The organism is Candidatus Margulisiibacteriota bacterium (assembly GCA_003242895.1).
GTDB lineage: Bacteria > Margulisbacteria > Riflemargulisbacteria > GWF2-39-127 > GWF2-39-127 > GWF2-39-127.
In genome coordinates this window covers 57,672-110,941 of the sequence record QKMY01000031.1, presented here as the reverse complement: position 1 = coordinate 110,941, position 53,270 = coordinate 57,672, and the positions used below count along the sequence as shown (strand labels likewise).

The 53,270-nt window shown below is 33.8% G+C and carries 60 protein-coding genes and 1 pseudogene (1 of these 61 only partly in view); 5 read left to right on the top strand and 56 right to left on the bottom strand.

What is annotated here, in order from left to right; all coding sequences use genetic code 11:
• Positions 1–208 precede the first annotated feature (208 nt).
• The 8 genes from DKM50_04965 to DKM50_04930 all read right to left on the bottom strand — a co-directional run bounded on the left by DKM50_04965 (position 209) and on the right by DKM50_04930 (position 7,816).
• Positions 209–844 carry a hypothetical protein gene (locus DKM50_04965; protein PZM82097.1) on the bottom strand — a complete coding sequence of 212 codons (636 nt, stop codon included), beginning with the start codon at positions 842–844 and terminating at the stop codon, positions 209–211.
• Positions 845–882: 38 nt separating this feature from the next.
• Positions 883–1,947, bottom strand: a complete 1,065-nt coding sequence (locus DKM50_04960; GenBank protein ID PZM82096.1) for a 4Fe-4S ferredoxin — start codon at positions 1,945–1,947, stop codon at positions 883–885.
• A 121-nt stretch (positions 1,948–2,068) separates the two neighbouring features.
• Positions 2,069–3,163 carry a hypothetical protein gene (locus tag DKM50_04955; GenBank protein PZM82095.1) on the bottom strand — a complete coding sequence of 365 codons (1,095 nt, stop codon included), beginning with the start codon at positions 3,161–3,163 and terminating at the stop codon, positions 2,069–2,071.
• The gene (locus DKM50_04950; protein ID PZM82094.1) at positions 3,148–4,281 is read right to left on the bottom strand and encodes a hypothetical protein; all 1,134 of its coding nucleotides are present in this window, start codon (positions 4,279–4,281) and stop codon (positions 3,148–3,150) included. Before DKM50_04950 ends, DKM50_04955 begins: the two co-directional genes overlap by 16 nt.
• Positions 4,281–5,351, bottom strand: a complete 1,071-nt coding sequence (locus DKM50_04945; protein PZM82093.1) for a gfo/Idh/MocA family oxidoreductase — start codon at positions 5,349–5,351, stop codon at positions 4,281–4,283. The genes DKM50_04950 and DKM50_04945 overlap by 1 nt, the downstream gene beginning before the upstream one ends.
• Positions 5,352–5,371: 20 nt before the next feature.
• On the bottom strand, positions 5,372–6,094 hold the full coding sequence (locus DKM50_04940; protein PZM82092.1) for a hypothetical protein: 723 nt from the start codon (positions 6,092–6,094) through the stop codon (positions 5,372–5,374).
• A gap of 2 nt (positions 6,095–6,096) precedes the next feature.
• Complete coding sequence (locus DKM50_04935; protein ID PZM82091.1) at positions 6,097–6,711, bottom strand: sugar transferase; 615 nt, start codon at positions 6,709–6,711, stop codon at positions 6,097–6,099.
• The gene (locus tag DKM50_04930; GenBank protein PZM82090.1) at positions 6,701–7,816 is read right to left on the bottom strand and encodes a UDP-4-amino-4,6-dideoxy-N-acetyl-beta-L-altrosamine transaminase; all 1,116 of its coding nucleotides are present in this window, start codon (positions 7,814–7,816) and stop codon (positions 6,701–6,703) included. Before DKM50_04930 ends, DKM50_04935 begins: the two co-directional genes overlap by 11 nt.
• Before the next feature lie 196 nt (positions 7,817–8,012).
• Here DKM50_04930 and DKM50_04925 point away from each other — a divergent pair, with 196 nt between their 5' ends.
• Together DKM50_04925 and DKM50_04920 are read left to right on the top strand one after the other, a co-directional pair.
• A complete protein-coding gene (locus DKM50_04925) occupies positions 8,013–8,423 on the top strand; it encodes a hypothetical protein (GenBank protein PZM82089.1) in 411 nt (136 codons plus the stop codon).
• Positions 8,416–8,841 (top strand): transcriptional regulator, encoded by a 426-nt coding sequence (locus DKM50_04920; GenBank protein ID PZM82088.1) that lies wholly within the window; start codon positions 8,416–8,418, stop codon positions 8,839–8,841. Before DKM50_04925 ends, DKM50_04920 begins: the two co-directional genes overlap by 8 nt.
• Here DKM50_04920 and DKM50_04915 read toward each other — a convergent pair.
• The 13 genes from DKM50_04915 to DKM50_04855 form a co-directional block, all read right to left on the bottom strand.
• Positions 8,824–9,321 carry a hypothetical protein gene (locus DKM50_04915; GenBank protein ID PZM82087.1) on the bottom strand — a complete coding sequence of 166 codons (498 nt, stop codon included), beginning with the start codon at positions 9,319–9,321 and terminating at the stop codon, positions 8,824–8,826. The two genes, DKM50_04920 and DKM50_04915, sit on opposite strands and share 18 nt — an antisense overlap.
• A gap of 47 nt (positions 9,322–9,368) precedes the next feature.
• Complete coding sequence (locus DKM50_04910) at positions 9,369–9,746, bottom strand: mannose-6-phosphate isomerase (protein ID PZM82086.1); 378 nt, start codon at positions 9,744–9,746, stop codon at positions 9,369–9,371.
• A 224-nt stretch (positions 9,747–9,970) separates the two neighbouring features.
• Positions 9,971–10,555: a hypothetical protein gene (locus tag DKM50_04905; protein ID PZM82085.1), complete on the bottom strand. Its 585-nt coding sequence runs from the start codon at positions 10,553–10,555 to the stop codon at positions 9,971–9,973.
• Positions 10,556–10,697: 142 nt separating this feature from the next.
• Positions 10,698–12,554, bottom strand: coding sequence for a hypothetical protein (locus tag DKM50_04900; GenBank protein PZM82084.1), 1,857 nt, complete (start codon positions 12,552–12,554; stop codon positions 10,698–10,700).
• A 3-nt stretch (positions 12,555–12,557) separates the two neighbouring features.
• Positions 12,558–15,347 (bottom strand): ATP-dependent helicase, encoded by a 2,790-nt coding sequence (locus DKM50_04895; GenBank protein PZM82083.1) that lies wholly within the window; start codon positions 15,345–15,347, stop codon positions 12,558–12,560.
• A 188-nt stretch (positions 15,348–15,535) separates the two neighbouring features.
• Positions 15,536–15,985 carry a hypothetical protein gene (locus tag DKM50_04890; GenBank protein ID PZM82082.1) on the bottom strand — a complete coding sequence of 150 codons (450 nt, stop codon included), beginning with the start codon at positions 15,983–15,985 and terminating at the stop codon, positions 15,536–15,538.
• An 18-nt stretch (positions 15,986–16,003) separates the two neighbouring features.
• A complete protein-coding gene (locus DKM50_04885) occupies positions 16,004–16,288 on the bottom strand; it encodes a nucleotidyltransferase domain-containing protein (GenBank protein PZM82105.1) in 285 nt (94 codons plus the stop codon).
• Between the two features lie 87 nt (positions 16,289–16,375).
• The gene (locus DKM50_04880) at positions 16,376–17,395 is read right to left on the bottom strand and encodes a hypothetical protein (protein ID PZM82081.1); all 1,020 of its coding nucleotides are present in this window, start codon (positions 17,393–17,395) and stop codon (positions 16,376–16,378) included.
• 261 nt (positions 17,396–17,656) lie between these two features.
• The gene (locus tag DKM50_04875) at positions 17,657–18,919 is read right to left on the bottom strand and encodes an ATP-binding protein (GenBank protein PZM82080.1); all 1,263 of its coding nucleotides are present in this window, start codon (positions 18,917–18,919) and stop codon (positions 17,657–17,659) included.
• A 716-nt stretch (positions 18,920–19,635) separates the two neighbouring features.
• Positions 19,636–20,076 (bottom strand): hypothetical protein, encoded by a 441-nt coding sequence (locus tag DKM50_04870; GenBank protein ID PZM82104.1) that lies wholly within the window; start codon positions 20,074–20,076, stop codon positions 19,636–19,638.
• On the bottom strand, positions 20,057–20,332 hold the full coding sequence (locus DKM50_04865; GenBank protein PZM82103.1) for a cytotoxic translational repressor of toxin-antitoxin stability system: 276 nt from the start codon (positions 20,330–20,332) through the stop codon (positions 20,057–20,059). The genes DKM50_04870 and DKM50_04865 overlap by 20 nt, the downstream gene beginning before the upstream one ends.
• Before the next feature lie 160 nt (positions 20,333–20,492).
• Positions 20,493–20,762: a type II toxin-antitoxin system mRNA interferase toxin, RelE/StbE family gene (locus DKM50_04860; protein PZM82079.1), complete on the bottom strand. Its 270-nt coding sequence runs from the start codon at positions 20,760–20,762 to the stop codon at positions 20,493–20,495.
• 3 nt (positions 20,763–20,765) lie between these two features.
• The gene (locus DKM50_04855; protein PZM82078.1) at positions 20,766–21,032 is read right to left on the bottom strand and encodes a hypothetical protein; all 267 of its coding nucleotides are present in this window, start codon (positions 21,030–21,032) and stop codon (positions 20,766–20,768) included.
• 194 nt (positions 21,033–21,226) lie between these two features.
• Between DKM50_04855 and DKM50_04850 the strand changes: the two genes are divergently transcribed.
• On the top strand, positions 21,227–21,475 hold the full coding sequence (locus DKM50_04850; protein ID PZM82077.1) for a CopG family transcriptional regulator: 249 nt from the start codon (positions 21,227–21,229) through the stop codon (positions 21,473–21,475).
• On the top strand, positions 21,472–21,756 hold the full coding sequence (locus DKM50_04845) for a type II toxin-antitoxin system RelE/ParE family toxin (protein PZM82076.1): 285 nt from the start codon (positions 21,472–21,474) through the stop codon (positions 21,754–21,756). The genes DKM50_04850 and DKM50_04845 overlap by 4 nt, the downstream gene beginning before the upstream one ends.
• A gap of 22 nt (positions 21,757–21,778) precedes the next feature.
• Here DKM50_04845 and rfbA read toward each other — a convergent pair whose 3' ends face one another.
• The 31 genes from rfbA to DKM50_04690 all read right to left on the bottom strand — a co-directional run bounded on the left by rfbA (position 21,779) and on the right by DKM50_04690 (position 49,010).
• Positions 21,779–22,657: a glucose-1-phosphate thymidylyltransferase gene (gene rfbA, locus DKM50_04840; GenBank protein ID PZM82075.1), complete on the bottom strand. Its 879-nt coding sequence runs from the start codon at positions 22,655–22,657 to the stop codon at positions 21,779–21,781.
• A gap of 149 nt (positions 22,658–22,806) precedes the next feature.
• Positions 22,807–22,998 carry a hypothetical protein gene (locus tag DKM50_04835; protein PZM82074.1) on the bottom strand — a complete coding sequence of 64 codons (192 nt, stop codon included), beginning with the start codon at positions 22,996–22,998 and terminating at the stop codon, positions 22,807–22,809.
• Complete coding sequence (locus DKM50_04830; GenBank protein ID PZM82073.1) at positions 22,988–24,064, bottom strand: hypothetical protein; 1,077 nt, start codon at positions 24,062–24,064, stop codon at positions 22,988–22,990. The genes DKM50_04835 and DKM50_04830 overlap by 11 nt, the downstream gene beginning before the upstream one ends.
• A complete protein-coding gene (locus DKM50_04825) occupies positions 24,061–25,347 on the bottom strand; it encodes a hypothetical protein (protein ID PZM82072.1) in 1,287 nt (428 codons plus the stop codon). The genes DKM50_04830 and DKM50_04825 overlap by 4 nt, the downstream gene beginning before the upstream one ends.
• A gap of 343 nt (positions 25,348–25,690) precedes the next feature.
• A complete protein-coding gene (locus DKM50_04820; GenBank protein PZM82071.1) occupies positions 25,691–26,128 on the bottom strand; it encodes a hypothetical protein in 438 nt (145 codons plus the stop codon).
• On the bottom strand, positions 26,110–27,048 hold the full coding sequence (locus DKM50_04815) for a hypothetical protein (GenBank protein PZM82070.1): 939 nt from the start codon (positions 27,046–27,048) through the stop codon (positions 26,110–26,112). The genes DKM50_04820 and DKM50_04815 overlap by 19 nt, the downstream gene beginning before the upstream one ends.
• Positions 27,045–27,797 (bottom strand): glycosyltransferase, encoded by a 753-nt coding sequence (locus DKM50_04810; GenBank protein ID PZM82069.1) that lies wholly within the window; start codon positions 27,795–27,797, stop codon positions 27,045–27,047. The genes DKM50_04815 and DKM50_04810 overlap by 4 nt, the downstream gene beginning before the upstream one ends.
• Positions 27,794–28,342, bottom strand: coding sequence for a colanic acid biosynthesis acetyltransferase WcaF (locus DKM50_04805; GenBank protein ID PZM82068.1), 549 nt, complete (start codon positions 28,340–28,342; stop codon positions 27,794–27,796). The genes DKM50_04810 and DKM50_04805 overlap by 4 nt, the downstream gene beginning before the upstream one ends.
• Positions 28,339–29,241 carry a glycosyltransferase family 2 protein gene (locus DKM50_04800; GenBank protein PZM82067.1) on the bottom strand — a complete coding sequence of 301 codons (903 nt, stop codon included), beginning with the start codon at positions 29,239–29,241 and terminating at the stop codon, positions 28,339–28,341. Before DKM50_04800 ends, DKM50_04805 begins: the two co-directional genes overlap by 4 nt.
• Before the next feature lie 5 nt (positions 29,242–29,246).
• Positions 29,247–29,855: a methyltransferase gene (locus tag DKM50_04795; GenBank protein ID PZM82066.1), complete on the bottom strand. Its 609-nt coding sequence runs from the start codon at positions 29,853–29,855 to the stop codon at positions 29,247–29,249.
• A 22-nt stretch (positions 29,856–29,877) separates the two neighbouring features.
• Positions 29,878–30,756, bottom strand: a complete 879-nt coding sequence (locus DKM50_04790) for a hypothetical protein (protein PZM82065.1) — start codon at positions 30,754–30,756, stop codon at positions 29,878–29,880.
• Between the two features lie 70 nt (positions 30,757–30,826).
• Complete coding sequence (locus tag DKM50_04785) at positions 30,827–31,990, bottom strand: hypothetical protein (GenBank protein ID PZM82064.1); 1,164 nt, start codon at positions 31,988–31,990, stop codon at positions 30,827–30,829.
• Positions 31,990–33,078, bottom strand: coding sequence for a hypothetical protein (locus DKM50_04780; GenBank protein ID PZM82063.1), 1,089 nt, complete (start codon positions 33,076–33,078; stop codon positions 31,990–31,992). The genes DKM50_04785 and DKM50_04780 overlap by 1 nt, the downstream gene beginning before the upstream one ends.
• On the bottom strand, positions 33,078–34,082 hold the full coding sequence (locus tag DKM50_04775; protein PZM82062.1) for a hypothetical protein: 1,005 nt from the start codon (positions 34,080–34,082) through the stop codon (positions 33,078–33,080). The genes DKM50_04780 and DKM50_04775 overlap by 1 nt, the downstream gene beginning before the upstream one ends.
• Positions 34,054–35,694 carry a hypothetical protein gene (locus tag DKM50_04770; protein PZM82061.1) on the bottom strand — a complete coding sequence of 547 codons (1,641 nt, stop codon included), beginning with the start codon at positions 35,692–35,694 and terminating at the stop codon, positions 34,054–34,056. Before DKM50_04770 ends, DKM50_04775 begins: the two co-directional genes overlap by 29 nt.
• Positions 35,694–36,986 (bottom strand): hypothetical protein, encoded by a 1,293-nt coding sequence (locus DKM50_04765; GenBank protein ID PZM82060.1) that lies wholly within the window; start codon positions 36,984–36,986, stop codon positions 35,694–35,696. Before DKM50_04765 ends, DKM50_04770 begins: the two co-directional genes overlap by 1 nt.
• A 135-nt stretch (positions 36,987–37,121) precedes the next feature.
• A complete protein-coding gene (locus tag DKM50_04760; protein ID PZM82059.1) occupies positions 37,122–38,246 on the bottom strand; it encodes a hypothetical protein in 1,125 nt (374 codons plus the stop codon).
• Positions 38,243–39,265 (bottom strand): hypothetical protein, encoded by a 1,023-nt coding sequence (locus tag DKM50_04755; protein ID PZM82058.1) that lies wholly within the window; start codon positions 39,263–39,265, stop codon positions 38,243–38,245. Before DKM50_04755 ends, DKM50_04760 begins: the two co-directional genes overlap by 4 nt.
• 55 nt (positions 39,266–39,320) lie before the next feature.
• Complete coding sequence (locus DKM50_04750; protein ID PZM82057.1) at positions 39,321–40,661, bottom strand: hypothetical protein; 1,341 nt, start codon at positions 40,659–40,661, stop codon at positions 39,321–39,323.
• Positions 40,651–41,571: a glycosyltransferase gene (locus DKM50_04745; protein ID PZM82056.1), complete on the bottom strand. Its 921-nt coding sequence runs from the start codon at positions 41,569–41,571 to the stop codon at positions 40,651–40,653. The genes DKM50_04750 and DKM50_04745 overlap by 11 nt, the downstream gene beginning before the upstream one ends.
• Positions 41,572–41,574: 3 nt before the next feature.
• A complete protein-coding gene (locus DKM50_04740) occupies positions 41,575–42,666 on the bottom strand; it encodes an aminotransferase (GenBank protein PZM82055.1) in 1,092 nt (363 codons plus the stop codon).
• Positions 42,663–43,037 (bottom strand): WxcM-like domain-containing protein, encoded by a 375-nt coding sequence (locus DKM50_04735; GenBank protein PZM82054.1) that lies wholly within the window; start codon positions 43,035–43,037, stop codon positions 42,663–42,665. Before DKM50_04735 ends, DKM50_04740 begins: the two co-directional genes overlap by 4 nt.
• Positions 43,038–43,078: 41 nt before the next feature.
• Positions 43,079–45,085: a hypothetical protein gene (locus DKM50_04730; GenBank protein ID PZM82053.1), complete on the bottom strand. Its 2,007-nt coding sequence runs from the start codon at positions 45,083–45,085 to the stop codon at positions 43,079–43,081.
• A gap of 49 nt (positions 45,086–45,134) precedes the next feature.
• Positions 45,135–46,139 carry a hypothetical protein gene (locus DKM50_04725; protein ID PZM82052.1) on the bottom strand — a complete coding sequence of 335 codons (1,005 nt, stop codon included), beginning with the start codon at positions 46,137–46,139 and terminating at the stop codon, positions 45,135–45,137.
• Between the two features lie 133 nt (positions 46,140–46,272).
• Complete coding sequence (locus DKM50_04720) at positions 46,273–46,599, bottom strand: hypothetical protein (GenBank protein ID PZM82051.1); 327 nt, start codon at positions 46,597–46,599, stop codon at positions 46,273–46,275.
• Between the two features lie 52 nt (positions 46,600–46,651).
• Positions 46,652–46,972, bottom strand: a complete 321-nt coding sequence (locus DKM50_04715) for a nucleotidyltransferase domain-containing protein (protein PZM82102.1) — start codon at positions 46,970–46,972, stop codon at positions 46,652–46,654.
• 206 nt (positions 46,973–47,178) lie between these two features.
• Positions 47,179–47,337, bottom strand: a complete 159-nt coding sequence (locus DKM50_04710; protein ID PZM82050.1) for a hypothetical protein — start codon at positions 47,335–47,337, stop codon at positions 47,179–47,181.
• A complete protein-coding gene (locus tag DKM50_04705; GenBank protein ID PZM82049.1) occupies positions 47,334–47,738 on the bottom strand; it encodes a hypothetical protein in 405 nt (134 codons plus the stop codon). The genes DKM50_04710 and DKM50_04705 overlap by 4 nt, the downstream gene beginning before the upstream one ends.
• Positions 47,710–48,036 carry a hypothetical protein gene (locus DKM50_04700; protein ID PZM82048.1) on the bottom strand — a complete coding sequence of 109 codons (327 nt, stop codon included), beginning with the start codon at positions 48,034–48,036 and terminating at the stop codon, positions 47,710–47,712. Before DKM50_04700 ends, DKM50_04705 begins: the two co-directional genes overlap by 29 nt.
• Positions 48,037–48,286: 250 nt before the next feature.
• A complete protein-coding gene (locus DKM50_04695) occupies positions 48,287–48,784 on the bottom strand; it encodes a hypothetical protein (GenBank protein PZM82047.1) in 498 nt (165 codons plus the stop codon).
• Entirely contained in the window at positions 48,750–49,010 is a 261-nt protein-coding gene (locus DKM50_04690; GenBank protein ID PZM82046.1) for a hypothetical protein, read from the bottom strand. Before DKM50_04690 ends, DKM50_04695 begins: the two co-directional genes overlap by 35 nt.
• An 82-nt stretch (positions 49,011–49,092) precedes the next feature.
• On the opposite strand from DKM50_04690, the pseudogene DKM50_04685 reads away from it, so the two are divergent.
• A pseudogene (locus tag DKM50_04685) lies at positions 49,093–49,260 on the top strand (hypothetical protein).
• A gap of 221 nt (positions 49,261–49,481) precedes the next feature.
• Here the strand turns inward: DKM50_04685 and DKM50_04680 are convergent.
• The 4 genes from DKM50_04680 to DKM50_04665 all read right to left on the bottom strand — a co-directional run.
• Complete coding sequence (locus tag DKM50_04680) at positions 49,482–49,730, bottom strand: DUF2442 domain-containing protein (protein PZM82045.1); 249 nt, start codon at positions 49,728–49,730, stop codon at positions 49,482–49,484.
• Positions 49,711–49,881 (bottom strand): DUF4160 domain-containing protein, encoded by a 171-nt coding sequence (locus DKM50_04675; GenBank protein PZM82101.1) that lies wholly within the window; start codon positions 49,879–49,881, stop codon positions 49,711–49,713. The genes DKM50_04680 and DKM50_04675 overlap by 20 nt, the downstream gene beginning before the upstream one ends.
• A 66-nt stretch (positions 49,882–49,947) precedes the next feature.
• A complete protein-coding gene (locus tag DKM50_04670; protein PZM82044.1) occupies positions 49,948–52,383 on the bottom strand; it encodes a hypothetical protein in 2,436 nt (811 codons plus the stop codon).
• A gap of 330 nt (positions 52,384–52,713) precedes the next feature.
• A protein-coding gene (locus tag DKM50_04665; GenBank protein ID PZM82043.1) for a nucleotide sugar dehydrogenase crosses the window boundary here: on the bottom strand, positions 52,714–53,270 show its 3' portion. The gene runs 763 nt beyond the window's last position; the window shows 557 of its 1,320 coding nt (coding positions 764–1,320); its start codon lies beyond the right edge, outside the window; the stop codon is at positions 52,714–52,716.

Sequence of the window (53,270 nt, the reverse complement as noted above, 5' to 3'; positions counted from 1 at the left end):
ACCTCACGATGGACACCCTTGTCTTGAGCTAATGGTTGGCACTATCAACCCCCATATCGGACTTTCACCGACTAGAAAGCGCCCATGCTGGGCGCACATATACGGGAGCAGAGTCTACAAACCCTGCTCCCGAGGATCAATGTTCATAGGCCCACCATCCCATAATTAGAATTTCTTATCAGGAAAAAAATGTTCTACTCTGGGTATATCAGCTTTTTGCTAGAACAAACGCCTGAACTGATTGGGCCCCGGATTCCTGAAACAACTTTGCACAGCTCATTAATGTAGCACCGGTTGTGCAAATGTCATCTACCAGTAATATGTTTTTATTTTTTACCTTGGCAGGCGATATGAGACAAAATGCATTTTCGAGCTTATGGATCCGATCTCGTTTTGGTAATCCGTAGAGAGGCGGAGTATCTTTCCATCTATCAAGTATTTTGTTATAAACACAAATGTTCCTTTTTCTTGCGATCGTAGTGGCAATCATTTCTGCCTGATTGAACCCACGTTCTGACATCCTCTTTTCCGACAAAGGAACTGGAATGATAATATCAATTTTATCGTCAATTTTGACGGTCTCTTTATAGTATTCAATTAAATAGTTGATATAGAGGATATTTTTTCGAAACTTCGCTTCCTTGAGGATTTTTCGAACAGAACCTTTATAAGCGCAAACTGCGTATATCTTTTCTAGATATGGCAGTGCCGCTGCCCATGAATGGCAGCTCAAAAATTTTTCGCACTCAGGACACAGAGGTTTATCCGACCGCTTTCCGCATTCTATGCAATGGGAGGGAAAGATCAGGTCAATGAGATTCTTTAATATTTCATTAAATACCATATAATTATACTTTATTCCGAGAACTCGATCACTATCGATTATACGTTTATAAGATCGTACTCTTGAGTACCAATGCCCAGTTGCTCCAAATAATTCAATTGAACAGCAGGGTTAATCTCAGGATATATTTTTTTGAAAACATCAAGACCGACAAGATCGAGGCTCGCTCTATCGATAGCAACCGGATCATTGCTTGCCAGAATGCCGATGTTTTCTTTAATTGGCGCATCGTTAAAATGATAACAATCGCAACAGGGCGACATATCAATCAGAAAGTTGAAGTATATTACTTTGTTCTTTTTGTTTTGTACTGCTCCCGCTGCAAATTCTGCCATCTTTTCCTGCATGACGGATGTTTCGGTTTGCCAATTAGGTTTGATTGCTTTTGCAGGACAGGTAACGACACACTCGCCGCAACCATAGCAGACATCTGAGTTGACCGATGCAAACGGCTTGTTCTCTTGAATGATTTCGATGGCATTGGTTGGACAGTATTGAATACATTTGCCACAAGAGGTACAAATACTTCCATTAACTTTTGGCTTTACGGCTGAATGCATCATTTGTTTCCCTGCCCTACTGGCACAACCCATACTGATATTCTTAATCGCACCACCGAACCCCGAGAGCTCATGCCCTTTAAAATGAGAGACAACAACCATCGCATCCGCATGATATATTGCCGATCCGATTTTGACTTCAGAAAAATGCTTGCCGTTTACAGGAACATTCACATAATCTTTTCCATTAAGGCCGTCACCGATTATGAGCGGCGCATCCACAACGGCATATGCAAATCCGTTTCCTATCGCAGCGTTCAAATGATCAACCGCATTTGATCTCTGTCCATAATAGAGTGTATTTGTATCAGTCAAAAACGGATTAAGCTTTAAGCCCTTGATAATGGAAACAATCTTTTTGATATATATCGGGCGTATGAATGAAGCATTTCCTGGTTCTCCAAAATGGACTTTGACTGCGCAGTTTCCGCCTTCCGATAATAGTTCACTTACATCCAACCTGGCTGCCAGATCTCCCAGTTTATTTACTGGAGAAATTTTGTGGTGTTTATGGATGTCATAAAAATATACTTGTGATTTCAAAGAGATGCTCCTTTATAAATTATTAAGTAAAAAAAAGTTGATACTATCTTTTTTTATTTACGATAATATAGTGACAGGTGAAAAACCTGTTATCTCTTCTCCCCCCTATAAAGGCGCCTCATTAATGTGAGGCGCGAACTTTATATACAAATATCTGATGTTTTATACCATCCGTGATATATATGTTCTCTCTTATGGCTATATCATGAGGTTCTCGTAATCCTTCATAGATTTCATCGATCAATTCGCCTTTAGAGTTATAAATGAAAACTCTTCTCCCATTGGCATCGACGATATAGATGTTCCCGCTGTCGTCGGTTTCTAATGCCACAGGTTTTTGCCATGATCGACCTTTTTTAGGTCGGCCGTTAATCTCCATCATAAATTGCAAATATTCATTATATTTTTTAATTACTTTGTTTCCCAGGTCAAGAACATAGATATAGCCTTTGTTATCGACCGCTACGTCTACCGGTTTATCAAAGTTATAGTCTCCGCTGCCGAATCCACCTATCGTAACAATATGTTTTCCGTTAGGTGAAAATTTTTGCACACGGTCATTTCCAGAATCAGCAACATAAATATAACCTTTATTATCGATATCAATTCCGCTAGGTTCGTTTAGCTTTCCATTATCATCACCTAACCCGCCAAAACTTGTAATAAAGGTCCCGTTAATTTCATACTGTATAGCCAGATTGTTTTCTTTGTCGACAACCCATACGGTATCTCCATAACCAAGTGCAATACTGTAAGGCCCCTTCAGCTTACCGATTGAATTAGATGATAGATTATTGAAATAATTAACGTATGCCCCATCTTTCGTGAAGTGCTGAATCCGCTTGTTATCGAAGTCAGCGACAAAGATTCCTTTGCTGCTTACTGCCAATCCCCGGGGATTAAGAAGTTGTCCTGGGTCAAGCCCGGGATAGGATATTGTTTTGATAAGCTGATATTCCGGCTGTGCGCCTTTTTCCGCCAAACGCAAGTTTTTAGTATCGGCGTTAATGCTGCCGATCCGTTCTTCAATCAGCTTTATCCTGCCTTTTGTGTCGTTATCCTCCTCGGTATTTCTATCCGGCGACCTGCGTTCCAGGTTGTTGATGCGCTGCTCGATTTCTTTCATGCGAAGTTTCATGCTCTCTTCGTTAGCACTAACTGTTGTACTTACAATTAAAAGTATAAAAAAACAGCTTAAGATTAACTTGCTTTGCATAAATTATTCCTATAAAAAGCCTTAATTTTATCAGTAATATATACAATTTCTTTTTCTGTAAGGCTTGGATATGTCGGTAATGAAAGTATCTGTGAAGAAAGTTTTTCTGCTACAGGAAAATCACCTTTTTTGTAGTTCAAATATTCGTAAGCCGGTTGCAAATGAAGTGGAATAGGATAATGTATCCCGGTTTGCACCCCATTTTCCTTGAGATATAAAGCTAGTTCATCACGACAGTCCGCTTTTACTACAACTAAGTGGTAAACATGGCTTCTATCCTCTTTTACGAATGGAAACTGAACTTCTTCAATATCATTTAAATAGCTTTTGTAGATATCAGCCACGAGTTGCCTGTTTTTTGTCCAGCTGTTTAAGTGCTTCAGTTTAACGTTTAGTATGCCGGCTTGAAGTGAGTCGAGTCTGCTGTTAAATCCTTCGATAGCATGTCTGTACTTGTCCTGGGAAGTATTCCTTCCATGATTTGTTAATTGCCTTGCTTTTAGCTCGAATTGCTCATTATTCGTTGTAACGCATCCGGCATCTCCGTATGCGCCTAGATTTTTACCAGGGAAAAAGCTGTAAGTGCACATATCGCCATATTCGCTTACGCTTCTCCCTTTATACTCAGCCATGTGGGCCTGGGCGCAATCAAATACCACACGAATTTTATTATTGTCAGCGATCGATATTATTTCGTCAATATCAACAGGCTGTCCATAAAGATGTACAGGAATGATAGCCTTGGTCTTATTGTTAATCTTAGGTTCGACAATAGAATAATCCATTAACATAGTGGTTTCATCAACATCGGCAAAAACTACCTTTGCACCAATAGCGCCAATAGCCTCTGCTGTAGCTATGAAAGTGTTCGGGACAGTAATAACCTCATCTCCCGGCTGAACCCCTAACGTTTTCAGCGCTATAATCAGGGCATCGGTACCATTACTACAACCTATAGCATATTTTGACTTACTAATAGTTGCAAATGATTGTTCAAAGAAAGAAACTTCTTCTCCGAGAATAAATGAACCTTTATCGATTATTTGTTCGATTTTATTGAGAATTTCTTTTTTGATGCTGGCATCTTGTTTCGTTATATTATTGAGTTGTATGTTCATTATTCTTCACACTGTCCGAGCTTACTTCTTTTTGGCTTAAATCGCAGGAATACTTCTTTTCCAGTTTCAGTTGATTCGTACAACGCGTTAATTATTTCCAATGACTTTCTTCCTTCAATTCCATCAATAAGGGCTTTTCTGTTTTGATTAATCGAGTGGACAACTTTTTTAAGGAATTCTTCATGTCCGAACCCGTAGACGTTCGGAGGCATAGTAGAGTACTTCTCGACAACAGCCTCATCTTCAGGAAAACTGTTTTTGAATTGCCATATTTTCATCTGATTTGCAGCGAAACCGCCGATCTCGACAGTGCCATTTTCTCCGAGGATTGATATTGATCCTTCAAGGTCCTGCGGACGAGCACAGGTAGTCGCTTCAATAACTCCAAGTGCGCCGTTAACGAACTTAATCACTGCAACTCCGGTATCTTCGGTTTCGATGTTATGCAGCATCGTCGCAGTCCTTGCGAAGACACTCTCAACCGGTCCCATCATCCATTGCAGCAGATCAATATGATGGCTGGCTTGATTAGTAAAAACTCCACCGTCCATTGCCCACGTTCCACGCCATGGGTCCTGATCATAATAAGCCTGGTCGCGACACCAGCGTACCCGGACAGTTCCGAGGACCAGTTTTCCTAATCTGCCGGTTTCTAACGCTTCACGTAGTTTTTTTACCGGCAGATTGTATCGGTTTTGCTTCACTACAAATAACTTCACACCAGCTTGATCACAGGCTTCGATCATCGCATCGGCATCTTCAAGTTTTAAGGCCATTGGTTTCTCGACTACAATATGTTTTTGATAATTATGAGCTACATCGACGGCAATTTTTGCATGAATCCCGCTCTCAGTTAAAATAATGACCACATCAATTATTTCGTTTTTTAGCATCTCGCGGTAATTTGTATACCAGGGTACTCCTGTTTCATCTGCTTTTTTTCTAGCACGATCTTCGACTAGGTCACATATCGAAACCAGTTGAGCCGTTTTTATGTTTTTTAGCGCATTTATATGCTTATATGACACTCTTCCGCAACCGATAAGCGCGAACCTTACTTTGTTTTCCATTACTCACCTTTTATATAAAATCACTCTTTACTTATTTCATTATCTAAAAATCTCTTGAAATAATGAATGTAATTCAAGTCGTCTTTTGACCTCAGGTCATTTTTAATCTCTTTTTCAATTTTCCTGTCAAAATTAATGCCAAGGCTATACTTTAAATAATAACCCAGAAATTTCAATTGTTCGCTTCTAAAAATACGATAATGGCTGTTATTTTTTTCAATCTTCTCTATCTTGAACCAGCTTTTCTCCATAGGTACCGGACACGACACAATTCTGATATCAGGCATCACTTTATTAAATATCCAATTAGCTCTATAGCTATGATAAGGCGAAGTAACCAGAATCATACTGCTGATATTATGCTTGTCGATGAAGTCTTTCGTAATGAGCGCTTCTTCGTAAGTGGAGGCAGCAACAGGGCCTTGATAAAACTTAACTTTGTTCCCTAATTTTTTTAACTTGCTTTTTACCAGCTTTTTATTTGCATAAACTTCGATATTCGGTGAAAACATTTTTTTTGAATACCCAGCTTCATAGAGCTCAAAGGCATGGTTTACCCGTTCTTTGTATTCGCCATCTAGAAAGACAATCAATCCGACTTGTTCAGGTACTTGCGAAAAATAGAGCTGCTGGGCCGTCCACGGAAATACCACAACTAGTTTCATTGCAAAAATAAAAACATAGCAGAGAATTGCCGCAAATGCGTATTTAAATAGTTTACTAACAATCTTAACAGTCGTCATTATTATCCAATAATTTTCTTTAATGTCAGAAGTATAATTCTCAAGTCTGTAACCATGCTTATCTTATTTATATACTTTTTATAAAGTGTAATTTTTTTAGGTAAAACAATTTCTAAATAAGCTTTTTCTTTATCTGAATAATTATTTAAAATGTTCTCTTCATCACGAAATTCGATTGCAGCATAATCCGTTATACCGGGTCTTATAGACAAAACAGTTCTATACTCTTCTTTATACTCATTTATGTAAGCTGTTAACTCGGGCCGGGGCCCCACAAGCGACATGTCGCCTTTAATGACATTGATCAATTGAGGAAGTTCATCAAGTTTCGTTTTTCTCAAGAATTTCCCAACCCTGGTAATCCTTGGATCATCAGCACTCGTAACGCCCGGACCAAGCTTTGGCGCGTCAACAATCATAGACCTGAATTTATACAGAGTGAACGGCTTGAAGTTTTTCCCGAGCCTGGTCTGCTTAAATAATGCCGGACCCTTCGAAGTAAGCTTTATTAATAAAGCTAGGAACATAAATACAGGAACAAGTAACAATACTCCGATAAACGCGAAGAAAAAATCTATAATAATTTTGCCTATGGACAGATATAGTTTACTTAGCATGTTCGATAACTTTGTTAATGACTCGATCAATATCCTCATCGGTCATTCCAGGGTATATCGGAAGTGATAATGATTGCAGGAATATATCCTCTGCTACCGGATAATCAGTTTGTTTATAATCGTAAGTATTTTTGTAATAAGGATGCCTATGGACCGGAATGAAATGAACCGAAGTTCCTATTCCCTCGTCTTTTAACTTTTCGATAAGCTCGTCTCTATTTGCTACTTTAATAACATACAGGTGCCATGCCGACGTTCGATTATTTTTAATAACAGGAGTTACTATTTTTGTATTTGTGAATGCTTTTGTATATTTTGCTGCTATTTTTGCTCGTTGCTCCTGCATCCATTCTACTTTTTTTAGTTGCGCTAACCCAAGTGCAGAATTGATATCTGTTGTGTTATATTTATTTCCGTTATCAATAACTTCGTAGTACCATGACCCTGCTGCCGTATATCGGTCCCAGGCATCCCGGCTGATACCATGCAGTCTATTGATTTTCATGTGTTTGGCATACTCATCATTATCGGTAGTCGCCATGCCTCCTTCTCCGGTAGCTAACGTTTTTGTGGCATAGAATGAAAAGCACGTGATATCTCCGATGGTGCCTATTTTCTGATTTTTGTAACTAGCCGGAATAGCATGTGCCGCATCTTCAATAACCTTGAGATTATTATCTTTTGCAATAGACATTATCTCGTCCATGTCACAAGGTTGCCCCGCAAAATGGACTGGAATTATAGCCTTTGTCTTCTTTGTTATTTTCTTTTCAATATTAAGCGAATCTATATTATGGGTTGCTGGTTCTATATCGCATAGCACCGGTATCGCATTAAAATAGGTAATTACTTCGGCTGTTGCAATAAAAGTATTGGTTGGGATAATGACTTCATCTTCTGCTTTTAGTCCTATTGCCTTGAGTGCTAGATGAAGAGCTGCGGTTGCGGAGTTCATTGATACGGAGTTTTTTACACCAATGTATTCTCCAAATTTTTTTTCGAATTCTATCGTTTTGGGGCCCATAGTCAGCCAGCCTGATCTTACTGCCTCTATAACGCCATTAATTTCATCATCCGTAATATGTGCTTTATGAAAAGGGATCATTTTATATCCGTTCTATATGCGTAGATAACAGGACTTTTCCTTTGTATCAGAGTGAACATTCTTGTTTTCTTTGACAATTAATATTTTATATTTTTTTATCTTATTATACCAGAGGAATTTTATTTGAAGAAAAATCAAATATCCATTACAATAGTTTCAATAGTTCACACAATTTATTGCATAATAAAAGATAAAAATGAAAAAAAACGAATTAACTGTCATATTAGATAAAGCCATAGATTATTTTAAAAATTTGGACAATAAACCTACCCTTATTTTTTTATTTGGTTCCTATGCAAAAAACAAACAGCACAAAGGAAGTGATATCGATATCGCAGTATTATATAAAAACAAACCTACGATAGTCGATAATTATAATATTTCAAATGAGCTATCTCAAATTTCTAAATATGACGTAGATTACACTTCACTTAACGGAATTTCGGATATCTTGCAATATCAAGTCATTCGATATGGCAAAGAAATATATTCTGATCATTCATTTGAAGCGAAAATATATAAGACCACAGTAATAAGCAAATATATTGACCTCAAAGAAAACAGGAAAATCATAGAAAAAAAATTATTGGAGAGAATTGATGGTTGATAATGATGTGTTGCTATCAAAGATAGATTCTATATATCGATGTTTAGAAAGAATACACGAGGTTACCGGAGATGATCCGACGAAACTATCAGATTTTACAATACAGGATGTATTTGTCCTTAATTTGCAAAGAACAATCCAATTATCACTGGATATTGCAAATCATATTATTGCAGAAAGTAACTGGCAATTACCTGATACTATGAAAGCCAGCATCGAAATACTCCATGACCACAAAGTTATTAATGAAAACTTAAAATCAAAATTAATTAAAATGGTTGGCTTCAGAAATATATCCATACACGAATATCAAAGATTAGACATTGAGATACTTAAGAGTATATTAAGTAATAATTTAGGCGATATTACTGATTTTCTTAAAATAATCAAAAATAACTATCTAACTGTTAACGGCTAAATCCCAAACTTTTTTGTTAATACTGACAACGTTAACCGGCTTAATAAGAAATCCATCCGCACCTTTTTCAACCAAGCCGAGGATTTTGATGTTTTCAGCTATTTCGTCATCAAATCCGAGTCCGGACATCATTACGATTTTGCTTGTTGGCACAATCCGCTTTATTTCTTTTAAAGCAGTTATTCCATCTTTCACCGGCATTACTACATCCAGGAAAACGATATCCGGTTTTATCTTAAAATACTCGTCAACAGCTTCTTGTCCGTTATAGGCTGAATAGACCTTATACCCAATAGCTTCTAATTTATTTCTTAAATTTCTAATGATAAATTTATGGTCGTCAACAAAGAGAATTGTTTTGATAGAATCCGGTCGTTTTTCTTTGGATGCAGATAAGTTTCCTATGGTTAGGGGAGGATCGTTAATGCCCAAGTTCTTATTAATATTTTCTATATTTGTTTTTGAATTATTGTTTTCCATATAATAAATATAACAATAATATTTCGTTGTTTCAATTGTATAATTTATTATTGCTCAATTCGATGGTAATCGTCTTCTAATCGCTCAATATCATCTTCGCCAAAGTAATCACCTGTTTGTACTTCTATAAAGACGAGATCTTCATCGGTATTATTGGTTATTCTATGGATGGTACCTCGGGGAATATCAATGAACTCTTTAGGATTAAGCACCGATTGTTTTTTATCAATAGCAACTAATGCTTCGCCTTTCAAGATAAACCAATGTTCTTCCCTTAATTTATGCCTCTGAAGACTTAATCGCTTATGCGGGTAAACAACAATACGTTTTACTTTGTGGTCTACTTCATTTGCTAAAACATAATACGTTCCCCAGGGACGTTCACCGACATTAACAAGATATTCACGTTGATATTCGTTATTCAAGGTAGTGCTCCATAATTCAATTGATCTACATTAAAAGTATATCATAATTAAACCAATATAATTCGTTTGAGTTTTAAATGAGAATATATTTTAGTGATAAGGAAGAATCAGTTCACAACCTGGGTATTTTTGCCCATCCCCCCGAAAAGATATACTAAGGGATACACAGATAAGCTATTAACAATTTTCTATAGCTGCTTATACGGTAGGCCCAAATATACTACTTAAGGTTTTTGTAGAAGTATCAAAGCTGAAGTTTTAGTTATTGTATAACCTTTTTTATTAAATATATCCAGGAATTCATCTCTTCCTGATTCTAAAGATCCAAAAACTATATTCCCGGATGCCACTAATAAATTGTCTAATTTATTTGCTAATGATTCTAATGATGTAGCATATCCGTTATCAAACCATCCGCCTTCGAAATAATCAAGCAATCCAGAAAAACAAACAATATTAAACTGATTATTCTCCGGCATATCCATGACATTCATTTGCACCCCATATCGACTTTTTGTAATTTTTGAATTTGTATCAATACCATAAGAATTTTTATATTTCTGATCTTGTAAAATATCAATAAATTTATTCTCTCTTGCTCCGACATCAAGAATGAAATCGTTCTGCTTCGGCTTAGCAATTCTGATAAATAATTCAGCACAGCTAGTATTACCATGATCAATAAGCAGAGGATCAACGAAGTTTCCTATAGTGGAATCCCTTCTTATACTGGATTTGTTATAACCAGTAATCCCAAATAATCGTTCTTTTAAAATTTTTTCATCACTAGCTAATAGTTTCTTGTTCATGTTATTTAAGAGCCTCCCCGCACAAATACGTATAAATAAACTTACGCAGCTAGGATTAATCCCTATAGCTAAGATCTAAAATTACATCTTACCTAATATAATATCGTACAAAAGTACGAAAAGTTTCTAACTTTCTATCCGTTCATAATCTATGCGATTCATCCTGAAGCATGTAACCAAAGTTACGCAGACGCGTTTTTACATTTGCTAAATCTGATCTGGCGATCAATATATGATATCCTTCCGCCTTAAGAATGCGACTACTCAATTCAGGATCAGTAGCAATCAGTCGAACCAATTCAGGATCCTTGCCGATCTTAAAAACAACATGCTCCCGATCAATTATCACGGGTGATGATTTTTGTGAAATTTCCGAGAGAAAATCCTGCCAGATAACCGGCAAAGTCTGTTCCATCTCGTTTTTAAATGCTTTGATCTTATCAGCTACATCGTTTTCATTGGAACAATCGCGAAGAAATGAAATACGATTTACTTTATATTTATTTTCACTTAAAAGAAAGCCATATTTAGCCGCTATCAGGTTTTTAATCTTACTGTTTCCTCCAATGATAGATAAATGCAATACATGGTGATCAAGCACAAAAACACTGTCTTCCGTCGAAAAATTGATATCAATCGATTTCTCCAGCCCGAGAGCATAAGCTCCAATTTGATTTAACCTGATATACCGAAGCCCAAGGTAAGGGTTGGATTTTTGAAGGTTAACAACTCTGCCGCATTCGAGCGTTATAGTATCCGGAGAATTATCATAGGCTATATCAATCAATCCCAAAGATGCCAACGCAAAAAAATGGGCCTTGATCATAGGGATAGTTACTACAAACAAGAACTCAAAACGATTAATGTCTTGAGACTTCTGATTATAATGGAACTTATCATGGGTAAGAGGGATGCTTGTGAGCGATTCATAAAACCGATACTGGCCGGAAGCAGTATCATAGTTGCGGTATGAAATAATACGGATAATATGTTCGATGTTAACCCAGGCCCCTGGGGTAAACGTCTTTAATAGAGCGACAATTGACTCATTTAAAGGCACACCCTCCTGTAATACCAAGTATTGATTATTTCCTAACCCATTCATATGAGGAAGGAGCATAGCCGGAAACAGCAGTCTAGTGTAATTCTCAAAAATCTTTTTTATTACTTGAAGCGGATCTGTATTCTGATAGTCATGACTAGGCTCAAATAACTGAAGGATATTTAATAGCCACGCCATGCGTAAAAACGTAGTAGACCCTTTTATACCGCTCTCCGAAGAAAAAAATTCCTTTAACCCGAAAGCCTTAGATGCGGCATTCAAACTTTTTTGTGAAATAATCTTCTGTGCTGTATACTGCAATTGCCCAAGTTCAATAAATTTTTGAAGCTGCTGCAACATAACTACTATTTCGTTCTGATCAGCAAACTCATAACTCGTCTGCGCATGTCCCTCTTCGAAATGCAATTCATAATCAGCTGGTCTGGAAGATGATTTTTTTAATGCCGTCCTTAGTTCTCCCGGTATATTAATATAAAAATCAGTTCGATAACTCCCCTTATATGAGTAGCTTGAATCAATAATAAATAAAGCGAACTCATCCTTAAGATTTTTGTCATAGTTTGATTTAAAAATATCCGATCCAACAATTTTATCAGCGAGCCCAATACTCATATAGAGAGAGGGGTACCACAGATAAAGATTAAGAAGCCTGGAAGCATTTTCGGGTAAAGCTTTAATGAATTTATCAACGAGGACTTGTTCCGTAAAGAAAACAGCCCAGTTCCTTGCAAGCCCTACTGCATTAGACTGTGTCTGACTGGATAATGCGTCATGCAAACCATGGATGTTCTTAATTAACCATGGCTGTGTAGCTGCTTCTTTTTCTATTATAGGTAAAAGATAATGATTATAGATCTTTTTCAACGTAAAATAACTGTAGGCGTTAAATAATTCGTATGCTAAAGTTTCGACATCTTTAGTGTTTTTTTTTTGCATAAACTAGCTCTCCCTGGTGAAAATAAAATCGATATCTTCCTGCGAGAGCGACTTAAGAGAACCGGCATCAGATGAAATCAATTGCTGGAATATCTCGTTTTTCTTTTCTTGAAGTATCAGTATTTTTTCTTCTATCGTGCCTCTGGTGATAAGCTTATAGCTGAAAACCGTTTTATCTTGCCCGATACGGTGAGTACGATCTATTGCCTGGTTTTCAGCAGAATTATTCCACCAGGGATCATAGATAAAAACATGATCGGCTGCTGTAAGATTTATGCCGACACCTCCGGTTTTTAACGTCATCAAAAATACTTTTGTTTCCTGGTCATTCTGGAACCTATCAACAAGTTCTCTGCGATTTTTAGTTTCTCCTGTCATGAAAACATAAGAAATAGAATGACGATCAAGATCATCGGCAATGTTTTCAAGCGCATTAATAAACCCTGCAAATACAAGGACCTTGTGTCCGTTTAACGCTGCATCGAGAATATTCTCAACCAGCAGATCCCGCTTGGGAGAAACTATCCTGCCATCGCTAAAAGCTTCTGGTGTTGATGCGATACGGCGCAACTCAGTCAACGCTTGCAGAATAAAAAACTGGGACCTGTTGACTCCGTTTTTTACTATCTGAGCATTGATACTCTGAGTAAAATAGCTAAGCCTTTCTGCATACAATTTCTTCTGCTGCTCAGACATCTCGACATACAGTATCTGTTCAATTTTTTCCGGCAATTCTGTAGCCACTTCTTTTTTTAATCTTCTCATAATAAACGGATAGATTTTTCGCTTCAGCTCATGCATAACATCCTTATTATTATCTTTCTGTATCGGTACAGCATAGAGATCATTAAAATCATTCAGACTGCCGAACATGGAAGGATTAAGGAATCGGAAGAGTGAATACAGCTCCCCGAGATTATTCTCTACAGGGGTTCCGCTTATTGCCAGCCTATGCTTACTGTTGAGCAGCATTACTGCTTTAGCCGTCTGAGAATGAATGTTCTTAATATGCTGGGATTCGTCAAGTATCACATAGGCAAATTTAATGTCTTTCAGCTTTTCTATATCATTACGAAGAGTAGCATAGGTTGTAATTAATAATTGATGATTCAAAGCTTCATCCAGATTACGCTGCGGGCCATAATATAGCTTGTAAGTAAGTTCCTGATTAACTTTTTTAAGCTCATTCTCCCAGTTAAACAAAAGAGTCTGCGGCAAAACAATCATCGATGGAGATTTTTCTTTAGGATATACCAGTGAAAGTAAAGTTATTGCCTGCGCAGTTTTACCAAGCCCCATATCATCAGCAAGGCACCCGCCAAGAGAATTTTGATGTAAATACCGGAGCCACTTGACCCCTCGCTTCTGGTAATCGCGAAGTGTTATTCCGAGCTTAGGAAGTTTTAATATTGATGCCTGTATTTTATTGAATCCTTCAAAAATCTCACGCGGTTTATTAAGCTCCTCAGAAGCTATTCTTTCGTCAATCAACTCATCTAAAAAAGGCATGTCAAAAAAAGAAATTTTTACTTTCTTTTTATCTTTTTTAAACAGGCGCTCCAGCTTTTTCAGATATCCGTCATCAATCAAAGCTTTAGTTCCGTCATTAAGCTGAATATACGCGCTCTTACGATATTGAGAGATAACCTCGAAAAGAGAAAACGATTCCCCTTCTATAAAAAGCTTCGCATCACCTTCAAAAAAGTCAATTCCATAAGAAAGCTGCAGCGACAATTTTGGCCTGGCAGAAACGATTTTGTATTTTCGCAGTTTATCAGCGCCAAAAACCATATAATCCCGCAGTAATAGCGGCAAATAAGTTACGATAAAATTATGGGCCAGAGCTTCTTCAATGACATACAAATTGCCCTCCGGATAATAGTTGCTTTTTTCTTTTGCTTTAATATCCTTTTGACATTTTTTTAGCAAATGCTGTAAATCACTCTGATTCAGATTACGAGAACTATGACTAATTTCATGAATAACAAAAGTCCTTTCCAGCTCGTTCTCAGTTACGACCCTCACAACATCGTAATTATCCATGAACTCTACCGGGAATCCTTTAACCACATTTCCCGTACGCAAATATAATGTATTATCTTCACCGATATCTTCAATGATCAAGGCAGGTACCTCTTGCACCGGCTCACCTTTCGTACAACGATAATCTTTATATTCCAGAATTATATTATCGAAACAAGAATAAAACAGCGTAAGAAACTGTTCCAGCTGCTGAGCAGAAAAAGTAGTTGTAAACACAGGAATACGCTTAAATGCCTCGCCAGCCGGCAATACAGTATAAATAGTATTGTCGGACAGAATATGACTTTCCGAAAGCAGTTTAAAATCAGCATATTTGCTATCAATAAAAAATTGAACACTGGAGGTCAGCTGTTGAGATGAAAGCTCTTTAATGATAAGGACAATATGCCCATGATCAGCGCTGAAAGTTATTTTTTTCTTGTTTTCATCAAAAAGATCATCTAACCCTGCTAATTGATTGAATATATATTCGTGCTCATGAAGATATACTTTATTTTCCGGATTTTCCCAATCGACCTTAAAGGCATTTTTCTCCTGCAAACGGGCGAGCGTCTTGAGAATATCTCTGGTTACACCGGAGTAGTACATATACTGGTCATAATTAACAGAGTTGCCTTTTTTATCTGTAACTTTAATAAAAGCCCCATTATCATCAAAAGCAAGAACAAAAGCAACCTCACCTTTCTGCCTGGCGACAGAAGACAGGTTATTCTTCTTTAGCTTTGTAAATATTGAAATCTGATTTTCCATTTTGGTTGTATTTATCTTATATTTTGAGTATATTTTCTATATACTTTATATAGTTAATTAATAGTTTTTTATCGCATGATGCAGGAATCTTTTAGTATGCCTTTAAGCTCTGGGTTCACTCATGCCACGTTTTGTTTCTGATTATTAACTTCTTAAACGGTCAATTCTATCAATTTCAACATAATTTTTCAGATTAGTTTTTTTGCATAAGTTTTTATTCTCTCGACAGTATAAAGCAGATCAGGCACATATTTAAGCACTTCAGCGAATATATCTTCGATTACTTCCTGGACATACTCGTGTGCAATCGAATTGCGCAAGAATCTTATTTGTTTATAAGTTTCAGCTGATGCTATTAAGCCTCGCTTTTCAGCTCTATTCAGGCGATCAATGATAGTACCGCTGCTTTCCAGTTCCAACGAATCCAACAATCTAAATATTTTTTGAATAATAATGTCACTCAAGCGCGAAAACCTACCGGTCAAGGACTCAAAGCTCTCTAATTCAGCAGGTTGATATTTCTCTTTAATACCGATTGTTAAGCATTTATTATAGGAATAGTTCAATACGTTTACCGAATTATCAAGAATAGATAATTCTTCATTTAATAGGGCTAATAAATCACTGTTGTTCTTCATCAAATACCCTCAAAAAGATTATAATAAAATCCCACTCTCTAATGCTATTTTTACAAACGGCCTATTAAAATCTTTATCAATTATTAAATCAATTTTTTGTTCGCCTAGCTTACTGTACAATGCCAGGAGTATCTGCCTCTTGCTATTCTTAGGAATAACTTCCGAAATAACTAGTAAATCTATATCTCCGCCTTTTTTAGTAACATCTGTCCTGGAACCGAAGAGATAAACCCGAGCCATCTTATCATAAGCATAAATCACTTCTTTAATTGAATGGATCTCATATTCGCTTAATCTTACCATATCAACCTCATATATTCTATATATTGTAGATTCCTGCATTCCTGCAAAATATATTATCCATCGACATTAAATACTTGATTATGAGTTTTATTGTTCTCCTGTTTTTTCCTGAACGGACCTATAGACGCGCTGAGCCGATGCACCTTCTATTGCTTTCACTGCGATGTTCTGTACTTGTATCCCGCATTCATCAGTTTTTTGACGTAACTGCTTTATTACTTCATCCTGTTCCTTAATTTTGGCTTCGAGGGAAACTATCTGTTGTTTATTCAACTTCCTTTCGCCTTCTATCTCTTTTGCAGAGAGTTCGGCGTTATGTTTATATTTTAGTTCTATTTTTTCGAGGGTATTTTTCTCGGTGTCTTTAATGGCTTGATCTAAACGGATCGGGAACTGTTCAACTTGATCTTTCAAGGATACTAAGTCCTGTTCTTTTCCGGCTATAAATGACTCTCTGTCGGATAGCTGTTTCTCGACTTGTTCTTTTTTCTGGATTAATTCTTTTTCCAGTGTTGCCTTTTTTGCCTCATATTCATCTTTCTCTTTTTTCCTTTTCAACTGGAGGTTATAGTTAAATTCTTCTTCCTCTCGCTCTCGCTCTTTTTTTGTTAGAGATTCTTTTTCTTTTTTTGCATTCTCGTAGTCGTCTTGCTCTTTTTTCCATTGCTGTTTTTTTTGTGAAAGGTCATTATCAAACAACGCTTTTTTCTCTTCAATCTCCGCTTCGAATGTTTCTTTTTTTTCTTTTTGTGCACGGAACAGGGCTTCTAAGCTATCAACATTGGTTTTTATCTGATAGATTTCTTCCAAATATTTTTTCTCTATTTCTATTGCATGTTGAAGGTCACTTAATTTCTTGGATTCGTTCACCAGTCGGTCTTCTAATGTATCAAAATATTTGGCTATTTCGAGTTTGTTTTCTGCTAATCCTTTTATGATTTTTTCTGATGATAAGGAGGTGGCATTTTTGATAATTTCTTTGTCTTCTTCCTTGATCTTTTCAGTTTTAACATCAATGACTTTTTGGTTTTTTACTTTTTCCAACAGCTCATTATATGCATCCATTACTTCATTTTTAGTGCTTTTTACTGTAATTTCTTTCGCCATTTTTATCTCCTTTTCCTGTAATATTTTTTATTTCATCATCGGTAATATGTGCTTTATAAAAAGGGATCATTTTGTATCCATTCTATAAATATTATTTGTTAATTTCTTAGAGATACCAACATAAGCGTAATAGCTTTCCTGCGCATTTAACATTTTATATTTTTTTTGCTTATTGCACCAGTGGAATTTTATTGGGTGCATGATAAATCGGTGGGTGACCAGGATATTATGACAATTTTCGAGGAAACCTTGCACAATAAACTATTTCCAATTCTGCAACAACCATTTCCATACTGGTAAAATAGTGATTTTATAAGTATTCACCGTGATCTCGTCCTCTTCATCTTCCGTCAATATTAGACCGGTAGCCAGCCCATATGTCTTCATAGCCTCAATAAGGCCATTAATCTCTCTTTGACTGGTTTCTTCATTCTCAAGAGATAAAGTCACCTGAATTGCATGTATAATACGATTACCTTCTTTTATTACAAAGTCGCATTCCCGTTTGCCTGAATAATAGTATATTTCTTGCTCAGATCTCTTTAATTGAATAAAAACAAGATTTTCTAACAACCGACCTTGATCGGGTGAATTTCTTGTGCCTAACTGCAAAGCTAGCGCATTATCGATAATATATATTTTTTTTGGTGCTAGTATTTGTCGTTTAACAGAATAATCATATCTTGGCAACAAAAATAGTAGATAAGCATTCTCAAGATAACTTAAATAATCTTTAACTGTCGTCTGGCTATTCACTCCTATAATTTTCTTAAGCGAGTTGTAGGATATCTCTTTACTTACATTACTTGCACAAAAATACACCAGTTCTTTTAATTCATGATCCCTGGTTATTTTATACCTGGCGACAATATCACGGTACAGTATACTTTCGTACATAGTTTTTAGATATTTTCTTTCGTAGGATTGAATGTATTCAGGAATACCACCGGAAACAAAATAGTCATTAAAATTACGTTTATAAACTGCCTTATCTTTTGTTCCTAAGAATTTAATATCATGACTTATTTTTTTATTAAGAAGATATTCTCCAAAAGAAAAAGGATATAACTCAATCTGAACAAAACGGCCTGTTAAGTGAGTCCCCAACTCACGGCTTAGCATGGAAGCATATGAGCCTGTAATATAGAGTTTATTTCCTTGATCATGTAATCGTCTAACAAACCGTTCCCATCCGGGAATATTCTGAATCTCATCAAAATAAAAAACCTGCTGTTCTCCATACATTTCTATAAATAACTCATATAATTTCTGGAAATCTTCAACGGAAAAATTAATAAGCCTCTCATCATCAAAATTCATATAATAATCTTGTTTTGTTTCACTATTTCGTATTTGCTGTAAAAAAGTTGATTTTCCACAACGTCTTACTCCAGATATTATAATGACACTGGAAATGGTCTTAAGACTATCTATTCGTGAAAATGCATTTCTTGGAATATAAGATTCTTTCCAACGCATAGTCATTTGATCTTTTATGACCTCGGTCAATTGCTCTCTATTCATTTATCTTACCTTATTATATTTTGGTGTGTTTAAAATTATTATAGCATACTATCCATTAGTAGTGGAGCATTAATAGGAACATCCTCTATTGTTATTGGAGATATTGCGAATACAATGTAATTATCTAAGTTCTCGATGCCGCGAATCGAATTAGACAACACCATACCACTCCGGATCAATCTATTTTATTGGCTGAATATCTTAGTCCGTAACATTTTTTAAAACGAAAGTTTTATCGTGAAATCTAAAAGCCAAACTTGGATATAACTGTTAAGTTTTTCAATTTTGATTTTGAATTGTTTAGCTTTTTTATCTTCAAAAGTTTGTATTGTAGCTTCGTTTGGAATGTTTTTGCTTTGTGCATCTCGTTTAATTCGATCTTTTATCGATTCCAGGACATACTCTCTAATTGAGGTCCCTTCCGGCTAACTATACTCATAAGATACTGACCATACTGGTTCTTGATTAGGCCCTGTGCCAGCAGTTCCAGTTGGGATTGTGTAATCCACCCGTTCTCATAAGCGATCTCTTCAATACATGCCATTTTCAGACCCCTTGTCTGTCTTAAATGGTTTTCACAAAAGAACCGGGTCAATCAGGCTCTCGTGTGTCCCTGTATCCAGACAGGCATAACCTCTGCCGAGCATACTGACCTTTAGTTTGTTCTGCTCCAAATATGCTTTGTTAACACTTCATTGTGAAAACTTTTTATCATTTCAGGGTAGATCGGTCATAAAAATTTTATAGCTCTTATTGAATATTTTGCTCAATTTTTGAGCTGACCTTTTTCCTACAGGGATTTTTGCCCTTTCCATTTTAGAAATATACGATTGCTCTGTCCCTAATAATTCAGCTAATTTTTTCTGGCTTATTCTATATTCAGTACGACAAGACTTAATTATTAAGGCCGCCTTTCGATACGCAGGTTCTCCCCCGACTTTTTCGAGCAAGTCTACAAAAGCATCATCTAAGGATATAAAATCCTCTTCAACTTCTTTTTTTTGCTCTGGCAACTGACTTACAACCTTTTCTATAGCGTCTTTTATTGGCTGAATATCTTCGTCCGTAACATTTTTTAAAACGAAAGTTTTATCGTGAAATCTAAAAGCCAAACTTGGATATAACTGTTCTGAGTTTTCAGTATGGGGCTTTTTCATGTGTTCCAACATAATACACCTCCGTTATTTGAATGATTTTATCTATTATTTCCCAACACACAACGTATGTAGGATTTCCCTTTTTTATGTGGCAGTGATATTTGTTATCTTCTAATTTGCCGAAATTTTTCCAGTTATGCCTATATGGACCATCATATTTTATTTCTTGTAATAAAGTTAACAGTAACCCTTGTACCTTAATCGGAAGCTTGTTTTTCTTCTCATTAGCTCTCTTTGTTAATCGTACTTCCCACATAAACCAGTTATATGACATTTATTTCCCTATGTCAATGAATGTCCTATATCCCAATATACTTTCCCACCATGCTTCGCCGGTAATGCCGAGACAAATTCTGCTACCGGTATTGGGGTCTGTGTAGTAATGGAACAAAAAACTGCAATAAGGCAAGCTATGCCTATTTGAAAAGCTCAGAATGAGAACCGATACGCTCGAAAATAATTTGATCGTTTTCGACTTTATAAATTAATAGCCAGTCCGGTTCAATATGACATTCCCGTCGATTTTTATAATTACCGGTCAATTTGTGATCTTTATATTTTTCAGGTAATTGAGCTTCATTTACCAATAAACTAATAACCTCTTTAAGTTTTTCAATTTTGATTTTGAATTGTTTAGCTTTTTTAAAATCTTTTTCAAAATGCTTTGTATAATGTATTTTTAGCATTCGCTAAATACCTAACTGGTTAAATAAATCGTCAATGCTTTTTGCTTCTATAATATTTTTTCCGTTGTCTGTATCTTCAAAAGTTTGTATTGTAGCTTCGTTTGGAATGTTTTTGCTTTGTGCATCTCGTTTAATTCGATCTTTTATCGATTCCAGGACATACTCTCTAATTGATTTCCCTTGGTATGCAGCAAAAACCTTAATTTTTTTATGCATTTCCGGAAGCACATCTATACTCAATCGATCTTTTTTAATAACATGGCTACTCATATATATATCACCTCTCAGCCTATTATACCACATTTCAGTAAATGTACATTTGTGAAGAATAATACGCGACTCCAATTTATACTATACACTGTAGTATACAGAAAAAACCTTAATTATTTATTATAGTTATTTGACGAATAATAGTTTACTTTGTGTTACATCGTGGTACAATATAGAAAAGGAGATGATAAATAATGAAAGATAAAACAGTAACCGTTCGAATCGAGTCTCTCAAATATGATCGGATATCACAGTTAGCCGCCGCAATGGATCGCCCAAAATCATTTGTTATTGAGGATGCTATCAATAATTATCTTGAAGTAAACGAATGGCAAGTCAATGAGATCAAGAAAGCATTTAGTGAGGCCAACAATCCAAATACTAAGTGGATTTCACAAGAAGAAATGGAACTAGAATTTCTTAGCAGGAATCGTAAAAAATGAGAATTATTTGGCTAACAAAAGCAAGAGAAGATATATTGATAATTGATGACTATCTTTCTAAGGATAGTGTTGTCGTTGCAGATATGGTTGTTTCAAAAATATTGATTGAGGTAAGAGTACTATTAAGCAGTCCTGGCATCGGAAGACCTGGTCGGGTAAAAAGTACAAGAGAGTTAGTTCTTTTAGATATTCCCTACATAATTGCTTATCGTGTTAAAGATTCATCGATTGAAATCTTGAGAGTACTTCACCAATCACGTATATGGCCAGCGAGCTTATGAAAAATGGTTAAATATCTTTAGGTCACTTCCGGCTAACTATACTCATAAGATACTGACCATACTGGTTCTTGATTAGGCCCTGTGCCAGCTGTTCCAGTTGGGATTGTGTAATCCACCCGTTCTCATAAGCGATCTCTTCAATACATGCCATTTTCAGGCCTTGTCTGTCTTCAATGGTTTTCACAAAAGAACCGGCGTCAATCAGGCTCTCATGTGTCCCTGTATCCAGCCAGGCATAACCTCTGCCGAGCATACTGACCTTTAGTTTGTTCTGCTCCAAATATGCTTTGTTAACATCGGTGATCTCAAGCTCTCCCCGTGGAGACGGTTTGATGCTTTTAGCAATTTCAATTACTTCATTGTCATAAAAATATAAGCCGGTTACCGCATAATTGCTCTTAGGCTCTTTGGGTTTCTCTTCAATACTAATTGCTCGACGCTGCGAATCGAATTCGACAACGCCATAACGATCAGGATCATTTACCCAATAACCAAAAACAACAGCCCCCTTATTGTTCTCGATTTCTTTAACTGATTGGGAGAGTAACGAAGAGAAGCCCTGCCCATAGAATATATTATCTCCTAGTATCAGGCATACATTATCATTTCCGACAAACTTTTCACCGATGATAAATGCTTCTGCCAGACCATTTGGAGCATGTTGGACTGCATACGTTATCGATACACTGATATGTCCGCCATCTCCTAACACTTTTTTGAATAGAGGTTGATCTTCGGGCGTCGAAATAATCAATATATCTCTTATTCCTGCCAGCATGAGTACTGACAACGGGTAATAGATCATCGGCTTGTCATATACCGGTAATAGCTGTTTCGTAATAGCTTGAGTTAATGGATACAATCTTGTACCGCTTCCACCTGCGAGTATTATGCCTTTCATTATTGGGGTCTCCTTATTGTAATTATTATGCACATTAGAATTGTTGATCTATTCGTCGGACCTTTATCATCCTGGTCTTTGAGGCTTCTTATATAGTTTTAGAATTGCTTATTGGTTAAATAAAGTTTTAACGAAAAAATATAAATCTACTACAAATGTTGCATCAAATCTAGCATTCTTTTGTCGTCATCCTGCATTGGAACGGCTGAGTCGTCTTTTTTATTGCCTGCTTCATTAATCAATAAACTGATTAATTTATTAATCTCTTCAGCACCACATTTTCCATAATAATTTGTTATCTCCTGTTTAATTTTATCGATCAATATTTTGTTATCGTCCATTTGTAATCCCCAATCTTTCCAATCTGGTTATATAGACAAATTTTACAATAAAACTACTAATAAAACAAAAGATTATTACTAGTTGATACACTGGATTAACCTGAATATATAAATAAGATAACCAACAACAAAATAGCATATGACAATATTCAAGCCATATGATTTTCTTATGAGACCATCCCAATATATTAAGCCTCTGGTAAAAATGGCTGCGATGAGCCTCCCAGACTTTTTCTCCATTAAGTGCTCTTCTGATTAAGGTAACAGAAGCATCCATAATAAAAACACCAAATATCATTATCAGTGGAATTATAGATATTGAGCTTTCATTATTCTGACTAATTTTAATGATCATTGCTGCAAAAAAGAAACCGAGAAAGGCACTACCCACATCTCCCATAAAAATTTTAGCTTTTGGATAGTTCCAGATGAGAAATCCAATGAGCGACGCCACTAATATTAGAAGAATCGTTGCTGTAGAATAATCCCCCATTATAAATGCAAAAGCAGCTAGAGCAGCGCTACCTAAAACCCCAATCCCTCCGGCATAACCATCTATCCCATCCATGAAGTTATAGATATTGGTCACAGCTACGATAAAGATTACCGTTAGGAAATAATTTATAAAACTAAAATCAATAGTCATAAAAGGAAGGTAAAATAGGCTCAATTTGTAGCCAGCAAAATAGACAACAGTAGCTCCGAGGATATGGACTGCAAATCTTTTACCGGCACCTAATCGTTTGATATCGTCAATCAGACTAGTTATCGCGATGAATAGCGAGGCTAAGAGCAATACAAAAAAATGAATATCAAACCGGATCATTTGCTGCCACAACATAACTCCATAACCAAGCAAAAACGCTATTATAAAGCCGATTCCGCCCATGAGCGCAGTTGGTTTTTTGTGTGAACTTCGATTGTTCGGGATATCAAGGATATTGTAGCGGAAACAAAAACGATATACGATATAGACCAGAAAAAAAGATACCAGTGTGCATACGAATAACGAAATCGCGAGTAGTAAACCGTGAGTCGTGAATAGTAGCGCAAACAATGTCATCATTGTGTTATCTTCCAGTAGCCAGCGCGGTTTGAGCCGATACGTTTAATAAAATTTTCTTTTTTCAATTTAGAAATATGTTGCTTTATTCCATTTATACTTATTCCAATTTCGCTAGCCAGTTCATCCCGAGTGATCCTTGGGTTATCTTTAATCAGCTTGATTATCTTATTTTTATTACTGATTGGGGTAGTCATTGGGGTAGCGTTTGGGGTAGCGTTTGAAACTATTAACGCTAACTTTGTTATTATTGTGTTTGGTCGAACTTCGTAACCTAACGAAAGGCTATATCCCTCTTCAAGCAACATCCGTCTAACTCTTGTTATACCTGTTCCATATTTTTCTATTTCACCGAGAAAATAAAACGCTTCTGTAAGTAATTTGTTACGATGAGAAGCGACATAATCATCACGAGAAAGATCATCCAGGGTTATATCGCCAAATAATTTGCCTGGATTTGTGATCACTATGCTATCGTCAAATATTTTTATAATAATATCAGATGAACTTTTATAATCTCGATGAATAATGGCATTAAGAACGAGCTCTCGTAATGCACCAAGCGGATATTGCCAATGATCTACTCTCCGCAACTCTCCTGTAAATTCATAAGAAAGATTAATATGTTTATTAATGTATGTCATTACCTCATCAACTGCGATGAGTAATGGACTTTTTATCAACTGATCACCAAATAATAACAAAGCGGACAATGTTATTTTGTTATCTCTTATAAGCTTAAGTTTAATTAATTTCTCTACGATGTTACCCTGAAAATCAATGCGACCACGTGCATTAATATCTATTAAATACTGATCTATCAGTTTATTATCCAGATCATTTATATTACTACTAACCGGATTTGCATCATACGAAATACTTAATGATTCATGTTGCAGATATACGACCTCATCTAAAGGCAATTTATGAGTGCTATTCCCTACTATCTTATAATACCTGTCTTTATATGCAACAGGTTTTACAGGAAACTCTCGAATATCAATTACTGCAATAGTTTTATTATCTATCTGATAAATATCAATACTCGGGAACAACTGAGGATAGGTTGTCAGCTTTATCTGGTTTATCCATTCTTGAACAGTTTCATCATTGATATTAACACCAACTATGCTTTTAACCTTAGGGACACCAACAATTACCTTGCCACCTCTTGTATTTGCAAAGGCTACAAGAGTCTCAATAATCTGTTTTTGAAATGATTCTTTTAACTCTAAAGTCTGGGACTCACCGGATTGTATTAAAGATAATATCTGTTGGTTATTCATTTAGCACTCCGTAAAGAGGAAGAGCTAACAGGTGTCGGGTAACAAATGGACAAAATCTGATATCATTATTGAAGTATAACATTTAATTATCTCCTAGTAGCCTATACGTTGAATAAAATTTACTTTTTTTAATTTAGCAATCACCGCTTTAATATTGTTAGCAAACAACAATGGTTGCAATCGCTGAGTTATTAAAAGTTGTTTTAAATTCTAGTATCGATGTTTCACCTGTACTGATTACTTCAGATATTATCTGGTCATTTAGTTGATTAGACATTCCAGCTTATCCTTGGATTTATTCTATTTTTAAATAAGCAAGAAGCGAAATGCCTCTCTTAATCTGCTAAGCAAAATTTTTATTCTTAAATACATATAAATGCTGGAACAGATAACTCACAATCATAACAATTATCAAAACAATTAATTGTGCAAAATACTTATTAAAATTAATGATTTCAATAAAAAACGACAATAAAAACAAATTCAACAAAAACAAAATAAAACATGAAAAAAACATTTTAAATATCATATTAAAGCTGGTGGGCTCAGACACTTTAAAAGTAAATTTTTTATTTAAACTAAAACTTATCCACATTCCAACGACATAATCAACAACTAAAGCACAAGCATAATTAACACCTATGAAAACCAACAAAGAATAAATTAAATAAGTAATAATTGTGTTAAATACTCCCACCATATTAAATTTTGACAATTTAATAATAAATTGTTTTTTACTAAGAACAAAACCATAAATATTTGTTATTTTTTCATATACCAAGATACAGTAGCCTCAATTCCATTATTTATACTATACGGAGGTTTCCAATTGAAATCATCACAAAATTTTTCAACGCTAAAAACATATTCATCAAATAGCCTGCTATAAACATCTCGAAATTTTATAAATAGCAGGCTAAAACCAACTGCTATTATTTTAGGAAATGCAAATAATCGTGCAGATCGATTCATGGCCTTACATATAATTTCATAAAGATTCCTAGTCGATATTGGAATCGAGTCTGTTAAATTGTAAATTCCAATATTCTCTGAAAAAGAAAAAACAACAATCTGATTTACAGCAGAAACAATATTTTTAACATATACAAAACTTCTTTTATTATTAGCATTTAAAAGTGGCATAAATAGACCACACCTTGCTGCGTTAAGTAGACTTAGGATATTACCCTTATTTCCTTCCCCATATACCATAGGAAGTCGCAGTACAATTAATTGCGAAGTATGCTGCTCTTTAAACATATCAGAAAGGTCCTTCTCCGCTTCATATTTAGAAATACCATACGGATCATCAGGTAACAATTCGCTAAATTCCGAATAAGTACCAGCGTGGTTTCCGTAGACTTTAACCGAACTAAAAAAAATAAACTTCTTAACTTTTAACTCAATCGCTTTTTTTGCAACTTCAGTAGAAAACATGACATTCACTTTACGATAATCAGATAATAAATCAACAGACTTTTTCTCATGCATCTTATGTACTCGTGCAGCTAAATGAATACATACATCCACAGTTGGCATATCATCGATATCGGTACAGACATTAAGACCCCTAGATAATAAATTTAATTCAGTAGCTTTATCTTTTGCATAGCAAACTATATCAAAGCCATCTTTCAGAAAAGCTTCTATTATATGAGATCCAATAAATCCGCTGCCACCTGTAATAAATATTTTCATCATTTTCTCTTAATAAACTGAATAATCTTAAATCCCTTATAAAAAAGATATTTAATCAAATTGAACCGACCACCATTCTCAACTATAGCCTTTTTCATTTCCCTCGTTATAGTAATTGTGCTTTTCAACCCTTGGTTACTGATCCCAGCATTGCGCATTTTTACCATCATACGAGGTATATACTTGGATGTAATTCTATGCTTTTGAATAAACCTATACATCAATTCAACATCTGCTGCTATTTCAAAATCTAACCTATAATAACCATAGCGTTCAAACATCTCTCGTTTGCAATAAAAGGTGGGATGAGCTGGAGTCCAACTTTTACTAAACAAGCCCTCTTCAAACTGCCTGGAAATCCATCGTCTTGTGATTTTTTCGGTATCTACCCTATCGACGTAAATCAAATTTCCATAACAACAAACGACTTTATTTTCATCGAAAACATTTGCAACATCAACTAAAACATTTGTGTCATAAAACATATCATCAGCATTAAGCGTGCCGATAACCATACCTGTTGCAAGTTTAATTCCTTTATTCATAGCATCATAAATACCCTCATCCTTTTCTGAAATAATCACAGAAATTTTATCTTTGTATTTATTAATTATATCTAATGTACCATCAGTTGATCCGCCATCAACAACAATATATTCGATATCAGAGTATGTTTGCCCAAAAACACTCAGAATAGTGTGTTCGATAGTCTGATAATTATTATATACGACCGTAATAATTGATATTTTCAAGACTCGATGATCCTCTTCCTAACAGGAATAGCGGGATTTCCTTGATATATGTAATCTGATAAAGTACTTTTTGTTATTACACTACCTGCGGTTATGATACTATTTGTTGCCAGAACTACACCAGGACATACAATTGATTTTGCACCAACCCAGCTCCCAGCCTCTATTACAATTGGTTTTACTATTAAATCAAAGGATATCTTTTTATAATCGTGATTACCAGTTAAAAGATAACATCCTTGAGATAAACAAACATTACTACCGATACTTACTTGTGCTAAATTATCAATCCAGACATTTTCGCCCAGCCAAACATTATCACCAATAGTAAGAAACCAAGGATACTTAATATTTATGCCTGGCTTAACTACTGTCCCTTTTCCAATTTTTGCTCCGAACAACCTTAAAAGATTAATCTTTAATGTAGCAGGAAATGGTATATAAGTATTAACGAAAAAATGGCTCAAAATGTACCAACAAACTCTCTTCGAGGATCTTCCAGGTTTATAATAGCTATTTTCAAACAAAGATAAATCGACATTCATGCTGAACTTCCCTGACTGTCTTTAACAAATTTCTCTAATTTATCATAATCAAATTGAACATCTTTTTCCAATTGGTACGTCTTTGCATCAATAAGAAACCTATACCAGAAACCTTGTAAAAAATGCCATATTAGACCCTCTTTTCCATCTAAAAATCCTAGCCTAAAAAAATATCTATAAACAAAATAAAGAAATGGCCTGACAAACTTCGGAATTCTGGAATAAACATTCTCTTTGATCCATCGTTTCCGTTGAAGTTGTGTTCCGAATAACTTTCCGGTTACTAAATGAAACTTTGTAAATTGATAACGTTCATCAAAAATTGCTACCGTTTCTTTTGTCGCATATTTATTATGCTTATCAATCCACCAATGAAGATCATTTAGATTATTATCAATGAAATCATATTTAAATTTAATAGTTAAACCGTCTAATATCTGCATATGTTCATCCATATATCTTTGCTCGCATACAGCATGTCCACGTCTCCATACACGGAGTATCCACGTTGGATAGTAGCCCCCATGCTTTATCCATCGCCCCATAAAGTATACTCTTCGTTTCAAAAATGCACTTGTTATGGATTGATTGAGACTAGGAAGTTTCGCCTTAATCTCCAGGATTAATTCATTTGTCAATATTTCATCAGCATCTAAACGAAAAATCCATTCCCCTCCAAATTTTACATTTTCTAAAGCCCAATTAATTTGATCAGCATGACTGGTAAACTGATGCTGGATAAAAAAACAATTATGAGCACTGGCAATTTCCGATGTGCGATCTGTTGAATATGAATCAATAATAACAATATCATCAGTTAAGCTTTTTGCAGATTGCAAGCAACGATCTAAATGGATTTCCTCATTATAGGTAATTATTAAAATTGTTAAGGATAACATAATAATTAAATTTTCACTTTAATAAACATAGTCTTCCAAAGGTATGGAAAACGACCAACGCCTTTAAATTCAACTACCTTAAAATCAAACTCGCCCAATAATTCTATTAATGACTTTTTAGACCAAAACTTGATATGTCCTCCGTCCCATAACGCCGTAAAATGTCTATCGAAAGTTCCAGTAAGAGCCATAATTAAATTTTTAAAATATCCATGATACGGAGTTGACATAATTAGTTCGCCATTAGTTGCTAAAATACTTTTACAGAATTCAATATAGCCTCTGGGGTCATATAAATGTTCTATTACCTCAGTAGATATGATTGTATCAAAAGTGTGAGAAGCAAGCATCTCAGGCAAAATTTTACTATTAATATCTTGCTTAAAAAACCGCGTAGGGTTAGATTTTTGGGCATTAGAGATACCTTCACTAGAGGCATCGATCCCGTATACATTAAACCCTTTATCAATTAAATAATTAGCAAGATAACCATTTCCGCAACCAACGTCTAAAATAGATCGATTTTTCTCTTTATTAAGTAATTCTAACAAAGCTGGTAATATAAACCCATGAGCATGAGTTGCTCCAGATTTCCATCCATATTCCTTATACATATTTAACTCCTTATGAAACTAACTAATTAGTAAAATTAATAATATTTTCACCTATTATGGGATATTTTTTTCCACAATTCAAACAAATCAATTCCATATTCCACTCAAACTTATCAGACTTACAACTTAAACAGTGCAAATATCGTGTTATATCGATATGCCTATTCCTTTTGTTTTGAGAAAAAAATTGCCTTAATAGAAAAATAAACATTGAAGTTAGACTAGATCGAATATTTATTTTATTTTTTTTAGCCTCTTTATGTATTTGAGGCGAATCCCAATTAAATTTATAATCCGGATTTGTTATCTTATATTTAATACCACCTTCATTTTTATTCCAATAATATCTAACGTGAAAACTAAAAGGGTATTTACGAACAATTTGAGGGAACACCATAGAAACTTTATTGAGAAATAATTCTCTTACATTTTCATCATGAACATAACCTGTTTTCTTTGTAATTACTAGTTCATTATTAATATCTGAAATCTCCAACCTATGATCCAAATAACAGGTAAGTCTCTCAAGAAATGCATCAGGCACTTCAATATAACCGGCCTTAGATACTCTTTGTATTTCATTTAAAAATTTTTCAGGATCTTTAGAATGTTCTAAAACATGACATGCTATTACAAAATCAAAAGTATTGTCTTTAAAAGGCAAATCTTCTACATAAGCCAAAACTGTTGGCCTATCATGTATTAATTTAGCAAAATGGCGTTCTCTTGTATCAATATATGCATCGCATAATATATTTGATCTAAAATATGGATTCCCACCACTTCCTACTTCAAGAACCAATGCGTTCTTATCAACAGGACAATAAAGCCTTCGGATTGACCAAGCAATAGAATCAAGCTTTATTTTAATTAAAACTTTCATTAATTTGCTATATAGCATAAGGTATCCACCTTAACTTTTTATTTTTTTATTATCTATAAAAAAACCGACGAGCTTATAAGTATACAGGTTAATTACTAGCTAAATAATTAAAACATTCAAGATATTTCAATGAAATCTGATGAATATCATAATTATTTTTCACAAAAACATAAGCATCACTACTCATTTTATTAAACGCTTCCGGATCATTCACTATCAATTCAATAGCCTTTAACCATAACCCAACATCATGATGAAGAACAACGCCAGCATTGTTTTTCTCAACCTCAGGAAAATAGCATTTATCTGATATTATCACAGGCAATTTATATGACATAGCCTCAAGAATACTCATGCTAAAAGCTTCATTATAAGAAGGTAAAACAAATACATTACTGTTTTTCAAAATACGATCTTTCTTTTCTCCATCAAAAAAACCTAAAAACTCAATTCTATCAGTCAAGTCTGATTCAACAACTAATAATTTAAGAGAATTTAAATATTCTGTGTCGCCAGTACCAACGATTTTTAACTTTACATTTATATTTATTCTTTTTAATCCATCGAGTACTGCAACAAGAAACTCAATCCCCTTAACGGGATGAATTCGACCTAAATATAATAGATTTATATATCCTGTATGTTGATTAACTATCTGCTCATTTTCCGGTAAAATATTAATCCCATTAGGAATTACAATATATTTTGAATTTAATTTAAAAAACGACTGGGTATCTAGCGCTTCATCTTGCGTAAAATACTGCATGAAAACAGTTTTTTTAAACTGTTTTTTCAGAAGCATATTGTAATAAATACTTTTCTTGAAATGCTTGGTTGCAAAGTGTTCAGGTTTTAATGACCCATGTGCTGAAATAATTACAGGTATTTTATATTTATTCGCGAGTCTCAAGGCTATTAGAGGGGGGTAACTCCACAATCCTATAATATGAATAACATCATATTTTGCTATATTTTCGATTAGGGCCTTTTTCAATGATGGTGAATATTGCCAACCTGTATTACCCATAAAATCTAAAGCAGTACTAAAATCAAAATATGTAACATTAACACCATCTACAGAAGTTTGATTATTCAAAGTGATAGGTCCATCAATATGTGCATTTGTAGTGTAGACGGTTAAATCTAACCCTTTCTGAACTAATATCTTGTTTAAATTGTGTACGGCCGTTATTGGCCCTCCAATTTTAAGCGCCGGATAATATGAAGCTGATATTTGTAACACTCTAGCCATTATGACCTACCTTCTAAAACCAACTTTTCATATGTACTTATTACCGTATTTGCTCTATCTTTCACTTCGTGTTGATCCTTTAACAAACGATTATAACCTGAAGCTGCAATACAATCTCTAATTTCATCATTTTTTAAATAAAACAATATCTTCTCAAGTAGTTCTTCTTTACTTCTAAAAAACTCAGCATCCCTTTTCTCCTGAAAAACATTACTAATATCATCAGAATATTGACATAACATGAATGATTTAGCCGCAGGTATTTCAAAGCATCTCCGAGTATAAGTATCATTGTTTAATTTTGATAAAAAAACTAGACATATTTTCGTACTATTAAGAGCAATATTATACTGCTCACCTCTAATTGCCTCAATATTACCACACCTGGAAGAAAAGTATTCATAATACTTAGACCTATGCCATTCAGGACCATTTAGTGTTAAATTTATACCATTATCCAATAAATATTTAATAACTTCATCTCTTCCATCATTTTCATAATGTCCAATAAAAGACACATCAGCAAGAGACCTAGATCCTTTATAATCTGTAATTGGATAATTTTTCGACTCAATAAAATAAGACCGAAGCAAGTCGACATTGGTATATCCTAAATTTTTATAATCATTAATATTCTTTTGTCTATAGGAGAAAATATAATCATAAAACGGTAGTCCTGCCAAGTAATGCCGCCACACATAAAAAGGATAACCAGCTCCAAAAGGGTCATCATTATTATAAGCAAAAATTAAAATATTTTTTTTCTTAATTTTCTGCAAAGTGGATGGGAAAATTGGAATGCCTTTATATACAAAAATAAAATCTGGCTTAATTTTTTCACATTGTTGCAATAATTTTTTATTAATATTATTTAATACAGGCCCTATTAAAAATTTATTCTGAAATCTATAATATAAAAATAGAAATTTATCCAAAAAAGTATTTAAGGTAACTCCAGCCAAGTGATAACCCTTATAAAAATCCACCCATGAAAATTTAGAAGTATCCATGCCTAAAGCTAGAAAAGCATTAAAAAATGCTTGCTCGTGAATATCTGAATGGAAATCACCAACAACAAGAATTTTCATTATAAAACCGGTGTTTTTCCAAGAATTTTTTTGATAATAAAAATTATATAATCACAATTTCTTTTTCCTAGCATTTTCAACCCTAATACATATAAATGAAAATACCAGGTACAATCAAATCCCAGGTTAATTAATTCTTTAATGTAGAGATTAAAATCTGTCTGTTTATTATCTTTCTGTATTGAAAGAATAGGATAAGAATACTTAGAACAATCTTTTTTAAAATAATTACTAGAGTTAAATCCGTATTTCTGATCCAAAAAATCTGTTATCTTAAAAAAACCCTTCATAAAATTTACAGAATTGTTCATTGTTATAGTTTCTGGTGTATATAAATCCTTTTCAGCCTCAGCATTACCAAAAAATGGTTTCCCGCCTTCACATTGCTCCGTAAGTATTCGATCGTAATATGCAGTTTTATACTTTAACGCAGTTTCAGCCGCTATATACAATTGATACAATAAGGTTCCGTCAAAGATATCAGTGTGACATTGCAAAGCAGGTTCTCTAAGTATTGTAAACCCTGATATAAATACATTTTTTCGATACTGCTGTATCATACTATCATATCCTGGCTCAAAGAATATTGTTGAGTCATAATAACGGAACTGCTCAATACCATTTGGACTTTTTAATTGATAGGATCTTAAAACATATCCTAATTCAGGATTATTCTTTAAAAAAGAGATTAAATCTAAAATAGCTCCGGAAACAAAATAGTCGTCGTCCCCCATTAGAGTAATATATTTACCATTAGCTTTTGATATTAATTCTTGAAGATTTTTATCGTATCCTAAATTTACCGGATTGGAATAATAATGAATAACTAAAGAACTGTTTTTTTTAAAACATTCAACTACTTTTGAAACCTCTGCTCCTCTAGGACTTTTATCCTCACAAATAACTATTTCAATATCATCAATAAAATAATCGATACTGCTTAATAACCGGATTAACTCATCAGGCCTATTATAACTAGGTATGCATATGCTTAATAAAACCATGCTTAATGGTATCCTTTAAATAGAAGTATAAAGATAAAATCTGATATCTTTCACTAATCCCTTGGCCTGAGCGCAAAGGCGTCTTAAAATACCATTTTTTTAGATTTTTATCAATAATTTTTAAATTTGCAAAAAGGTTAATCGCACCGAAAAAATCTTTCTTAAAATTCAAAAAAAATATTCTTTCAAAAACCTCGGTTTGAAAAGGATTAAAGATTTGAATATAACCCCGAGTAATTACTCTCAAAACAGAATTAATCCGATTTAACATGTGAAATCTATAATTCTTAAAAACACCCATATCAACGCCATTCCAATTTCTACTTGAAACATCACCTATATTAGAAAGCCCTTGATCAAAATATTTCAATAAAATTTGATCGACCATTATTTTATCGTGACGAAACTTCAATGGTATAGATATCATCAGCGTTAACAACTCAAAATCAGCGTAGGGACATTCAACGGGCAAAAAATATCGATATATCTCTGAGAGTACCATATGAAACTTAGGATTCCTTTCAGTAACATAAAAGTATTCATCAAAAGAAGAATAGTTAAATTCAATTGAATACATTTTGGCAATTTCATTAAGATCATTCAAAATCCCATTTCTAATGCTGCTTTCTATGGATAATTTTATAATTTTATTATAAATATCTGAATTTTCCAGAGTATCATCAATCTTTTTCTGGTATTTTGCCGAATAACCAAAAGTAGCATCAGAATAATAATTTGAAATAAAACAGGAATTACTTTTAATGTTTGCAGTGCTCAAATAAGTGTATATATGAGAATGCTGAAAACCTATGCTGCCACCTGATTGTGCAATAAATTCATTCATAAATTCAGAGTATATCTTATGATTTAAATAATAAAATTCTGGGACATTGTAATTTAAATTTTTTGCAACAGCAGATGCATACTTATATTCATAAATCCTGTCATCATAACCAAAAGTAAACAACTTAAGGTTTTCTTTGCGAATTTTTCCTTGCAACATAGCTAACGTAATACGACTATCTAACCCACCACTTAAGCCCATAATATATTCACAACTTTTATCGAGTTTATTAAATACTTGATCTAATTTGTTATATAGAGTTTCCGTAATTGATTGGCTATCAGCAATATTTTGGTCCTCCATGATGGAATAGTCCCAATAACGCTCAATTTCAAAAACATTTTCTTTACTAATATTTAGAAATGACGCAGATGGCATCGATAATATCTCGTTATAAATGGTTCTCTTATTTATACAATTACCTAAAACAATTGCTTCCCATAATCCTACAATATCTATAGTTAAAACAGAACTATAAATATCAACTATTTTTTTAATACTTGAGCTTACAATTAAAGAATTTGATTTGCGATCTTGATAAACATATAAAGGTATTGAATTGAATGGGTCATTATGAATTAAAACAAAATCTTTACTTTCTTCAATCACAATACCTTTGCATTTATGAAAAAAAAACCTATCATCTATTTTTAAATCAAGATTTTTTTGCGTACTAATTATTATATAATTATTCAACTCAGTTTTATATAGATTTTGGCAAATTGTAGAAGTAATAATTTTATTTTCTATCGTCAAATATAATGTCACTATAGTATCCCTTTATTCTTAGAATAATAAATCATCTTGTTATAATCTTTCACAAATAGTAACAGTAGAGCAACCATATTGGTAATAAATAAAATCTTCACTATGACAGTAACTCCATAACCATAACTAATAAAAAGAAAAATCACAAGAACCATTTGCAATAGCTGCATTGCAGACTTACCAACAAATACTCGATTTCTAATAAAATCAATCATTAGTAAATCCAGCATAAATAAAAAAAATACAAAAAACATACCAGCACGAGAAAATGCCCAAATTAATGAAGCTATAAAGTTAAGCCCGCCTACGCTTGAATAATGTTTAGCATAAATCACAGCATCGCCAGTATAATCAAGGTTAAAGGCACGAGAAACTGGACTAGGAATCAGAGCATACAGATATTGATTTGCGATTTGTTGGCTTGATGCTTTTAGCTCATCATAGTCATATAATATAGTAAATAACTGATAAGAGCTCAAATCCACCAAAGGTACTATAGAAAAATCCATCTGTTTTGCTGTTTTAGATATTTCAGACTTTGCTAATGTAACTACATTTCCTCGATTTAAAGTAAAATACATACAAGAAACCAGCAAACAAAAGAAGAATAATTTACGAAAAACACTTCTACCTTTAAAAAGATACATATATAGAACCATAAGCGGTCCAATCATCATAGATTTAGACCCAGATAAAACTCCTCCACAAAAGGACATCGCCGTTACAAAAAATATATAAAGCGACAGAACCCCAGAAATACCACCTTTGCTTAAATATAGGACAACTAAAACTGATAATGGAATAATAAAATTATAATAAGGGAATATATTAACTATAAAAAAAATCGAAGTATTAAAAGCATCATTATATGCAAACAAAAATAAATTATTACCCTGAATAAAATCAAAAAAAATACAAAAAGATATTAGCGAATAGAATAATATCACAATATAAATAACAATACCCTTATTTTTCAGTAATGCAAAAGAATCTCGTGACTTAAATGTAGCTTTTATTCTTTTTCTAAACAAAACAATTAGTAAAATAATTATGAGTGAAAGAATATTTATAATATAAATAGTTTGATCAAGAGAGGCGATCTTAACAACAGGATCCATTAATAAGCTATGACCAAGTTCATTTATATCATTTACATATTTAATATATAAAAGTCTAGATAATAAAAGAAAAAAATAAAAACAATTAAACGCGATTAGAAAAAAATTATACCGAACAAGGAACAAACAAATAACAAATAAAAAAAAACAAGTTAATATAGAGTAAATTAACATTTCACTGCATTATCCCGATATTTATTAGATAATATAATATTATATTATCCCAGTTGACCATTGGATACCTAGAAACAGAATACAAACACAATAAAAGTCACAACATCTTTTCAAATCAATAGGTTAAATAAAAATTTAAAAATTTTTATAGTTTTCATACCATTTTTTCATCTTTACAGTAATAGCATTACTATCAAAATTATTAGTGAAATTTAATAAATATTTTCCTGGCATAGAATCTGAAAATAACCAAAAAGGCGATGTTATGGTTTTATTCAAAGACAATAATGAAACGCTTTTTTGAGCTGACCATTTAGCGTATCTTTTCCTAACCCATTTCTCAAAAAAATCAGGCATAATAATTAACGAAAAATAAGCTATTCTTTGAAATGAATCAGATTTAAGCAAATTCAAATAAGGAAGAGAACCTATCCATTTTGAAAAATCCATAAATACTGAACTAGCTAATGATTTTTTATAATAATTCCGATAATTCATGTTAATTCTGTCTGCCTCATTGGTATCAATTGCCTTAGGCATCGGTAAACCAGTAGCAGTACAATGCCAACTAAAAATTTCAGCCCAGGTTAAATGAGGATTATCCGATAAATTATAAATACCCGAAGGAATTGAATCTTTTAATAAGTTGATTATTCCACTGGCGATATTACCTACATAAACAGTATTAGATAATTTTTCACCCTGATAAGGTATACGGAAATTTTTATCCGTTAAAAAACTTAATATTGCCTTGGAAAACGCCATTTCACATCCATAAACATGCCCTAGTCTTAAAATATAAAAACTAGTCTTATTGCTAACATTCTTTATTATTTCTGTTTCTACGTGTAATTTTTCTTTCCCATAACTTCTGTTAGGACGAGGGTCATCGTAAGTATTTAATCCATTAACAATAAAAGCGTCACCATAAACAGCTACAGTACTTAAATGCATAAAATATTTCAAATTTGGTAGTTTTAATAAGTTTTTTACCATCGAAACATTAGTCAATCTAGCTTCTTTATAGGTACCTGATGCTATAGCACAATTAATCACCGCTTCACAATCGCTTAGCTTATCAATACAATCCTGTAAATTTTCTAAATCAACTATACGAGAATCAAAATTATTACTTTCATATAAAGCAGATCCAATTCTGTTTCTAAAAATAGCTACTGGAGTTAGCTCAGCCACCTTCCCAATTTCCTCTATAATTATAGAGCCAATCTGCCCTCCAGCTCCTGTTACTGCAACCTTCATAAATTAACTCCCTTAAAAGAATAGCAATCATCAATAAACTTAGTACTTAATAGACAAGAATCAATATCCAACACAGATTTGGTACTAGAATGGAAAGATTTAACAAAATCCCTCCATTCTAGATAAAAAGCCTGATAAGAATTAACGGCTCCATCTATATTATTATTAGTTAGACGTCCAATTTGAACATTATCATTACTGTAAACATCAACAAAATCAGATGGAGATAATTGCAAATGTATTTTTGCTTTATCAAAAGAAAAGACAATTCCAGGATAAACATCTTGTAGCTTTGATATTATTAAATCAAACTTAATTTGTTTTTCTTGTTTCCCAGCAATTAAATATGAACTTGCTATAGCTTCATATTCTATTTCGCCAAATACTGACTGTTTATAATCAATTAATTCAAAACTATTAGCATTAGTTATGTATAGCACTTGATCAACTAAGTGGCTCCCAGTTTCGATTAAAACACCGCCACCAGAGGCATTTCTATCAGAGAAATACCAATCGCCGCCGCGCTGACTACCTCGCATTTTAGCACCTTCTGAAGCCTTAACTCTACACAATGATCCATAGATGTTTGAGTCAATTATAAACTTCATAAATAATACATTTCGATAAAACCTCCGCATTAGCCCAACGGACACTAATACTTTTTTCTCGCGCATAAGCACAGAAAAATATTTATGCTCTTCATAGTTTATCGCCAACGGCTTCTCTACCAACACATTCCAACCACGGTTACAAACATATTCAAATACTTCTTTACGATAGCCTACAGGAATAGCTATTAGTACAATATCAACATCAGCACATTCTTCAATAATCGATGTTGATTTTTCAATACTAAATTTATTAGCTAAATGAATGGCTTTTTCTATATTTTTGTCGCAAATCCATTTAATACTTATCTCTTTCATATTGACAAGAACCGGCAAGTGCATCATATCAACAATAGCACCAGCTCCAATTATTCCAATAGTAACTTTATCTTTTAAATCATTTATTTGCATAGTGTTAATTAATATCACTCCTTAAATTTATTGTCAATAAAAGCACTTCAAACTTTCAAACCACAGCATCAGCTATCATTTCGTGTTGATTGTAATTTCTTTTGGAATGTTTTATACAAATGGCAATTACTGCAAATAAAGAAAAAACAAATAGAAGTAGTTGTCCGACGAGAATCGACCAGGAAAAACCTAATAAACCATTTGTTTTTGTTAAAAGAAACCCTAAAGGAATATAAATAACAATTGATAGGAATCTAATAACTACAAATACTTTCATATTCTTTAATGCTTGGCCAATTGAAGAAAAACCAACAATAGATATCTGCAATAAAATTTGACTTAAAAGGATTATCATAAAATAGTCTTTCACCTCTTGATATTTTGAAGAAAACAAGCAATTTATTAAAAAATCCTTAAAATACATACAGAACAGCAGCATTAATGCGAATAATACAATAAGTAAGAATATATTCAATATATATAATTTCAAGAGAGAATAAAAATCATCTTTAGAATTGATTTTATCGGCTTTTGGAAACAAAATTGGATACAAAAACATATTTATTGTTGAAGAAACGATCTGAGTGGCTAATGAAGACAAACCATAAACCATCATGTAAAGACCAACGTAAACAGGACTAAATATACCCAAAACCCAACGCTCTAAAAAAGGCTGAAGATTATTGACCACTTGAAAGGAATACATTGACCGAGTGTATTTGTTTAACTCAGACTTTTCGTCTATATGTAATAATTCTGACGCTTTCAATTCATGATTGTGTTTTTTATTGAAAAAATACCACAATGAATATGTTACCAGAAATGACCAAACAAAATAGCCTATCAAAATAGTTTCTGTCCTAAGTAAAACAAGCCCCATCAATCCTGCAACAAATGGTCTTAAACCGCTAAATAAAAACATGTGAATACTTACAAGAAAGCGTCGCCTTTCTGTATTATGGCAGGTTGATAACAAAGAATAAGTTGCCCCAGGAATTGAACTTAAGAGACCTAGCGCTATGAGTAGCCCCCAATGATGCGTAATACCAAACAAATCAAACAAACAAGCCACTATTGCTATAGCAACAATTGCAACTGACCATTTCATTAAGCACCTATTAATATAGGCAACAAATTCCCCTAATTTATTTCGGCTCTTGAATAAAATAAAATACCTACCCAATGTATACGCTAAACCACTAGGCCATATTCCAGCAATGATACCCGCTGTTTGTGCTAATCCAAGCATGCCCATTGTATGAGGAGGAATTACTTCGGTCATGAAACGGTTTCCAATAAAAATACTCCCCATCATTAGTGGATAACCTATAACCATTGCGAAAAGTTCAGTAATATGTTTTTTATTAAATTTTATTATCATTATATTATTCAGCACAGTTAATCTTATTCTTAATGACCCACTGAGGCGTATTATTTTGATCCAAATAGGATTTCCCGATGTACTCTCCTATCAAACCCATAAATACGATTTGAACACCTGAAAAGAACAGAATTAAAACAGTTGTGGACGCCCACCCTAAAGGCATTCCTGGATTTTGTATCTTTTCAAAAACCACATTAACTAGCAAAATAAAACTTAATAACGCAACTAACATTCCGAATCCAATAAACAATCTTAGAGGTTTGATAGAAAAATTAATAAACATATTCAGCCATAATGAAGCCAATTTGCTTAAAGTATAATTAGAAACACCCTCTCTACGAGAAAAATGATTTACCATCACTTTCCCAATATTATTTGTTGCTCTAAGTAACAAACCATCTATATAAGGAAATGGTCCCTTATATTTAATAATCTCAGTAACAACATCTCTTGATATAAGCTTGAAGCTAGACAAATACAAATCTCTTGGCTTACCTATTAACTGAGTCGCAACGTAATCATTAAAAGCACTACCTAGATTTCTAAACCAGTGATGTTTCTTTTTCTCATAATATGAATAAACAACATCATAACCGTTACTGGCTTCAATTACTAGCTTCATGATCTCATCAGGCGGATTCTGAAAATCATCATCTATAATTACTGCACAATCACCCGCAACATAATTTAAAGCGCACATAACAGCATTATGTTCTCCGAAGTTTTTTCTCAAAGAAATAAATTTAACTAACTTATTTGAATTAGCCAATTGGGTACAAACAAATTCACTATTATCTTTACTGCCATCATTTACTAGAATAATCTCAAATAAATCACTTCCAAGCCTATCAATAACCTCTGCGACAAGTTGGACAATCGTTTCGGAACCATTATAAACTGGAATGCATATACTAATTTTCATAAATTAATTACCCCATCTATTAATTACATCTATTATCTTTATAATATCTTCAAATTTATGAAAATAAGATATAGGCAAACTCAAAATTGAATTATGAATTTCATCAGAAATCAAAAACTCCTCGCTAAACAAGTTCTGCATAGCTTTTTGTCTATGTGGTGCAACAGGATAGTGAATCTCAGTCTTAATCCCATTATCAAATAAATAATCTCTTAATTCAGACCTGTTACTATTTCTAATAGCATAAATATGATATACATCAAAAAAAACTTCATCACTTTTAGGTTTAACAATTAACTCATTATTAAGACCAATATTATATAAATTAGCTAAGTTTCTCTTATGTTCATTAATAACATCAAGCTTCTTAAGTTTGATTCGCAAAAAAGCAGCCTGTAATTCATCTAATCTAGAATTAAAACCAATATACTCATTATAATATTTACTTTTTGACCCATAATTTCTCAAATATCTTAGTTTTTCGGCATATTGTTTATTATTAGTAAGTATTGCTCCTCCATCACCAAGTGCACCAAGATTTTTAGTAGGATAAAAACTAAAAGCACCAAAGATTCCAAAAGTGCCGGCTTTCTGCCTTTTAAACATAGCACCATGCGCCTGAGCACAATCCTCTATTAAAAACAGATTGTGCCTACTAGTTATAGAAACTATTTTATCCATTTGGCACAATTTACCATAAAGATGAACAACAATTATTGCTTTAGTTTTATTAGTTATTTTCTCTTCGATTTTATTTGGATCAATATTATATGTATTTATATCTGGCTCTACCAACACAGGAATAAAACCATTGTGAATTATTGCCAAAATAGTGGCTATATATGTATTTGAGGGAACAAGAACCTCACTACCTTTAGGAAGGTCTAGAGCATTAAGAGAAAGAATTAAAGCATCCAGACCAGAAGCTACGCCAATACAATCAGAAGTCCCACAATATTCAGCAAATTCTTTTTCAAACAATTGAACATTCTCACCTAAAACAAACCAACCTTTATCAATAATTGCTTTAGCAACCTTAATATAGTCTTTTTTGAATGGCTTATTTAGTAGTGCAAGGTTCTCGTATTCGATCATTTTTTATAAGGCTCATATATATAATCTTCATGGTCAAAATAGGAAGAAGCAAAAACCTGGAGAATACAATCCCGACTAAACTCCATCATATAATGCCAATCACCTGGTGCCAAAAAAAGACCATGAGAAGGATCATTTAGTAGGTATTCTTCATCGCACATATAATCACCAGAACAACTAACGATTTTACACGATCCTTGTAATGCTACTAGAAACTGTTCAGTCTTATGATGACGATGTTTTCCTCTAACAGAGTCATCAACTCCATATATATAGAAAATACGCATAATAGGAAATGGAATTTCTTTCTCTATTACAGTTAGATTACCTCTTGGATCTGCAAATGTTTTCAATTTATATATATGTGCCATCGATTATCAATAACCTTAGATTAACAATAATTTTGATTAATTTATTGATCACAACTTAACAATTTCTTAATAGTATTCAAATCTGCAACCATTCTTATGCCAAAAAAGCCCAATCCATTAATTGGCCATTTAATTCTATAGCCTCTACAATCAACTTGTCTAGTACTAAAAGCACTTCCACCAAAAATTGGCATAAAATATTTTTCATTTTCCCAATTATCAGAAACAATATTCCAAGCATTTCCATTCAAATCATAGATACCAAGTTTATTTGGCTTAAAGGCACCAACATGAGTTATATCTATAAATGTATCTTCTTTAAAAGTACCAAAATAATTATAAGCACCTATCCTATCAAATGAATTAATATAATTATATTCTCGACTAGTCATAAGCCTTTTACTCAAATAAGACGAGTATTTAAATGCTAATGGCCTATTCATTGTAGTCATAGGATAATTTAAGAAAGACTTATCTATTGGGATTCCTGATACAAACAATTTCGGTTTTGCTAAATTCCTCATTGAATATAAATATTCATACCATGTAGTTGGAGTTACGTCTATATAAAATGCTGCAATATTTGCTGTTGGTGGTACTAAAACCATAATTTTATAATCAATGGGAGTGATAATAATTGGAGGCAACTTTATTTTACGAGCATAAGTAAGTTGAGCGGCCGAAAGATGTTCCTTAATAGAATTAAATAGATTTTCATTGTGGTTTTTCAGTATTGTATAATCAAAAGACTTATTAAATCCTAAGATAACTTTAGAAGAAGAATCGATTTCGGTATTAAGTTTTAATTTATTCTTTGAAGAATTCACCAATTGATTTCTTATTGTATTAGCACCTAATGTCAATGGATTATCAGATTCAGCTGAGTTCATAATCTTTAAAATATTAATTAGACCTAAATATTGCATAAAAACAAAAAGTAAAACAATGGCAATATTTAAATACTTTTTATTCTGAATACTATTTTTAAACATAACTGCGATGATTATAGAGATTGGAATAGTTGTAAAAAATGCGATTCTAACAGTTGCATTCCCAAACAAAGGAAGAGCAGCAACTACTATCCACAGAAAATAAAATAAAATTTCTTTTCTGTGCTTAATGAAAAATAAAAAAATAGCAACAAGGACTAAAAAAGAAAAACCAATTTCCCAATAAGTAGTATAATAACTCCAAGGTATAATAACTTCAAAGATATGCTCAAGAATACGAGATAGATACTGAATTAGTTGACCTGAGCTTCCAAATAACAAAGAACCGGCTTGATTAGCATACTGGCTACTATTATCTAAAACAGGCATATCGAGCCATACTAGCCTAATAAAAAAATAAATGAAAAAACCAAGCCAAAGAGGAAAAGCGGCCCATAAAGTTTTTTTAAGCTTATATCCCTTTGAGAAAAATAAATAAGCCATGGCAATTACAGGCAAAACAACCCCAGTTTCGGAAAACATCATCATCAAATAGAAAAAAATAAATGAAAAAAAAGCATACAGTTTGTTCCTATGATCAACCTCCAAAGACAATATAAAAAAAGAAAAAGATAACGAAAATAATATTATATTAAATAAATATGGAATTGTAATAGGCCAGGTTGCCTGATAGGCAATAACTCCAGAAATCAGATAAAGAAATGAAGTAAAACAAGAAATAAACACATCCCGTGTAATTAGCATAACAAGTAAAAAAACAGATAAAACGGCAAAAAAAGTAATACTAACCTGTATAATCCTAATAATTAAGGGACTACCTTTCGCAAATTCGTTCACTATACAGATTGGCAAATTAAACAAAGGCCTATATGTACCAGGGGTAACTTCTAAATTGGTAGAATATGTTCTTTTAAAAAAAATATCTAAGTTGTTTTTTAATATTACAACAGGATCGCTATACTTTTCGTAAAAGCCAGGAGTAAACGCAGAAAAATCATCTGCAATATATAGATTAAAGTTTACGGATTGACCATAAAAAACAATAATACCGAAGAAGATCAAAATTATACAGATTAATATAGATTTAATACGGCTCATAAATATCCTGATTGAAATAGTGGAATTATGTTATTAATGCTCTATTTATTTATCGCTTACTATTTTTATATGCTAATACAAAAAACTCAATGATGAAAGAAATAAAAAAAGTCGACAATATAGACAAAACACCAGCAATTAAAACATTAATTTTTAAATTTGGTTTAGATTGTCGAATTGGAACAATAGCAGAATCTAAAACCTGAAGAAAAGGTTTTTTAGTAGTAATTTGAAGACTTTCATTTATTTTATCAAGTGCGATAATATAATAATTTGCCAAGCCAGCTGCAACTTCTGGCATATTATCTTCAACGGTTATTCGAATTACTCCACTTTTTGTTGCTTGAAATTGAGTTCTTTTCTGTAATATTGTGAGAGCCTTAATTTCTTTGTCAATTGGATGAGCCTCTTTGAGTATCTTAAAAATATCTTTACTTACTGGTATAAAAACCTTTGAGAGTCTTGGCTCGAATTGGCCTAACATTGTGTCAAAATCAATTTGTACTTTTCCATTAACATCTATATAGCCAAGCTTGACTAATTCAGAAAATAGAGTTTCTGTAGTCGTTGATGCCTTTTTAGCTACTTTTCCCAACTGGAATTTTTTGACTCTTCCATCATAATATTGCGGGAGATTAAATTTTTTTGATACCACTTCTGCCATCCTTCGACTCTTTAATACCTCTAAAATCAATTCTGCATTCGAATTGCCCGCCATGAGATTGCCAAATCCCATCCCGCCAAGCACTGCAGAGAGACCACTTCCCCCGCCTTCTTCCTGCGGGATAATTACAGACACTGTCGAAGAATATATCTTCGGCAAACTTTTGGTATAAAAATACGTACCAATTACCGCTAACACCGTTACCAGAATAATAAACCATTTGTATTTCCAGATTATTTTGATGTACTCAATAATGTCGATCTCATCATCGTAATATGTCGGTGATGGATGACGTGTGACGTGTGACGATTGATGAGTAACGTTGTCAGTCGTGAGTTGTGAGTTGATATTTTTACTGGTAGTATTATTTTCTATTTCCGTTATTTCCATTATTTACACTCTTAAGATATTTTATTAATCTGAGTATCACTTGGGTTCGCCGACGTTAATATTATCCATCGAATTAGATAAAAGATCAACCTGTTTCCAAGTGATTCATGAGATGACAAATATAAAGGTTATGTCAAAGTTTTCTATCACTACCACCTAAAAAATTTAATATTTGATTATATATATCTTTAGAAAACTTATAAAAAACTTGAGCATCTTCTATCGCAGGCTTGCCATTTGGCATCAATCCCATTTCTCCGGGGTATCTGGCTTCTATATATAACTGATCTAACTGTCTTAAAATTTTATAATCTAATTTCAATATTACATATTCCGAAACTTGATTGTATAATTTCTCCAGATCATGTATTTTCTTAACTTTTTCGTTTTGTTCTTCTAATATTGCTTTAAAACTTTTTTCCAGGCACTGCTGTGCATGAAAAGCAACAATACTAGTCAAACATTATCTATTCATTATATATTTAATAGTTTCTATATCTTCAGTAGCTCTTTCAAGCCACTCTTTTGTTATTTCCTTCATATATAACTCTACCTTTACTAATAACTTCTTTTGAAAAAAAACTATCTAGCTGTTTAAATTTTTCGTGCATTGGCAGGGTATGCACTATTATATCAATAGATATATTTTTTTTTATCTCATAGAGACACTCAGCGAATTGTAAATATATATCAGATTTTTCTTTATAGTTAACAGGAAAAAACTCATCATTAGTAACAATCAAAAGATCTATATCACTATCCTCGCTAGGCGTGCCATAAGCATATGAACCAAAAAGAATCACTTTATATGGATTAAGTTGCTTTAATCGCATGACCACGCTACTGATAATATCATCTATTTTGATGCGCGAGTCGGAAAACGAAGAGAGCGAATCTTCAGTTGTCAGGTGTGAACCGGGATTGTTAGTGTTGTTGTTATTTTCTGATTCCATTATTTACACTTCTTAAGATATTTTATTAATACAAATATCAATTGCGTTGATCAACGTTAATATTATCTATTTATTTAAACAAAAGATCAACCTGTTTCCAAGTGATTCGCAAGCTGGCATGCTAGGAAGGTAAGTTGCTCACTGCTCCCATGAATCTCCTCTTTTAGAAAAGTCTTAGTCAGAGTATAAATTTCAGTTACTAAGTCTATGCTTAACTTCCAGACATCCAGATCTTTATGATTCATTCCTCGTTACATGCTTTGCTTAATTCTGATAGTCTTTCATATATTGCCTGAAATACCTCTTTCGCTAATATATAGCACTTTTCAGCCTCAGCTTGTGTAAATGTATCTCCAGATGGATATCGCAACCTAGGATAATATGAATCAATCATCTGCATCTGGCCAATATATTTGTTAATCCATGAATCTTTTGCAGAAATACTGGTTGCTAACTTTAACAAATCATGGATTTTAGAGATTGGGATACCCAAGTAATACAAATAAGCTTTTAATGCTTTTTCTATAGCTTGATGGCTCTCATATATAGAAACGGATGATACTGCTTTTTTTGAATCTGATAGTATTTTTGCAGAATCCAGATCAGTACTGGCTAGACTAATCCACTCGGATAACATCTTGTCCATATATGAGTATTCCTTCTTTTTTAATGCTTTGAAAAAAAGTATTCCACTTAAGTTTGCTTTTTATCTGATTCCTCGTGTATGCTAATATATCTATAGGATATTCTCTCGGGAAAAGCTCAATCGACAAGGCGTTAACAACCTGCTCCGTCTGCTGGTCATCATCCAGAATCATCAATAGATCTATATCACTATTTTCCTGGTCAGTACCTTTAGCATAACTTCCAAAAATATATACTGATAACACATTATATTTTTTTATTTTATTTTTAATAATTTCTAAGTATTGTTGTCTGGTCATTTTTCGTTACAACTTTCGATTATTTTGCTTTCTAAATAATTCAGATATTGTCCAATTCGTGAATGATCCATCTGGCTTATAATACCATATATTTATTCTTTCAGAAAACTTTGTGTACACTCATATATTCAACTCTTTTTCCAGACATCAATATCTTTATGATTCATTGTTGCTCCGTTAGTCGTGAATTGGTGACGCGTCAAGATCGCGCTTTGCAGACTTTAACCATTCCTGAGTTATCAATTTCATGCTAAATCTTTTCCAGTTTTAAGTATTTGTTTAGAAAACATACTTCCCATACTTTTAAATTTTTCGAATTCTTTTGGGTATATACGAGAAGATCAATTGCTATTTTCTTTTGAATATCTTTTAATTCTCTGCTTATTTTTAAATAATTCTCAGACCTCTCTTCATAGTTTTGAGGTTCTTTATCAGTATCAATTACTACTTGGATATCAACATCGCTATCTTCATTAATATTACCGGTAGCATAAGAGCCAAACAGGATAATCCTTACAGGTTTTACGCTGTTTTTTATTCTTGTTACAATTTCCTCTATTAATTTTTTACTAGGCATAAATTTGCACTTTTTAAGATATTTTATTAGTCCGATTAAGATTCTTTGATCGACTTTATAATTATCTATTGAATTAGACAAATTATCAATATATTTAATGCATGAAAGGATATGTTTGATAATTTTTTGCTGCATCTCATTTTTTGTCTTCAACAACTTCCCAATATCCATTTCTGTCACTACCTATGCGTAATAACTTATTTTCCTTTTTTAATTTAGTAATATATTCCTTTACCGTATTTACACTTAAAGATAGGTTGAGTGCCAGCTCTTTTTGTGTTATTGATTTATTGTCTGCAATCATAGAAATAATCCTCTCTCCTAACGATGCTTTCTGGGTGGTCTTCTGGGTGGTCTTCTGGGTGGCATCTGCAAATACCGGAACCGTACTTTTCAATAATTCCAGCTTCCTTAAAAATAGGGGTGCAGATACTTTCGGTGGGTGAGCCGCCTCTTTCCACCCGAAGGGAGCAGCAACGAGGAAGGCACGATATCTCAGAGCTAATCAGACACGCGCAGAACAAATGGTCTGGGATAAGCTACGGGCTAAGCAATTAGGGAAGAAATTTGTTAGACAAAAACCTGTAATCTTTATCTATAAGAACCAGGCAAGAGAGTTCATCGCTGACTTGATCTCTATCACCTGAAAATGTTTTTCTGTTTGTTTTCTCCAGAATTGGAGAAAGCACGCGGAGAGTTATTCTGCATAGAACTATAATCCTGTTTACCGCGAAAAGAGGCGGGAATACCCACCGGAAGTATCTGCACCCTAAATAGTTGCTATTTGTTTATTTCTTGGTTTTGACCCTTCTCTACCCTGAATAATATCCTTAATAGTCACTCGTCACCGTTTTTCCAGTCACTGTTTTTAAGAAACTCCAGTCAACAGTGCACTTACCGAAATATCCTCATCTATTTCTTCCCAATGTATACCAAGCCCTCGTCCTATTAAACGCCAGTTATTTCTCTGCTCAACAGTAGCATCCCTCAAATGGGGAAACCATTCCAGTGGAACAGATAATTCTCTGCCATCCAGTAATTGTATATATAATTTTACATCATCAAACCATACTTTTTCAGCGAAAGGCTCCCATATCTTAGCGATTGAAATGCTCATTCCATTTCTCCTTTAGCAGTAAATTATTTTGAAAAATAATTTTGCGTATTTTATTAAGCTCAACAGCATTATATCCTACCGATTTTGATAATTGTATTGGTTCAAGCCAAAATTTGGCGTATGAATCTGCTGATTCTATATGTATATGAATAGACTCAGTTCCTTAAAGCCATTTATATATCAATATCAGATTTTGTCACTGTATTTCCGTCACTTATTATTTAATGCTATTAAATACCGTATACGTCAAAGCGACTTTCGACAAAACATCCACCGTATCAACAATCGTCTTCCAGAGATCAAATTCTTTTTTGATCTCTTCCGGAACAACAATGGTATCACCGACTTGAGGTGTATACTCTTTATCTGTATCAACCTCGCCATTTGCCTTAATTACATAAATCTCATTAATCGCAGCGTATTTAGTAACTCCACCAACTTTTTTCATGTAAGAGTCAATCTTCATATCTTGTTGGACAATAACACTTCCCGGGCTATAGACCCCGCCAAGGATTTGGACGGTTGAAGGAGTCAGCGGAATATAGAGTTCATCGCCGTCTTCAAGACTTATATCATCAATAGAACTATGTAATTGATCAATAGGTTTTAAATTAATAATAATTCGGCCTTTTTCTTCGGTGCCTATCATATCAGTTATTTTCTTTTCAGGCTGTTTTACATCCAATCCGGCATTAACTTGCTTCTGCAATAACCTTTTTTCTTCTAATTGTCTAAATTTCTGATTAATTTCTTTTTCGTTATTTTTGAGAGCTTTCCTGGTAAAAACAGCTCCATTAATAAAAGCATTTGATTGATAACCGCCAGCCCTGAGAAGCACTGAAGACAATGTTTCATTTTTTTGGAGTATATATGTTCCGGGGTATTTTAACTGTCCGGTAAGCACAATCGTTCTCTGCGGGTTGTATTCGAGGTCCTCTTTAATATATACATAATCGTCAGGTAACAGCGTTATATTATTGGAGGGGTCGGATTGGTTGTTCATCGCTTTTTTGATATCGACATTAATAATGCGTCTCTGCTTTTCCGTCCCGGCACGGTTAATCTCTATACTGCCTAAATAAGCCCCTCGTTTCGCCCCGCCGGCAGCAAACACCAGGTCCACTACTTTCATAGTTTCATAAATCGAATATCTACCGGGATTGCGTACCATGCCATTGATGTAGACAGAAGCGTCAGGGTCCATTTCTTTTTCAGAAAACACCTTGATAACATCCCCGTCTTCGAGTTTTTTGTTTTCATTAGCATCTGATTTAAGGATCTTACTTAGATTTAGCGGAATAATTCGATGGACTTTTTTATCGGTTTTATCGACATAATTATAAGGAACCAGCTTGTTGGTTATGTTATCGTCATTATTTGGCTGGTTTTTATTACTCTCATCATTACTAACTAAATATTCGTAATCCGGACCTACTCTATCCAGTTCAATTCTATACATGTAGGTATGAGGTATTATCCCTTCGGCTTTTTTAACCAGATCTGCTAGTCTCATGCCGTCTTCCAGCGCGTATTCTCCGGGACGTTTGATATTGCCGATGATCTTAACCACTTTTCTTTTGGCAGCAACTACAGCTGCAACCTTAATCAAATCTCCGTCTTTTACTTTCATGCTGAGTTTTGCTTTGTCGTTTTTAACGTCGGCAATGACTCGTTGTCCATTATTATTAATACGCTCTAATTGAATGTTCTGATTATGTGCAGAGGCATTCGTTCCGCCGGAATATCGAATAATATCCGCGAGGGACTCATTCCCTTTAAGTTCATAAACCGCAGGTCTCTTGATGCTTCCGGTTATTCCAACCGTTTGACCGATTACCGGGACAAAAATGGTATCGCCCTCTTTCAAAGGGACCTGGCGAAACTGTTTGCCATATAGCAAATAATCATAGAGATCAATAACAGCAACCGTAGCATTATTACGGATTAATCGAATATTTCGAAGCGAGCCTACCTTTGTCGGTCCGCCGGACGTATAAAGCAAATGAAACAAAGTGGCAACGGAAGTAACCCGGTATCCGCCCGGAGCGGTAACTTCTCCGGCGGCATAAACATTAATTGTCCGTAATTGGTCCAGAGTAACATTAACTTCAAAATTAGCGAATTGTTCCGACAGACTTTTTTGAATTAAGGTCCTGGCCTTAGCCAGGGTTAAACCTAATACACTTACCCTACCGGATTTCGGAAGGAATATACTCCCGTCTTTTTCTACAGCCACAGAAAACTTCTGTTGAATTTTTCCCCAGATATATATATTTAAACTATCACCGATACCTAGAATATAATCTGCCCCGACCGGCATATTCGTATAGTCTTGCTGATCTTGATAATTGAGATTGAAAAAATCGTAACCAAACTGTTTTATTTCTTGATTAACATCAAGTGACGATTTCGTTTTGTAGGCGCTTTCAATTGGCGAGGGACCCGAGTCTGTTGTTTCATCTTTTTTCTGTATTGTGGCCCTTTGATTGTTTTTCTGGGATTTGCTTATAAGGCTTTTAATGTCATTGTTGCCTTGCTTTTCCTGCATTAGCTTGAGCAGTTCCAGGTCATCCTTCGAATAATCTGCGGTATATGCTATACCAGTAGTCATAAATAGTATGACGATAAAAACAATAACTTTATTTAATCCCATATAAACCTCTAATACGATATAAATTAATATGCTGCAATAATAAATAGAAGTATTTATTGCTTCAGTAAATGAACATGAATGACTGGTTTTTGAAAAAGAAACTAAATAACACAAATATAATAAAACGAATTCATAAATATGTCTAATAGATATTTATTAGGCTATGACGCAAAAGCAGACGCGGGTTCCTGGCGTAGAAGGTTTATCAGGTAACCTTCTACGTGCATTTTGCATGGAGAAGGTCACGGCTGACACAGTCTATTAGAAATTCTACACTTTTTCCCGCGGAATGCCGGTTGGCTTGGATGAGGGGAAACGACAGTCGCGCCTTTACAAATTCCAATAAATATAATTATCCTTAATACCCGGGTGATTCCGATAGAATCCTTTTACATCGATGAGTACTTTTGCGTGACTGCCGTTTGTTATCTTCTGTCCTAACACTTCAGGCGTTAAATAACTGAATTTGTCATGAGCAACGGCAAGAATAGCTGCGTCAACTGCCGGGATCTCATCATAATCATACAAGCGTATATTATACTCATGCTTTAAATCGTCTTTGTTAATCAGTGGATCATGCACAAAGACATTTATTCCATACTCTTCCAGCTCGTTTATGACATCAATAACTCTGGTGTTTCTGATGTCTGACACGTTTTCTTTAAAAGTAAACCCGAGAATCATCACCTTGCAGTCTTTTACAGCCTTTCCTGCTTTGATCAGATGCTTAACTGTCTGCTCGGCAACATACTTGCCCATATTGTCATTAATCTTTCTGCCTGAAAGGATGACTTGCGGATGATATCCGAGCATTTCGGCTTTGTGCGTTAGATAATACGGATCGACACCAATACAGTGTCCGCCAACGAGCCCGGGACACATTTTAA

What these genes read in the sequence shown, in the direction of transcription:
- DKM50_04845 (PZM82076.1), top strand. Translation starts at nt 21,472, where the DNA reads ATGAGAATTATTTGGCTAACAAAAGCAAGAGAAGATATATTGATAATT.
- DKM50_04785 (PZM82064.1), bottom strand. Translation starts at nt 31,990, where the DNA reads ATGGCTAGAGTGTTACAAATATCAGCTTCATATTATCCGGCGCTTAAA.
- DKM50_04950 (PZM82094.1), bottom strand. Translation starts at nt 4,281, where the DNA reads ATGAACATACAACTCAATAATATAACGAAACAAGATGCCAGCATCAAA.
- DKM50_04735 (PZM82054.1), bottom strand. Translation starts at nt 43,037, where the DNA reads ATGGCACATATATATAAATTGAAAACATTTGCAGATCCAAGAGGTAAT.
- DKM50_04865 (PZM82103.1), bottom strand. Translation starts at nt 20,332, where the DNA reads ATGTGGGAAGTACGATTAACAAAGAGAGCTAATGAGAAGAAAAACAAG.
- DKM50_04895 (PZM82083.1), bottom strand. Translation starts at nt 15,347, where the DNA reads ATGGAAAATCAGATTTCAATATTTACAAAGCTAAAGAAGAATAACCTG.
- DKM50_04920 (PZM82088.1), top strand. Translation starts at nt 8,416, where the DNA reads ATGGTTGATAATGATGTGTTGCTATCAAAGATAGATTCTATATATCGA.
- DKM50_04875 (PZM82080.1), bottom strand. Translation starts at nt 18,919, where the DNA reads ATGAATAGAGAGCAATTGACCGAGGTCATAAAAGATCAAATGACTATG.
- DKM50_04780 (PZM82063.1), bottom strand. Translation starts at nt 33,078, where the DNA reads ATGAAAATTCTTGTTGTTGGTGATTTCCATTCAGATATTCACGAGCAA.
- DKM50_04880 (PZM82081.1), bottom strand. Translation starts at nt 17,395, where the DNA reads ATGGCGAAAGAAATTACAGTAAAAAGCACTAAAAATGAAGTAATGGAT.
- DKM50_04825 (PZM82072.1), bottom strand. Translation starts at nt 25,347, where the DNA reads ATGAATAACCAACAGATATTATCTTTAATACAATCCGGTGAGTCCCAG.
- DKM50_04955 (PZM82095.1), bottom strand. Translation starts at nt 3,163, where the DNA reads ATGCAAAGCAAGTTAATCTTAAGCTGTTTTTTTATACTTTTAATTGTA.
- DKM50_04800 (PZM82067.1), bottom strand. Translation starts at nt 29,241, where the DNA reads ATGTTATCCTTAACAATTTTAATAATTACCTATAATGAGGAAATCCAT.
- DKM50_04670 (PZM82044.1), bottom strand. Translation starts at nt 52,383, where the DNA reads ATGGGATTAAATAAAGTTATTGTTTTTATCGTCATACTATTTATGACT.
- DKM50_04860 (PZM82079.1), bottom strand. Translation starts at nt 20,762, where the DNA reads ATGCTAAAAATACATTATACAAAGCATTTTGAAAAAGATTTTAAAAAA.
- DKM50_04805 (PZM82068.1), bottom strand. Translation starts at nt 28,342, where the DNA reads ATGAATGTCGATTTATCTTTGTTTGAAAATAGCTATTATAAACCTGGA.
- DKM50_04885 (PZM82105.1), bottom strand. Translation starts at nt 16,288, where the DNA reads ATGGTAAGATTAAGCGAATATGAGATCCATTCAATTAAAGAAGTGATT.
- DKM50_04765 (PZM82060.1), bottom strand. Translation starts at nt 36,986, where the DNA reads ATGTTAATTTACTCTATATTAACTTGTTTTTTTTTATTTGTTATTTGT.
- DKM50_04755 (PZM82058.1), bottom strand. Translation starts at nt 39,265, where the DNA reads ATGCAAATAAATGATTTAAAAGATAAAGTTACTATTGGAATAATTGGA.
- DKM50_04700 (PZM82048.1), bottom strand. Translation starts at nt 48,036, where the DNA reads ATGACCAGACAACAATACTTAGAAATTATTAAAAATAAAATAAAAAAA.
- DKM50_04745 (PZM82056.1), bottom strand. Translation starts at nt 41,571, where the DNA reads ATGAAAATTAGTATATGCATTCCAGTTTATAATGGTTCCGAAACGATT.
- DKM50_04925 (PZM82089.1), top strand. Translation starts at nt 8,013, where the DNA reads ATGAAAAAAAACGAATTAACTGTCATATTAGATAAAGCCATAGATTAT.
- DKM50_04915 (PZM82087.1), bottom strand. Translation starts at nt 9,321, where the DNA reads ATGGAAAACAATAATTCAAAAACAAATATAGAAAATATTAATAAGAAC.
- DKM50_04830 (PZM82073.1), bottom strand. Translation starts at nt 24,064, where the DNA reads ATGATGACATTGTTTGCGCTACTATTCACGACTCACGGTTTACTACTC.
- DKM50_04965 (PZM82097.1), bottom strand. Translation starts at nt 844, where the DNA reads ATGGTATTTAATGAAATATTAAAGAATCTCATTGACCTGATCTTTCCC.
- DKM50_04760 (PZM82059.1), bottom strand. Translation starts at nt 38,246, where the DNA reads ATGAAGGTTGCAGTAACAGGAGCTGGAGGGCAGATTGGCTCTATAATT.
- DKM50_04725 (PZM82052.1), bottom strand. Translation starts at nt 46,139, where the DNA reads ATGGAAATAACGGAAATAGAAAATAATACTACCAGTAAAAATATCAAC.
- rfbA (PZM82075.1), bottom strand. Translation starts at nt 22,657, where the DNA reads ATGAAAGGCATAATACTCGCAGGTGGAAGCGGTACAAGATTGTATCCA.
- DKM50_04705 (PZM82049.1), bottom strand. Translation starts at nt 47,738, where the DNA reads ATGGACAAGATGTTATCCGAGTGGATTAGTCTAGCCAGTACTGATCTG.
- DKM50_04715 (PZM82102.1), bottom strand. Translation starts at nt 46,972, where the DNA reads ATGCGATTAAAGCAACTTAATCCATATAAAGTGATTCTTTTTGGTTCA.
- DKM50_04900 (PZM82084.1), bottom strand. Translation starts at nt 12,554, where the DNA reads ATGCAAAAAAAAAACACTAAAGATGTCGAAACTTTAGCATACGAATTA.
- DKM50_04795 (PZM82066.1), bottom strand. Translation starts at nt 29,855, where the DNA reads ATGTATAAGGAATATGGATGGAAATCTGGAGCAACTCATGCTCATGGG.
- DKM50_04870 (PZM82104.1), bottom strand. Translation starts at nt 20,076, where the DNA reads ATGAAAAAGCCCCATACTGAAAACTCAGAACAGTTATATCCAAGTTTG.
- DKM50_04935 (PZM82091.1), bottom strand. Translation starts at nt 6,711, where the DNA reads ATGCTAAGTAAACTATATCTGTCCATAGGCAAAATTATTATAGATTTT.
- DKM50_04710 (PZM82050.1), bottom strand. Translation starts at nt 47,337, where the DNA reads ATGAATCATAAAGATCTGGATGTCTGGAAGTTAAGCATAGACTTAGTA.
- DKM50_04940 (PZM82092.1), bottom strand. Translation starts at nt 6,094, where the DNA reads ATGACGACTGTTAAGATTGTTAGTAAACTATTTAAATACGCATTTGCG.
- DKM50_04850 (PZM82077.1), top strand. Translation starts at nt 21,227, where the DNA reads ATGAAAGATAAAACAGTAACCGTTCGAATCGAGTCTCTCAAATATGAT.
- DKM50_04775 (PZM82062.1), bottom strand. Translation starts at nt 34,082, where the DNA reads ATGGTTTTATTAAGCATATGCATACCTAGTTATAATAGGCCTGATGAG.
- DKM50_04945 (PZM82093.1), bottom strand. Translation starts at nt 5,351, where the DNA reads ATGGAAAACAAAGTAAGGTTCGCGCTTATCGGTTGCGGAAGAGTGTCA.
- DKM50_04835 (PZM82074.1), bottom strand. Translation starts at nt 22,998, where the DNA reads ATGGACGATAACAAAATATTGATCGATAAAATTAAACAGGAGATAACA.
- DKM50_04855 (PZM82078.1), bottom strand. Translation starts at nt 21,032, where the DNA reads ATGAGTAGCCATGTTATTAAAAAAGATCGATTGAGTATAGATGTGCTT.
- DKM50_04695 (PZM82047.1), bottom strand. Translation starts at nt 48,784, where the DNA reads ATGGATATTGGGAAGTTGTTGAAGACAAAAAATGAGATGCAGCAAAAA.
- DKM50_04905 (PZM82085.1), bottom strand. Translation starts at nt 10,555, where the DNA reads ATGAACAAGAAACTATTAGCTAGTGATGAAAAAATTTTAAAAGAACGA.
- DKM50_04890 (PZM82082.1), bottom strand. Translation starts at nt 15,985, where the DNA reads ATGAAGAACAACAGTGATTTATTAGCCCTATTAAATGAAGAATTATCT.
- DKM50_04680 (PZM82045.1), bottom strand. Translation starts at nt 49,730, where the DNA reads ATGAGCATTTCAATCGCTAAGATATGGGAGCCTTTCGCTGAAAAAGTA.
- DKM50_04930 (PZM82090.1), bottom strand. Translation starts at nt 7,816, where the DNA reads ATGATCCCTTTTCATAAAGCACATATTACGGATGATGAAATTAATGGC.
- DKM50_04790 (PZM82065.1), bottom strand. Translation starts at nt 30,756, where the DNA reads ATGCTATATAGCAAATTAATGAAAGTTTTAATTAAAATAAAGCTTGAT.
- DKM50_04740 (PZM82055.1), bottom strand. Translation starts at nt 42,666, where the DNA reads ATGATCGAATACGAGAACCTTGCACTACTAAATAAGCCATTCAAAAAA.
- DKM50_04730 (PZM82053.1), bottom strand. Translation starts at nt 45,085, where the DNA reads ATGAGCCGTATTAAATCTATATTAATCTGTATAATTTTGATCTTCTTC.
- DKM50_04815 (PZM82070.1), bottom strand. Translation starts at nt 27,048, where the DNA reads ATGATGAAAATATTTATTACAGGTGGCAGCGGATTTATTGGATCTCAT.